At 57.6% G+C, this 47,224-nt stretch carries 43 protein-coding genes, 1 tRNA gene and 1 riboswitch (1 of these 45 running past the window's edge); of the genes, 23 read left to right on the forward strand and 21 right to left on the reverse strand.

Annotation, left to right across the window (positions count from 1 at the left end; all coding sequences use genetic code 11):
• From hspQ to ACYQ54_RS27095, 3 genes are all read right to left on the reverse strand, one after another.
• On the reverse strand, positions 1-229 hold the 5' portion of the coding sequence (hspQ, locus tag ACYQ54_RS27085; RefSeq protein ID WP_094070739.1) for a heat shock protein HspQ. It extends 95 nt beyond the left edge of the window; only the first 229 of its 324 coding nucleotides appear in the window; its start codon is at positions 227-229; its stop codon lies beyond the left edge, outside the window.
• A 102-nt stretch (positions 230-331) separates the two neighbouring features.
• Positions 332-1,372, reverse strand: a complete 1,041-nt coding sequence (locus ACYQ54_RS27090; protein WP_460088006.1) for an HpcH/HpaI aldolase/citrate lyase family protein — start codon at positions 1,370-1,372, stop codon at positions 332-334.
• Positions 1,373-1,452: 80 nt separating this feature from the next.
• Positions 1,453-2,418, reverse strand: a complete 966-nt coding sequence (locus ACYQ54_RS27095) for a lysophospholipid acyltransferase family protein (protein ID WP_460088008.1) — start codon at positions 2,416-2,418, stop codon at positions 1,453-1,455.
• A 225-nt stretch (positions 2,419-2,643) separates the two neighbouring features.
• On the opposite strand from ACYQ54_RS27095, the gene ACYQ54_RS27100 reads away from it, so the two are divergent.
• Positions 2,644-3,600, forward strand: a complete 957-nt coding sequence (locus tag ACYQ54_RS27100; RefSeq protein WP_460088010.1) for an AEC family transporter — start codon at positions 2,644-2,646, stop codon at positions 3,598-3,600.
• Between the two features lie 46 nt (positions 3,601-3,646).
• Complete coding sequence (locus ACYQ54_RS27105; RefSeq protein ID WP_460088012.1) at positions 3,647-4,069, forward strand: DUF1801 domain-containing protein; 423 nt, start codon at positions 3,647-3,649, stop codon at positions 4,067-4,069.
• 19 nt (positions 4,070-4,088) lie between these two features.
• Here the strand turns inward: ACYQ54_RS27105 and ACYQ54_RS27110 are convergent, their stop codons facing one another.
• Complete coding sequence (locus tag ACYQ54_RS27110; RefSeq protein WP_460088013.1) at positions 4,089-5,291, reverse strand: UbiH/UbiF family hydroxylase; 1,203 nt, start codon at positions 5,289-5,291, stop codon at positions 4,089-4,091.
• Between the two features lie 179 nt (positions 5,292-5,470).
• Here ACYQ54_RS27110 and ACYQ54_RS27115 point away from each other — a divergent pair, with 179 nt between their 5' ends.
• The 13 genes from ACYQ54_RS27115 (at position 5,471) to ACYQ54_RS27175 (ending at position 20,558) form a co-directional block, all read left to right on the forward strand.
• Entirely contained in the window at positions 5,471-6,406 is a 936-nt protein-coding gene (locus ACYQ54_RS27115; protein ID WP_460088014.1) for a DUF2182 domain-containing protein, read from the forward strand.
• Positions 6,407-6,586: 180 nt separating this feature from the next.
• A complete protein-coding gene (locus ACYQ54_RS27120; protein WP_460088016.1) occupies positions 6,587-7,303 on the forward strand; it encodes a CDP-alcohol phosphatidyltransferase family protein in 717 nt (238 codons plus the stop codon).
• Positions 7,304-7,530: 227 nt separating this feature from the next.
• The gene (locus tag ACYQ54_RS27125; protein ID WP_460088017.1) at positions 7,531-8,508 is read left to right on the forward strand and encodes a quinone oxidoreductase family protein; all 978 of its coding nucleotides are present in this window, start codon (positions 7,531-7,533) and stop codon (positions 8,506-8,508) included.
• Positions 8,509-8,521: 13 nt separating this feature from the next.
• Positions 8,522-9,472 (forward strand): LysR family transcriptional regulator, encoded by a 951-nt coding sequence (locus ACYQ54_RS27130; RefSeq protein WP_460088018.1) that lies wholly within the window; start codon positions 8,522-8,524, stop codon positions 9,470-9,472.
• 293 nt (positions 9,473-9,765) lie between these two features.
• Positions 9,766-11,250, forward strand: coding sequence for a xanthine dehydrogenase small subunit (gene xdhA / locus ACYQ54_RS27135; RefSeq protein WP_460088021.1), 1,485 nt, complete (start codon positions 9,766-9,768; stop codon positions 11,248-11,250).
• On the forward strand, positions 11,234-13,570 hold the full coding sequence (gene xdhB / locus ACYQ54_RS27140; RefSeq protein WP_460088022.1) for a xanthine dehydrogenase molybdopterin binding subunit: 2,337 nt from the start codon (positions 11,234-11,236) through the stop codon (positions 13,568-13,570). Before xdhA ends, xdhB begins: the two co-directional genes overlap by 17 nt.
• Entirely contained in the window at positions 13,570-14,073 is a 504-nt protein-coding gene (locus ACYQ54_RS27145) for an XdhC family protein (RefSeq protein WP_460088023.1), read from the forward strand. The genes xdhB and ACYQ54_RS27145 overlap by 1 nt, the downstream gene beginning before the upstream one ends.
• Positions 14,045-14,584, forward strand: coding sequence for a xanthine dehydrogenase accessory protein XdhC (gene xdhC / locus ACYQ54_RS27150; RefSeq protein WP_460088072.1), 540 nt, complete (start codon positions 14,045-14,047; stop codon positions 14,582-14,584). The genes ACYQ54_RS27145 and xdhC overlap by 29 nt, the downstream gene beginning before the upstream one ends.
• A gap of 93 nt (positions 14,585-14,677) precedes the next feature.
• Positions 14,678-16,192 carry an ABC transporter ATP-binding protein gene (locus ACYQ54_RS27155; RefSeq protein WP_460088074.1) on the forward strand — a complete coding sequence of 505 codons (1,515 nt, stop codon included), beginning with the start codon at positions 14,678-14,680 and terminating at the stop codon, positions 16,190-16,192.
• On the forward strand, positions 16,192-17,280 hold the full coding sequence (locus ACYQ54_RS27160) for an ABC transporter permease (RefSeq protein ID WP_460088026.1): 1,089 nt from the start codon (positions 16,192-16,194) through the stop codon (positions 17,278-17,280). The genes ACYQ54_RS27155 and ACYQ54_RS27160 overlap by 1 nt, the downstream gene beginning before the upstream one ends.
• Positions 17,273-18,187 carry an ABC transporter permease gene (locus ACYQ54_RS27165; RefSeq protein ID WP_460088027.1) on the forward strand — a complete coding sequence of 305 codons (915 nt, stop codon included), beginning with the start codon at positions 17,273-17,275 and terminating at the stop codon, positions 18,185-18,187. The genes ACYQ54_RS27160 and ACYQ54_RS27165 overlap by 8 nt, the downstream gene beginning before the upstream one ends.
• 98 nt (positions 18,188-18,285) lie before the next feature.
• Positions 18,286-19,350 carry a BMP family ABC transporter substrate-binding protein gene (locus ACYQ54_RS27170; protein ID WP_460088028.1) on the forward strand — a complete coding sequence of 355 codons (1,065 nt, stop codon included), beginning with the start codon at positions 18,286-18,288 and terminating at the stop codon, positions 19,348-19,350.
• A 266-nt stretch (positions 19,351-19,616) separates the two neighbouring features.
• The gene (locus tag ACYQ54_RS27175) at positions 19,617-20,558 is read left to right on the forward strand and encodes a patatin-like phospholipase family protein (protein WP_460088029.1); all 942 of its coding nucleotides are present in this window, start codon (positions 19,617-19,619) and stop codon (positions 20,556-20,558) included.
• Positions 20,559-20,580: 22 nt separating this feature from the next.
• On the opposite strand, the gene ACYQ54_RS27180 is transcribed toward ACYQ54_RS27175, so the two are convergent.
• A complete protein-coding gene (locus tag ACYQ54_RS27180; protein WP_460088031.1) occupies positions 20,581-22,230 on the reverse strand; it encodes an alpha/beta hydrolase in 1,650 nt (549 codons plus the stop codon).
• Between the two features lie 472 nt (positions 22,231-22,702).
• Here ACYQ54_RS27180 and ACYQ54_RS27185 point away from each other — a divergent pair, with 472 nt between their 5' ends.
• Positions 22,703-24,661 (forward strand): putative bifunctional diguanylate cyclase/phosphodiesterase, encoded by a 1,959-nt coding sequence (locus tag ACYQ54_RS27185; RefSeq protein ID WP_460088033.1) that lies wholly within the window; start codon positions 22,703-22,705, stop codon positions 24,659-24,661.
• A 42-nt stretch (positions 24,662-24,703) separates the two neighbouring features.
• On the opposite strand, the gene ACYQ54_RS27190 is transcribed toward ACYQ54_RS27185, so the two are convergent.
• From ACYQ54_RS27190 to ACYQ54_RS27265, 16 genes are all read right to left on the reverse strand, one after another.
• Positions 24,704-24,940 (reverse strand): hypothetical protein, encoded by a 237-nt coding sequence (locus tag ACYQ54_RS27190; RefSeq protein WP_460088034.1) that lies wholly within the window; start codon positions 24,938-24,940, stop codon positions 24,704-24,706.
• On the reverse strand, positions 24,937-25,422 hold the full coding sequence (locus ACYQ54_RS27195; protein WP_460088035.1) for a hypothetical protein: 486 nt from the start codon (positions 25,420-25,422) through the stop codon (positions 24,937-24,939). The genes ACYQ54_RS27190 and ACYQ54_RS27195 overlap by 4 nt, the downstream gene beginning before the upstream one ends.
• Before the next feature lie 4 nt (positions 25,423-25,426).
• Positions 25,427-26,665, reverse strand: a complete 1,239-nt coding sequence (locus ACYQ54_RS27200; RefSeq protein WP_460088037.1) for an agmatinase family protein — start codon at positions 26,663-26,665, stop codon at positions 25,427-25,429.
• Between the two features lie 10 nt (positions 26,666-26,675).
• The gene (locus ACYQ54_RS27205; RefSeq protein WP_460088038.1) at positions 26,676-27,503 is read right to left on the reverse strand and encodes an ATP-binding cassette domain-containing protein; all 828 of its coding nucleotides are present in this window, start codon (positions 27,501-27,503) and stop codon (positions 26,676-26,678) included.
• The gene (locus ACYQ54_RS27210; protein WP_460088039.1) at positions 27,500-28,321 is read right to left on the reverse strand and encodes an ABC transporter permease; all 822 of its coding nucleotides are present in this window, start codon (positions 28,319-28,321) and stop codon (positions 27,500-27,502) included. The genes ACYQ54_RS27205 and ACYQ54_RS27210 overlap by 4 nt, the downstream gene beginning before the upstream one ends.
• A 74-nt stretch (positions 28,322-28,395) precedes the next feature.
• Positions 28,396-29,466: a putative urea ABC transporter substrate-binding protein gene (locus ACYQ54_RS27215; RefSeq protein WP_460088041.1), complete on the reverse strand. Its 1,071-nt coding sequence runs from the start codon at positions 29,464-29,466 to the stop codon at positions 28,396-28,398.
• Between the two features lie 107 nt (positions 29,467-29,573).
• Positions 29,574-29,689: riboswitch (guanidine-I (ykkC/yxkD leader) on the reverse strand.
• A 205-nt stretch (positions 29,690-29,894) separates the two neighbouring features.
• Positions 29,895-30,080, reverse strand: a complete 186-nt coding sequence (locus ACYQ54_RS27220; protein ID WP_460088042.1) for a hypothetical protein — start codon at positions 30,078-30,080, stop codon at positions 29,895-29,897.
• Positions 30,081-30,140: 60 nt separating this feature from the next.
• A complete protein-coding gene (locus tag ACYQ54_RS27225) occupies positions 30,141-30,746 on the reverse strand; it encodes a CoxG family protein (protein WP_460088043.1) in 606 nt (201 codons plus the stop codon).
• Between the two features lie 21 nt (positions 30,747-30,767).
• Positions 30,768-31,640: an XdhC family protein gene (locus tag ACYQ54_RS27230; protein ID WP_460088044.1), complete on the reverse strand. Its 873-nt coding sequence runs from the start codon at positions 31,638-31,640 to the stop codon at positions 30,768-30,770.
• Between the two features lie 18 nt (positions 31,641-31,658).
• Complete coding sequence (locus ACYQ54_RS27235; RefSeq protein ID WP_460088045.1) at positions 31,659-32,858, reverse strand: vWA domain-containing protein; 1,200 nt, start codon at positions 32,856-32,858, stop codon at positions 31,659-31,661.
• 3 nt (positions 32,859-32,861) lie between these two features.
• Entirely contained in the window at positions 32,862-33,743 is an 882-nt protein-coding gene (locus ACYQ54_RS27240) for an AAA family ATPase (RefSeq protein ID WP_460088046.1), read from the reverse strand.
• A 208-nt stretch (positions 33,744-33,951) separates the two neighbouring features.
• The gene (locus ACYQ54_RS27245) at positions 33,952-36,372 is read right to left on the reverse strand and encodes an aerobic carbon-monoxide dehydrogenase large subunit (RefSeq protein ID WP_460088048.1); all 2,421 of its coding nucleotides are present in this window, start codon (positions 36,370-36,372) and stop codon (positions 33,952-33,954) included.
• Positions 36,369-36,878 (reverse strand): (2Fe-2S)-binding protein, encoded by a 510-nt coding sequence (locus tag ACYQ54_RS27250; RefSeq protein WP_460088049.1) that lies wholly within the window; start codon positions 36,876-36,878, stop codon positions 36,369-36,371. The genes ACYQ54_RS27245 and ACYQ54_RS27250 overlap by 4 nt, the downstream gene beginning before the upstream one ends.
• 21 nt (positions 36,879-36,899) lie before the next feature.
• Positions 36,900-37,766: an FAD binding domain-containing protein gene (locus ACYQ54_RS27255; RefSeq protein WP_460088050.1), complete on the reverse strand. Its 867-nt coding sequence runs from the start codon at positions 37,764-37,766 to the stop codon at positions 36,900-36,902.
• A 422-nt stretch (positions 37,767-38,188) separates the two neighbouring features.
• A complete protein-coding gene (locus ACYQ54_RS27260; protein ID WP_460088052.1) occupies positions 38,189-39,427 on the reverse strand; it encodes an MHYT domain-containing protein in 1,239 nt (412 codons plus the stop codon).
• 155 nt (positions 39,428-39,582) lie between these two features.
• A tRNA-Ser gene (locus ACYQ54_RS27265) sits at positions 39,583-39,672 on the reverse strand.
• A gap of 757 nt (positions 39,673-40,429) precedes the next feature.
• Between ACYQ54_RS27265 and ACYQ54_RS27270 the strand changes: the two genes are divergently transcribed.
• The 7 genes from ACYQ54_RS27270 (at position 40,430) to ACYQ54_RS27300 (ending at position 46,986) form a co-directional block, all read left to right on the forward strand.
• Entirely contained in the window at positions 40,430-41,575 is a 1,146-nt protein-coding gene (locus tag ACYQ54_RS27270; protein WP_460088054.1) for a septal ring lytic transglycosylase RlpA family protein, read from the forward strand.
• A 201-nt stretch (positions 41,576-41,776) separates the two neighbouring features.
• Positions 41,777-42,856 carry a D-alanyl-D-alanine carboxypeptidase family protein gene (locus ACYQ54_RS27275; protein ID WP_460088056.1) on the forward strand — a complete coding sequence of 360 codons (1,080 nt, stop codon included), beginning with the start codon at positions 41,777-41,779 and terminating at the stop codon, positions 42,854-42,856.
• A gap of 75 nt (positions 42,857-42,931) precedes the next feature.
• The gene (tmk, locus tag ACYQ54_RS27280; RefSeq protein ID WP_460088057.1) at positions 42,932-43,618 is read left to right on the forward strand and encodes a dTMP kinase; all 687 of its coding nucleotides are present in this window, start codon (positions 42,932-42,934) and stop codon (positions 43,616-43,618) included.
• On the forward strand, positions 43,618-44,679 hold the full coding sequence (locus tag ACYQ54_RS27285) for a DNA polymerase III subunit delta' (RefSeq protein WP_460088059.1): 1,062 nt from the start codon (positions 43,618-43,620) through the stop codon (positions 44,677-44,679). The genes tmk and ACYQ54_RS27285 overlap by 1 nt, the downstream gene beginning before the upstream one ends.
• A gap of 150 nt (positions 44,680-44,829) precedes the next feature.
• Positions 44,830-45,636 carry a TatD family hydrolase gene (locus ACYQ54_RS27290; protein WP_460088061.1) on the forward strand — a complete coding sequence of 269 codons (807 nt, stop codon included), beginning with the start codon at positions 44,830-44,832 and terminating at the stop codon, positions 45,634-45,636.
• Positions 45,633-46,475, forward strand: coding sequence for an MBL fold metallo-hydrolase (locus tag ACYQ54_RS27295; protein ID WP_460088064.1), 843 nt, complete (start codon positions 45,633-45,635; stop codon positions 46,473-46,475). The genes ACYQ54_RS27290 and ACYQ54_RS27295 overlap by 4 nt, the downstream gene beginning before the upstream one ends.
• Positions 46,465-46,986, forward strand: a complete 522-nt coding sequence (locus ACYQ54_RS27300) for a regulatory protein RecX (RefSeq protein WP_460088066.1) — start codon at positions 46,465-46,467, stop codon at positions 46,984-46,986. The genes ACYQ54_RS27295 and ACYQ54_RS27300 overlap by 11 nt, the downstream gene beginning before the upstream one ends.
• The last annotated feature ends 238 nt before the right edge of the window (positions 46,987-47,224 follow it).

Consider the following 47,224-nt stretch of genomic DNA (forward strand, 5'->3'; position numbering starts at 1 on the left):
TGTCCGGTTCCAGGTTCTGTTCGCTGACATAGGCCACATACTCGGTCTCCTCGTTCTCTGCGAGAAGATGATAGAACGGTTGGTCGCGCAGAGGACGTACGTCTTCCGGAATCGCGTTCCACCATTCTTCCGTATTGCTGAAGGTCGGATCGACATCGAAAATAACACCGCGGAAGGGGTAAATCCGGTGCCGGACGACCTGGCCAATTCTGAATTTTGCCGTTCGCATGGTTACTCGTCCGCATACTGCATGCACTGCCGGGATACCGTGTCGGCAGCCGGCGTGCAAGCATTGTAACATTAAACCTTAGACGACGAGCCTTGCGAAAGTCTAAAGGCCATAGACCTCCGCGAGTTCCGCGTCCTTCGATGCAACCAGTTTTGCGAGATCGACAATGACCTTTGCCTGTTTCCAGGTGGCGTCATCCTGCATCTTGCCGTCGATCATCACCGCACCGGTGCCGTCGGGCATTGCCTCCAGAATTTTGCGGGCAAAGTCGACTTCACCCGGATCGGGGGAAAAGACCTTTTTAGCGATCTGGATCTGCGTTGGATGCAGTGACCATGCGCCAAGGCATCCCATCAGGAACGCATTGCGGAACTGGCTTTCGCAGGCTGCGGCATCGGAAAAATCACCGAAGGGTCCGTAAAAGGGCTTCAGACCGTACGACAGGCAGGCATCGACCATCTTGCCGACCGTGTAATGCCACAGATCCTGCTGGGAGGCCGTGCGGCCACCTGCACCGTCCGCATCGGACAGGACAGCGTAATCGGGATGGCCGCCACCAACCCGGGTGGTTTTCATTCCCCGGGAGGCCGCCAGATCCGCCGGGCCCAGGCTCATGCCATGCATGCGCGGGCTGGCCGCCGCGATCTCCTCGACATTCTTCACCCCTTCAGCGGTTTCCAGAATTGCGTGGATCATGATCGGTTTGGAAAGGCCGGCCTTGGCTTCAAGCTGCGCCAGCAGTTGATCAAGATAATGAATGTCCCAGGCGCCCTCCACTTTGGGAAGCATCACAACGTCGAGCTTTTCACCGACGGCAGGCACGATTTCGAGCATGTCGTCCAGAAACCAGGGGCTGTTGAGGCAATTGACCCGCGTCCACAGACCAGTGGTGCCGAAGTCGTTTTCCTGAGCCATCTGGATGAAGCCCCTGCGAGCGTCTGTCTTGGCGTCTGCAGGGATGGCATCTTCGAGGTTGCCAAGCACGACATCGACGTTCTGGATCAGGTCCGGCACCTTGGACCGCATCTTTTCGATATGCGGCGGGACGAAATGGATCATGCGCTCCAGCGAAACGGGAAGGTCGCGATAAGGGGCCGGTGCGCCGATGGCGAGCGGCTTGTAGAATGCGCTTGGGGTTTTCATGAAACAGCTGTCCTCCACCAGATTGAGGAATAGCTATAACGTCAATGCTGCGCTGCAACCATACCCCGAAAGGAGAAAACCTAATCGTCTTCCCCACGGGCTGCGGCAGCACGCCGGGCCTGTTTGAGGGCAGAGGTTTTGCCAGGAGGCGCCCACTTCTTGTGGATCCACATCCATTGTTCTGGATGTTCGCGGATCCAGCTTTCAAAAATTGCGTGGATGCGCGCCGTCGCCACCTCGATATCCGCTTGCCGGTCTTCCGTAACGGGAATCTCGACGGCCTGGGCTTCGATGCGGAAATGAACACCCTTCTTGCGCACCACCCGACCGAGAACAATCGGGACATTGCACGACCGGGCAAGCGAGGCCGGTACCGGTGTGGCATAGGCCATCTGATCGAAGAAGGGCACCTGCACGCCGCGCGTTTCCCTCAAATCGCCCATCATCGCAACAATGCCGCCACCTTTCAGCGTTGCCAGTATCTTGCGCGCGGTCTGATGGCTTTTCGACAACAGTCCCCCTTTGTAAAGATCCTTCCTGAGGGCGCGCAGTGCCTTGTCGGCCTCCGGATTGCGCAGGGCCTGGTACACCCCGGTAATCTCGATACCGCGACTGACGGCGGGTTGGACACACAGTTCCCAGTTCGCGCTGTGAAACGACACGAAAAGGCAAGCGCGCTCGCCGTTCAGAACCTGTTTGGTAACTTCATCCGCAACAGCTTCGAACCGGTAGTCCTGTTTTAGAAGACGGTCGATATGGAAGGTCTCTGCTGCCACCCGGCCAAGATTCTCCCACATCCCGCGTACAATCTTTTCGCGCTGTGCGCGCCGCATGCCGGGAAACGCCTTTTTCAGATGACGAAGGGCGCGCTTGTGCCTTGGATTGAACGGCGCCAGCCAGCGCCAGAAGGCCCCCATCACGAAGGAAGCAATGTCCACGGGGATCAGGCGGAAAAGCCAGATTGCCACCGTCAGTGCAACGCCTTCCACCCGGTTTTGCACAGCTGTGAGCTTCGGATGTTTACGCTGCTTTTTCTTGCGGGACATTACGACCGAACGCTCTCATGTTGTCCGCCCGTCTTCAAAAGAGGGCTCTCCCGACCTTGTCTGGCTGATTGGGGCCTTGCGATGCGCCCTCAGACCTGATTGGAATGCGGGTCACCGAGGTGACCTCCAAGTCACGCGTCCATATCCAAGCCAGGCGCAAGATGCAAGCGCCTTCAGACCCATGCAACCGCCACTCAGCGCGTCGTCTTCTTCTTTGGTATTTGAATGCAGAACGTCATTTCACTGGCTCTTCCGTTTTTCGGGCTGATCCTTCTTGGGTTCGGGGCCGGCAAGATCAAGAACCTGCCTGAAGCGGGTCTGAGCTGGATGAACTTCTTCGTGATCTACCTGGCACTTCCGGCGCTTTTCTTCCGCCTGCTTTCGGAAACGCCGATCGAAGAGCTGGCAAATGCGTCCTATATCACCGCCACGACGTTCACGACCTACATCGTGTTTGCAATCTCGTTCTGCATAGGAGTGGTGGCAACACGGGGCAACATCGGCGAATCCACAATCCTGGGCATCGCCGGAGCCTATTCCAATATCGGTTACATGGGCCCCGGTCTGACGCTGGCTGTTCTCGGTGAACAGGCGACCGTACCAACAGCGCTTATTCTGGCCTTCGACAATGCTCTCATGTTCATACTTGCGCCCCTGATGATGGCTCTGGCAGGCACCGACGACGATTCGATTGCCGGTACCTTGAAGAAGATCGTGGTGAGGATCTTCACCCATCCCTTCATTCTGGCAACGATTGCGGGTGTCATAGCCGCCGCGTTCCAGATCAAGCCACCACAGGCGGTGGACACGCTGCTGCGCTATCTCAGCAATGCGGCAGCTCCCTGCGCGCTGTTTGCCATGGGCGTCAGCATCGCTCTTCGCCCAATCGGCCGGATCCCGCTGGAATTGCCGCTGGTACTTGGTGTGAAGCTGCTCCTGCACCCGATCCTAATTTTTCTTCTGCTGACCTGGCTCGGAGGCTTTGATCCAAACTGGGTCGCGACGGCCGTTCTGATGTCCTGCCTTCCACCTGCGACAAACGTCTTTGTCATCGCGCAGCAGTATGGGACTTATGTGCAGCGGGCGTCGAGTTTCGTTCTGATCGGTACAGCGCTTTCGATCATCACCGTTACCGGTTTCATCTGGGCGCTGACGAGTGGTTTCCTGCCAACTGGTGGCTAGGAAACAACATTCAGGACAGGTCAGATCAGGCACAAGGAAACCAGCTGTGAAAGACAATCCGGAGGTCCTTGCGATATTCGACGCCTATCCGGCGGTGATACGTGATTGTCTTTTGGCGATCAGGGCGCTCATTGTCGACACGGCGATGGTCAGGGACGACATCGGCACGCTGGAAGAGACCCTGAAATGGGGACAGGCCAGCTATCTGACGAAGCGACCGAAAACCGGGACGACGATCAGGATTGACCGGGACAAATCCGGAGCAGGGGATGTGGCCCTGTTTGTCAATTGCCAGTCGTCACTGATCTCCGACTGGCGAGCGATGTTCCCGGATCTTGTATTTGGTGGAGATCGAAGTGTTCACTTCTCGGTAGACACACCACTGCCTGAGGCTGCGATCCGGCAGATGATCACTATGGCCTTGACATATCACAGCGCCAAACGCGCTGCCGCGAAACCCCGCTCTTGAAGATGCCCTTTCGACGATTCTAGCGATGCAGCTGAAAGGCGCTTCCCGGCGCAAGACCTTCCCGCATGAGAATACGCCGCAACGGACCGACCTTCCCAGCCAGATACATGCCCGCGCTTCGCGCTGCCTGAACCGGCAGGAAGCTGGTCAATAGAGAGCGGTTCAAAACGTCTACTGCGTTCGTGCGCGAACGGATATCGCTGAAACGCTTCTTTTCGTAGGCGCTCAGAACGGCTTTGCCGCCGATGTCAGCGTGCGATCGCTTTGCAGACGCCACAACAGTGATCAGATCACGGATATCTCTCAAGGACAGGTTCAAGCCTTGTGCACCGATTGGCGGGAACACATGGGCCGTTTCGCCGACAAGCGCGAGACGCGGCCCGACAAGTGAGGTGGCAGTCAATCCAGAAAGTGGAAAGCTCTGTGGTCTCGACGCAAGCTTGAAGTTTCCCAGGATGGAATGCGAGCGCCGTTCAAGGTCTGCTTCCAGGTCCTCGTCGGTCATCGCCAAAAGGTTTGCCGCACCTTCCGCGGTTTCAACGCAAACCAGAGAGGACTGTCTGCCTGGCAGCGGCACCAGGGTGAACGGGCCGGTCGCGGTATGGAATTCGGTCGAAATCTGCTGGTGCGGAAGCCGGTGTTCCAGATTCAGCACGACAGCCACCTGTGGGTAGGACCAGCTCCTGACGTCGATCCCTGCCGCTTCACGCAAGGTAGAACGTCGGCCATCCGCTGCCACGGCAAGTCTTGCAGTGATCGTCTTGCCACCACTTGTAACGAGAGTCGCCCACTCGTCTCCAAATTCCGCAGTCTCGACAGTGGCCGATATTTGTTTCAGACCGGATTGGGCCAGACAACACTTTTCAAGAGAAACATTAAGTTTTTCGTTCAAGATATTGAAACCAAACTCTTCCAAGCCGAGTTCTGCGCAATCAAACACGACTTCCGGTGCCCGGAAGAGCCGTCCGGTGTTGTCGATCATTCGCATCTTTTTCAAGGACGCGGCGCTGCCTTCGATTGCAGACCAGACACCGATCTCGCGCAGAAGATCAATGGACCGCTGCCACAAGGCAGTGGTCCGTCCGTCCTGATGGTCCGCTGCCGGAGCGATCAGGACGCAGGATAATCCCTGTTGAGCCAGAGCAAGTGCGGCAATACGACCGGAAGGTCCTCCGCCGACGATTGCGATGTCAAACTGTTCTGGCGTCTTCGCGCGGGCCATGGGAAAATTCCATCTTGTTTGTGCTTGGTGTTTAAATTGCTGTTTGTTGAGCCAAAATCAACGGGACGAATACACGCAGGGCATTCCAGGCCAGCCATGAGTAATATCAAATACCTGTGCAGGAAAAGTCTCTAAGACAACTCAGGGATCGCAGACAGACAATTCGCTTCAAGGCCATCATGACAGGTTTGACCCGCACACGATCGAATGTACCCGGATCTGGCAACCAGGAACAAAACCTGCGCGGCTGGCCATTTGTTCTGCTCCTGATCTTCCTGCTGACCGCGTCCGGTTGGGCTTATCTGATTGCCGTGGTCGCCGACATGGTTCCGGTCATGGACATGAGTGAAGCCGGTCCCGGCATGGTGATACTCAACAGTTTCAACCAGTTCAGGGGTTTGCCGGCAGAAGCAAGGGCTGCGCTTGCGGTTCTCTGCCTGCCGACCAGCGCCACTTTCGGCATGCCGAGTGCAGAAATGGCGGCAACCGATCTTCTGAAGATCTTTCTGATGTGGGCAATGATGGCGCTTGCAATGATGCTGCCGACGGCCGTGCCGATGCTGCGCGCATATCACGCAGAAGTTTCAGCCTGTCCCGGCAGGGTACCAAATCCAGCACTAAACGTGATCATGGCAATGCTGGGCTACCTGGCTGTGTGGCTCGGCTATGCAGCAGTGGCGACCGCAGCTCAATTGGCCTTGTCCAAAGCTGGCGCCATGACCGACATGATGGCGCCGGCGAGCATGGCCCTGACAACGTCTGTCCTCTTCGCCGCCGGGCTTTATCAGTTCACGCCTTCCAAAAACGCCTGCCTCAGGCGTTGCTGGTATCCCCGATGGGTATTTGCCACTGGTGATGCCTCTTCTGGTGCGCTGTCCGGCTTGCGCGAAGGACTGGTTCAAGGCTGGGTCTGCCTCGGCTGCTGCTGGGCCGTCATGACAGTCATGTTCGCTGTCGGATTGATGAACATCGTCTGGATTGCATTGCTCGGGGCATTGATGGCAGTGGAAAAAACTTTCCCGAGCCGGTTCCTGCCACCTGCCATTGGTGGTGTTCTGCTGGTCTGGGCGGGCGTCCTTGTTTCGCTCATCCTTTTGGGAAATGGAGCAGCCTAAATTCATCTCCAAGGTCTCGGGGACTGTTTTTTAGGTTCACACTGTCATACGATTGCAATAAAGGACCGTATCAGCGTCTGTGTGATCCATAGAGCCCGTGGGCTCGTCGTGAGCCGCACACATTTCAGAGCGCTTACGCTAAAGCTTATCGCGTTCAGATCATAGAAGTGAGGAAACCCCGTGGCGGATATTACACCAGGCAAAGAGAGGACCGAGCCTGCTCTGTTCCTGATCCATATCCTGACGGCTTCCGGCGCTCCCATCGCACTGATCGCCCTGCTGGCAGGGGCACGCGAGAATTGGGCAGAAATGTTCGCCTGGCTGGGGCTGGCCTTTTTCATCGACGGTATCGATGGTCCTCTGGCGCGCCGGTACAAGATTGCCGAACGTCTGCCACGGTGGTCCGGTGCGTCCCTCGACTTCGTGATCGACTATGCCACCTACGTCTTTCTTCCGGCCTTTGCACTTTCCTGGAGTCTGATGCTGTCCAGCCCGTGGAATTGGATCTGCGGCGGGCTCGTGGTCTTTACCGGCGCTCTCTATTTTGCCGACAACGGCATGAAGACGCCAGACGGGTCTTTCAAAGGGTTTCCTGCCGGTTGGAACATGGTCGTGTTCGGCCTGATGGTTCTGTCACCCTCGCAAAGCTTCACAATCATTTTTGTTCTTTTGTGCTGCGCATTGACCTTCGCACCCGTCCGTTTTGTCCATCCTGTCCGCGTACGCCGCTGGAGAATGATCACCTTGCCGGTGACACTGGTCTGGATGGGGCTGGCCGCTTACGCCATTTTGGACGGTATGGCACTCAACGGGCCGGTGGCGTGGTTGTTCACGGCAGCAAGTTTCTATCTGCTTCTGGTGTCCGCTGTTCAGCAACTGCTTGACAGAGTCGACTGACCGATTCCCCTTTTTTAGATGGTTGCTCGCGCGGGACCATGGTGACCGCGTGCGCTAGCGGTGCCGAAACCATTCATGACAGCCGGCATTTCGCGCTTCGATAACAGGAAGCCAATTCTGTTTCGGAATGACCTTTTCCGATGGCGTTGAAATCATTTATGGTCTTGCCAACATCAATTGCCGCAAGACCATAAACGGTCTCGGCCCATCACCCCGGGGATTAAGTCATGGTTCAAGCAATCTGCGTACACGAAACTGGCGGACCGGATGTCATGCGCTGGGAGCAGATCGACGTGGGCGAGCCAGGCCCAGGCGAAGCGCGCATCCGACACACCGCAGTAGGCCTCAATTACATCGATACCTACTTCCGCTCAGGGCTCTATCCGGCGCCGAACGGCGTCCCATTCAGCCCCGGGAATGAGGGCGCCGGCGTTGTCCTGACGGTGGGCGAGGGGGTGACGCACCTCGAGCCGGGCGACAGGGTCGCCTATGTCGGTCCGCTTGGCGCCTATGCGCAAGAGCGGAACGTCCCCGCTGACAGACTTGTCATTCTGCCGGATGGAATCGACGACAAGACCGCCGCCGGCATGATGCTGAAAGGCATGACTGCCCAGTATCTTTTGCGCCAGACTTATTCCGTTGGCCCGGACACGACGCTGTTGTTCCATGCCGCTGCCGGAGGTGTCGGACTGATTGCCGGCCAGTGGGCATCACATCTCGGTGCCACCGTCATCGGCACAGCCGGGTCAGAAGCCAAGGTCGAACTTGCAAAGGCTCACGGCTACCAGCACGTGATCAACTATCGCACCGAGAACTTCGTCGAGAGGGTCAAGGACATTACCGGTGGCAAAGGCTGCGACGTCGTTTATGACAGCGTCGGCAAGGACACCTATCCCGGATCGCTCGATTGCCTGAAGCCGCGTGGCCTGTGGGTCACCTTCGGTCAATCTTCCGGGCCAATCACTGACTTCAATCTGGCCCTTCTCGCCCAGAAAGGCTCCCTGTTCGCAACCCGGCCCTCTCTCTTCAGTTACATTGCAACCCGTGAAGCACTGGAGGCAACGGCGGGCGAACTGTTCGATGTTGTCCAGAAGGGCATCGTCAAGATCGGCGTCAATCAGGAATACCGTCTCGCCGATGCCGTCCAGGCGCATGAGGATCTCGAAGGCCGAAAGACAACCGGCACCACCGTGCTGATCCCGTAAGGCCGGGGTCCACATGCGGTCCGGTCGCGCCCAGGATCTGTCTCGAAATCTGTACAGCCCGGCGATGCGCTATTTTCTGGCCGTCGCCGAGGCTGGATCGATCCGCGCCGCATCCCGGGAGCTCAATGTGGCGTCCTCCGCAATCAACCGGCAGGTTCTCTGGCTGGAAGAAGCGCTGGGGCTTCAGTTGTTCGACCGTGTCGGCCGGCGTCTGCGTCTGTCCCAGGCCGGCGAACTGCTGCTGGCGCATATCCGGCGCACCTATTCAGACTTCGAGGGCACGGTTGCCGAACTCGACGCGCTCAAGGGGCTGCGCCGTGGCACGGTCTCCATAGCAAGCGTCGAAAGCGTTGCCGAAAAACTCCTGCCTGCTGTCATCAGCACGTTCCGCAAGAGTTATCCGGGTATTCATGTGAATGTCTCGATTTCATCCTCCAGGGAAGCGGCGCGCAAGGTCGAGGCTGCGGAGGCCGATGTGGGCTTCACGTTCGATCCGCCGGAAACTTCGGCGCTCACAATCGCCTTTCATCATGACCTCGTCATTGGGGCTCTCATGCGTCCGGATCATCCCTTGGCGGGTGCAAAGTCGCTCGGTTTGCAGGACTGCCTGAAATATCCGGTGGCACTTCCCGCCGAAGGCCTGTCGCTGCGCACGCGTCTCGATATCGTCCGCAGCCGGATACCTGGGGCTTCTCGTACGTATGTGGAAGCCAATTCTCTCAGGCTGATGCGGGCCCTTGCCCGAGAGGAACAGGTGATAGGCTTTCAGACAATGATCGGCTGCGAGGACGATCTGGCCAACGGCGTCCTGATCTTCAAACCTTTGTCCGATACGCCGCTTCAGGCCGACAGGCTCTGTGTGGTAACCTCTTCTCTGCGTGCTCTGGCTTTGGCGCCGGGCATGTTTTTCGACCACGCCGTGTTCGCTTTGAGGGACCAACTGGCAACCATTGATGCCAAATAGGCATCATTACGGTCTCAAATGAGCGCTTTGGTTCCGTGTTTTTTTAAGGCACATTTTTTGTGACAGTTTTGCGGCAATGCGCCGCGCGAGGGAGAAAACTGATGGGGCGTTTGACAACGCACGTTCTGAACTCAGCCCTGGGACGGCCGGACGACGGTCTGATGATTGACCCTTGGAGCCAGGACGATGCGCCCGGCCCATCCTCCTCACACCAATCCGGTCACCAAAGCTACATTGATGGTCTGGTTTCGTCGCTCACGGCTTGCCATCCAAACCGAGGGGGAAACTGAACAATGCGTGACACGATCCGTTTCCTCAAAGGGGGAGAAATTGTCGAGCTTGCGAATGTCGGCCCCACAGAAACCGTTCTTGATTATCTTCGCCTTCGCCGCCGGGAAACCGGTACCAAGGAGGGTTGCGGCGAGGGAGATTGCGGGGCTTGCACCGTGGCGCTTGGCCGCCTGATCGACGGCAAGCTTGTCTATCAACCTGTCAACAGCTGCATCCAGCTACTCGGTATGATCGACGGCGCTGAACTTGTGACGGTCGAAGACCTGTCCGACGATACCAGGCTGCATCCCGTACAAGCCGCCATGGTCGATATGCACGGCTCGCAATGCGGTTTCTGCACACCCGGCTTCATCATGACGCTGTTCACGCTCTACCACGACGCAGGGGCGGAAAAATCACGCAGGACCGTGACCGAATGGCTGGCTGGAAATCTCTGCCGCTGCACCGGCTACCGGCCGATTATCGACGCCGCGCTGGAGGCTTGTTTCGACGCTGCCGACGATGCCTTTTCCTGGCGGGCGCATGAAACGCGGGAACAATTGCGCCAGTTGTCCGACAGTAGCGATGTATTCATCGGAGACAGCGATTGCTTTTTCTCTTCACCAGCAACGCTTGACGGTTTGGCGGCGCTTTTCGGCCAGCACCCGGACGCAACCCTTGTCGCCGGAGCGACAGATGTCGGTCTGTGGATCACCAAACATCTGCGCGAGCTGCCCAGGATGATCTGGCTCGGCCGCATAGAAGGTCTCGACCGTGTGGAAGACAGTCCGTCCGGAATCCTGATCGGAGCAACCGCGACCTACGCCGCGACCGAAGAAGCCATGGCGGGCCTTTCGGCGAACCTGGGTGAACTCTGGCGCCGCATCGGCTCAAAACAGGTCCGCGCCTCGGGAACGGTTGGCGGCAACATTGCAAACGGCTCACCGATTGGAGACACACCGCCTGCCCTGATCGCACTGGGAACAACACTGGAACTTCATTCGGCGGAAGGCTCCAGAGCCCTGCCGCTTGAGGACTTTTTCATAGACTATGGCAAGCAGGACCGGCGCCCGGGAGAATTTGTCACCGGTCTCTTTGTGCCGCGACTTTCAGCCAACCAGGCTTTCCGTTGCTACAAGATCACCAAACGCTTCGATCAGGATATTTCGTCTGTCATGGGAGCGTTTCGCCTGACGTTGGATGGGGAAGGCGTGATTACAGATGCCCGGATTGCCTTCGGTGGCATGGCAGGTACGCCGAAACGGGCAAGCGGAGCGGAAGCTGCCTTGAAAGGGGCATCCCTGGATGATCCCTCCACCTGGGGTGCCGCCATGCAGGCGCTTTTGTCAGACTACACGCCCCTGACGGATATGCGAGCAAGTGCGGAATACCGGATGGAAACCGCAAGGGCCTTACTTGCCAAGGCCTTGATGGAAGTCAGCGGAACCGCACCTGAAGAAGTTCGTGTACTTGCAAAGCGGGAGGCAGGGCATGACCGCGCAGCTTGATCCCAACGACCTGGCCACCCCGTTGAAACACGTCCGCAAGGCCTTGCCACACGACAGTGCGACAAAGCACGTTTCCGGCACGGCAACCTATATTGACGACATGGTTGAACCCGTCGGAACGCTTCATGTGGTACCCGGTTGGTCCCGTCAGGCTGTCAGAGGCCGAATCCTGGCAATGGACCTTGAAGAAGTAAAAGCGTCTCCAGGCGTGGTTGCGGTTTTCACTGCCAAGGATATCCCGGGACGGAACGATTGTTCTTCCGCCTTTGGCGACGACCCGGTTTTCGCCGAAGATGAAATCCTGTTTTACGGTCAGGTTGTCTTTGCCGTCGCGGCCGAAACTCGGGATCAGGCTCGAAAAGCAACACTGAAAGCAAAGATAGACGTCGCACCGATCACTCCCATCCTTACGGCTGAAGATGCTGTCGATGCGGACACAACAGTTCTGCCGGACTATCAGTTCCGGCGCGGTTCACCTGAAACCGGCATGAATGCCGCAGAGGAAATCCTTTCCGGCAGCATGAAGATCGGCGGGCAGGAGCACTTCTATCTGGAAGGCCAGGTTGCTATGGCCCAGCCACAGGAAGACGGAGGCATGCTCGTCTATTCCTCGACCCAGCACCCGACCGAAATCCAGCATACCGTTGCCAAGGTACTCGGTGTACCCGATGCCGCCGTCACCGCTGAAGTGCGGCGAATGGGTGGCGGGTTCGGCGGCAAGGAATCGCAAGCGAACCAATGGGCCGCCCTTGCGTCTATCGCGGCCAGCCACACGGGCAGGACATGCAAGGTTCGTCTCGACCGCGACGACGACATGATCATGACCGGAAAACGTCACGACTTTAAGGTCAATTGGCAGGTGGGGCATGATAGCGAAGGTCGAATTCGCGCTGTCGACATGGAGTTTCTGGCTCGCTGCGGCTATTCGGTCGACCTGTCGCTCGGCGTCAATGACCGCACTCTGTTTCATGCCGATTCCAGTTACTTCTACCCGGACGCCCTGATCCGTTCGCGGCGTTTGCGCACGGATACCTGTTCCAATACCGCGTTCCGTGGATTTGGCGGCCCGCAGGGCATGCTTGCGGCCGAGCGTATGATCGATGCAATTGCGATCAGTCTCGACAAAGATCCACTCGAAATCCGGAAGCTGAACTTCTACGACGGTGAGCGAAACATGACACCGTTCGGCATGCCGGTGGAAGAATATCAGGTCATGCACGACCTGATCGCCCAGCTGGAGGAAAGTTCCGACTACTGGGCTCGGCGTGATGATGTCCGTTTCTTTAATGAAAACAATGCAGTTCTGAAAAAGGGGCTGGCTCTGACGCCGGTCAAGTTCGGGATTTCCTTCACCCTGAAACATCTCAATCAGGCTGGAGCGCTCGTTCATCTTTATACCGACGGGTCGGTTCATCTGAACCATGGCGGCACCGAAATGGGGCAGGGGCTCTATCAGAAGGTCGCGCAGGTTGTTGCGGAAGAATTCGGTGTCAGCTTGAACAAGGTGCGTATCACCGCCACCAACACCTCAAAAGTTCCGAACACGGGTCCGACGGCAGCTTCCTCCGGCACCGATCTCAACGCCATGGCCGCCAAGCTCGCAGCGAAGGAAATCAAGAACCGCCTCATCACCTTCCTGTGCGAACAGCATCAGTGTGGACCGGAAGCAATCTTCTTCGGCGACAACAAAGTGGTTGTGGGGGATCAGAGCTTCGCTCTGGCGGAAGTTGCCAAACAGGCACATATGGCGCGCATCCAGCTGTCTCACGCAGGCTATTACGCAACGCCGGGAATCACATGGGAAAGGGACAGCGCCACCGGCCGTCCCTTCTATTATTTCGCGTTTGGTGGCGCCTGCGCAGAAGTGACCATCGACACCATGACCGGCGAGATGACTGTAGACCGCGTGGATATTCTGCACGATGTCGGCCATTCGCTGAACCCTGCTATCGATCTGGGCCAGATCGAGGGGGGCTTCGTTCAGGGCATGGGATGGCTCACCACGGAAGAATTGGTCTGGGACGAGAAGGGGCGCCTGCGCACCCATGCGCCGTCGACCTACAAGATCCCGACCGCGTCGGATATTCCCGAGGAATTCAACGTTCATCTCTATCAGGGAAGCGGCAATCCGCAGGCTACCGTTTACAGGTCCAAGGCCGTCGGCGAACCGCCGGTGATGTTGGCCAACGCGGTGTTTTGCGCCATCAATGACGCGGTCGCGAGCCTCAACCCGGGAATCGTGCCAAACCTTGATGCTCCTGCAACGCCGGAAGCGATCATGAAGGCCGTGCAGGATATGCGCCGGAGGAAGATTTCCTGATGACGGTGTGGAAGCACATTGCCGATTGTCTGAAGCGTAACGGCACGTGTGCACTCGTAACCGTTGCCAAGGCCGACGGTTCAACACCACGGGAAGACGGCGCACGAATGGTGGTGATGGGAGATGGCAGCTTCTACGGCACCATTGGCGGCGGAACACTCGAATTCGAAGCCATTCGCCGCGCGGCAACGGCAGTTCGTGACGGCGCACCTGCCTTTTTGCTCCAGAATGTCTCTCTCGGTCCGGACCTTGGCCAGTGTTGCGGCGGCCGTGCGCAAATAGCCATAGAGGTTCTGACGGCATCATCGCAGGGAATAGCTCAGGAGCTTTCGCGTCTGGAAGCAGAGGGAACGCCATTTTCAACCGAAGCACATGTTGCGAACGGTGAGGTAAGTACGCGCCATCTGCGTTCGGACGATACCGGACAGAGATTTACTCTTCAGTCTGATAAAAAGAACAGGCAATCAGCTTCTGATCGAGCAATTCGGAAGCCTTCGGCGTGAACTTTACCTTTTTGGTGCCGGTCACGTCGGCAAGGCGGTCGTCCTTGCTCTTGCGCCCTTGCCCTTCAACGTGACCTGGATTGACAGCAGACCGGATCAGTTTCCCGCGGCGGTGCCTGGAAATGTCAGGAAAGTGGCCATATCAGATCCGGCGTCATGCCTCGACCTTGCTCCGGATGGCGCCTTCGTTCTGGCGATAACCCATTCTCACGCTCTGGACGAAGACATCATGGCACGTGCCTTGCTTCAACAGCGCTTTGCCTACTGCGGTGTGATTGGTTCCAAGACCAAACGCGCCCGCTTCCTCAAACGCCTGAAGGCCCGGGGGCTGAATGATACCTTGACGACCAACATGATCTGTCCCGTCGGGGTGACGGCAGTCAAATCAAAACAACCAGCTTCGATCGCAGCGGGAATAGCTGTCGACCTTCTTGTTCGCGATGAAGCCGGAAATCATCAACAGGCCGCTTCGGGCAGGGGGCTTGCACAAAAACTAACACTTGGTCGATAAGGCGGCATTCGCTTGGGGGACGGCGTGGCAGAAACAGAAACAACGACAGCGGACGTCGGCACAGGGCGGCAGAGCAGATCCGGAAAGGATACTTTGCTGGATGCCCGAGGCCTGACCAAACGCTTCGGCGACATATTGGCGAACGACAGGGTCGATCTTGTCATCAACAAGGGCGAGATACACGCATTATTGGGTGAAAACGGCGCGGGCAAATCGACCCTGGTCAAGATGTTCTATGGTTCACTGGAGCCCGATGGCGGAGACATCCTCTGGCAGGGACAGCGGGTCGACATAGGCAACCCGGCCGCGGCCCGCGAACTCGGCATCGGCATGGTGTTTCAGCATTTTTCGCTGTTCGAAGCCTTGACCGTGGTCGAGAACATCGCATTGGCATTGCCTAATCCGGGACGGATGTCTGAATTGTCCAACCGGATCCAATCAGTGTCACGCGACTATGGCTTGCCGCTCAATCCGGACGACATCGTCGCCGATTTGCCGGTCGGCATCCGCCAGCGTATCGAAATTGTCCGGTGCCTGCTTCAGGAACCGCAGTTGATCATCATGGACGAGCCGACCTCGGTGCTTACACCCCAGGAGGCGGATCTTCTGTTCCTGACATTGGAGCGTCTGGCAAAGGAGGGTTGCGCCGTCCTTTACATCAGCCACCGGCTCGAAGAGGTCAAACGCATATGCCATCACGCGACGATCCTGCGGCACGGCCAGGTCGTGCGCGAGTGTGATCCGACGAAGGAAACACCGGCATCACTGGCCAGCATGATGGTGGGCGCAGATGTGGCGTCCGTCAGCGCGAGTTCCCAAAAACCCCAGATCGGCGAAACCCGTCTTGCCTTGAAGAACCTTTCCGCCACGGCCGCAACACCATTTGCAACGGCTCTCAACAAGATTTCGCTGGATCTGCGGGCCGGCGAGGTTGTCGCGATCGCAGGTGTTGCCGGCAATGGTCAGGGCGAACTGTTTGACGCGATCTCCGGTGAAATGCCCGTTGCGACAAATATGGTCGTTCTTGACGGCAAGCCATGCGGCAACAGGAACATAACCTGGCGCCGTCGTCAAAAAGCTGCGTTCGTTCCTGAAGAACGGCTTGGTCATGGCGCTGTGCCGGGCATGAAACTGTCCCAGAACATCGTGTTGACGCGTCACAGCACGGGCGACAAGCTGGTCAGCGGCACTTTCGTTTCCAGCGTCAACGCGGGCAAAATGGAACAGCGCATCAAGAAGACCTTCGACGTGCGCATGTCTCATGACGATCCGGAAGCGCGGTCCCTGTCCGGTGGAAACCTTCAGAAATTCGTCGTTGGCCGTGAGCTTGACCGCAAACCCGGTGTGCTGATCGTCAATCAGCCGACCTGGGGCGTCGATGCAGGCGCTGCCGCCCTTATCCGGCAGGCCCTCATCGACCTTGCCCGCTCGGGATCGGCAGTTCTGGTGATCAGTCAGGACCTGGATGAAATCTTTGAAATCGCCGACCGGATTGCCGTGATTTCCAGAGGCTATCTGTCCGCGGCTGAACCAACGGAAGACATGAACCGTGAACGGGTCGGTCTGCTCATGGCAGGCGGCGCGGAAGCGCAAGGGGAGGTTGCCTGATGCGCGTCGAACTCGTTAAACGAAAAGAACATAGTCGCAAAATGGCCCTGCTGTCGCCGTTGATTGCAGTTGGCCTGACGGCAATCGCCGCCGGACTCATTTTCTCAATATCCGGTCATAACCCATTGTCTGGGCTATATAAGTTCTTTATCGAACCCTTGACACAGGAATGGTCGTTCAATGCGACGATCGCCAAGGCAACACCGCTTATCCTGATCGCCTGCGGCTTGTCGGTCTGTTACCTGTCCAACAACTGGAACATCGGTGCCGAAGGCCAGTTCGTCGTGGGAGCGCTGTTCGGATCCGCGCTGCCAATACTAATGCCGGATTTCGCAAATGCGGCCACACTGCCGCTGATGATGGTATTTGGCGCAATCGGTGGCGCTCTTTGGGCGTTGATCCCTGCAGTGTTGAAAACCCGGTTCAATACCAACGAGATCCTGACCAGCCTGATGCTGGTTTATGTCGCCGGCCTACTTCTGGATTATCTCGTTCGCGGCCCCTGGCGTGACCCGGGCGGCTATAATTTTCCTGAATCGGCACTTTTTTCTGATGCGGCCACCCTGACGACCGTCCCTGGAACCTCGCTCAGTTATGCGGCACCGATCACCTTGATCGTCGCGATCATACTTGCCGTGGTTCTGGGAAAAACCATCAAGGGCTTCGAGATCAGGGTGATGGGGGAAAGCCCGCGAGCAGGCAGTTTTGCAGGATTTTCCTCCAAAAAGCTGACACTGTTCTCCTTCGCGATAGCAGGAGGCCTGGCAGGGCTTGCCGGAACGATGGAAGTGTCCGGAGCTCTCAATCAGCTCCTTCCGACCATTTCACCCGGTTACGGCTTTACAGCAATCATCGTTGCCTTTCTGGGACGGTTGAACCCGTTCGGTATTATCGTCGCCGGGTTCGTGCTGGCCTTGTCCTATATCGGCGGCGAAGCCGTGCAATCGGCCATGGGCGTCTCCAACAAGATCGCCAGCGTTATTCAAGGCCTGTTGCTGTTCTTCGTACTCGCCTGTGACACGCTCATCCTCTATCGCATCCGATTTGTCGGCCGACGCGGTTCGGCAGGGGAGGTCTCCCATGTTTGAAGCCGTTCTTCTGACAGTCATCACTGCAGCGACGCCTTTGCTGATTGCCGCTATCGGCGAACTGGTCGTCGAGCGTTCAGGCGTCCTGAACCTTGGCGTCGAAGGTATGATGATCATGGGAGCCGTCGTCGGTTTCGCGGTTGCCAATCAGACAGGGTCCGGCACGCTCGGTGTCCTTGCAGCGATTGCCGCCGGCATGGCCATGTCCGCGCTGTTCGGTTTTCTCGTCCTCATACTTGTGACCAACCAGGTGGCCACAGGCCTCGCCCTGACCATCCTCGGAATCGGGTTTTCTGGCCTGATCGGTGAAGCCTTCATCGGCATTCCGGGCTTGAAGCTGCCGGATCTCTTCATTCCGGTGCTTTCGGAAATTCCGTTCTTCGGGCCGGTCCTGTTCCAGCAGGATGCGCTGGTTTACGTGAGCTTCGCGCTGGTGATCGCAGTCGCCTATTTCCTGTTTCGGACCCGGCTGGGTCTGGTGCTTCGTTCGGTTGGCGACAATCACGGTTCGGCGCACGCGCTCGGCTATTCAGTCATCCGGATAAGGTTCGCTGCCGTCCTTTTCGGAGGGGCCTGCGCAGGCCTTGCCGGGGCCTACATGTCGCTTGCCTACACGCCGCAATGGGTTGAAAACATGACAGCAGGCCGCGGCTGGATCGCGCTGGCACTGGTGGTATTCTCATCCTGGCTGCCGCTGCGCGTCGTGATCGGAGCCTATTTGTTCGGCGCGGTCAGCGTGTTGAACCTTCACGCCCAGGCAGTCGAGCTGGACATTCCATCCCAGCTTCTGTCCAGCCTGCCGTATCTTGCGACTATTTTGGTGCTTGTGCTCATCTCTGCAAACCGCAGACTGACGCTCGTCAACACACCAGCCTGCCTCGGCAAACCATTCGTTCCAGACCGGTAAGCCTCCCGGCCACCGGTCGGCCCGGCCCCGGTGCGATCGGGGGGCTAGGCCATAAACAAGATCGCAACAGAGAGATCGAACAGAGGGGAAAGAACCAGATGAAATCTCTTTTGAAAGCAACCGTTGCCGCCGTTGCCTTTGCCGCAGCCGGCTCTGCGGCAAACGCCGCGGACGTCAAGGCCTGCTACATCTATGTCGGACCGGTAGGCGACTTCGGCTGGTCCTATCAGCATGACCAGGGCCGCCTTGAAGCAGAAAAGCATTTTGGCGACAAGCTGGAGACCGCCTATCTTGAGAGCGTTCCGGAAGGTCCGGACGCAGAACGTGCAATTGAGCGTTTCGCCCGTGAAGGCTGCAACATCATCTTCACCACGTCCTTCGGCTACATGAACCCGACCATCAAGGTCGCCAAGAAGTTTCCGGACGTGAAATTCGAACACGCCACCGGTTACAAGACCGCCGACAACGTCGCGACTTACAACTCCAAATTCCACGAAGGCCGTTACATTATCGGCCAGATCGCAGCAAAACAGTCCAAGACTGGTGTCGCCGGCTACATCGCCTCATTCCCCATCCCGGAAGTTGTTTCCGGAATCAATGCGTTCTTGCTCGGTGCTCAATCCGTCAATCCGGACTTCAAGCTGAAGGTCGTCTGGGTCAACTCCTGGTTCGATCCGGGCAAGGAAGCTGACGCTGCCAAGGCTCTGATCGACCAGGGTGCAGACGTAATCTCGCAGCACACCGATTCCACCGCACCTCTTCAGGTGGCGCAGGAACGCGGCGCGCACGGCTTCGGCCAGGCATCCGACATGATCCAGTTCGCACCGGAAGCACAGTACACCGCAATCGTAGACGATTGGGGTCCGTACTACATTGAGCGCATCCAGGAAGTCATGGACGGCACCTGGGAATCCAAGAGCACCTGGGCAGGCCTTTCCGAAGGTCACGTCGTAATGGCTCCTTATACCAACCTGCCGGATGACGTTGTTGCCATGGCCAAGGAAACTGAGGCCAAGATCGCCGGCGGCTGGGAACCGTTTACCGGTCCGATCACCAAGCAGGACGGAACCGTCGCAGCAGAAGAAGGCGTCACCCTCGACGATGGCGCGATCCTGGGCATGAACTGGTACGTTCAGGGCATCGACGACAAGCTGCCGCAATAACGGCAATAATCACGACACAAAAGCGGCCCGGACCTCGCGGTTCCGGGCCGTTTTCATGTCTGATGCAATCCGTTCTGGCTACATCAGGTGCTTTCGACCAAACCAAAACAATGACTGGCAAACGTTGCTAGCGATTGATTGCATGTTCGCCATGTGGGGCAAGGGCAGTTGAACCCGACCTCCGACAGCTCTAAAAAACAAGGAAATTGATTTCTCTTTCCAGCCAGAAGACCGCCCAACATGTTCAAAACACAGACGTTTGCCATATGATCCGCCGTCGAGAACTGCTGTTGGCAGCCGCCGCTTCCGGATCTGGCAGCATGGCGGTCCTGGGTGTGTCAGACCATAGCGCAAAGGCTGAAACGGTGTCTCAACACCCAAAACCGGTCGAAGGGTTCAGGCTCGCCCTGGGCGGTGGCGCCGCAAAGGCGTTCGCGCACATTCCGATCCTTGAGGCGATGGACGATCTGGGCGTCAAACCCCTTGAAGCAGCCGGAACCTCCATGGGGGCAATCCTCGGAGGCCTTTATGCAAGCGGGATGGGTGGTCGCGAAATCCGACAGTACGCTGTGGATCTCTTCACCCAAAAGACGCAGTTGTTCCAGAAACTGTTTTTGAAAGATGGCCGCACTTGGTCGTCACTGTTCAACGTGGTTCGCCCTGCAATCATCGACCCCGTCGTTCTATTCGAAACAGTCTTCCCGTCAGATCTGGCGGCACGATTTTCGGATCTGCAGATTCCGATGAAAATCGTTGCTACGGATTTCTATACCCAATCGCAGGTCATCCTGGAGGAGGGACCGTTGCTGCCGGCAATCGCCGCTTCATCCGCTCTTCCCATGTTGCTGACACCGGTGACGATCGACGGACGTGTGTTGATTGACGGCGGCTTCGTCAACCCGACACCTTTTGACGTCTTCACAAGCGACGGCGTGCCAACTGTCGCGATCGACGTTACGGGAAGCGAATTTGCAGAACGAAAGAACGGCCTTCCAAGCGGACTGGAAACCTGGATAGGGTCCTTTTCGATTACTCTTCACTCACTTGTTGCCGCCAAGCTGGCCTGTTCACAACCCGAGCTCTTGATCGAACCACCTATTGGAAGGTTCAAGACCATGGAATTTTTCAAGGTCGAAGACATCATCAAGGCTGCAGAACCTGCAGGTGAGATCTTCAAACGCGGCCTTGCCAATCTACTGGACCGTTGATGGTCAACTTTTATCCCAGGCGCTAAAAGGCCGGGTCACGTCGTTCGAAAATCTTCTTCAGCGCGTCAGCTCTTTCCGCAGACCATCCTTCCGGATCCACGACAGCTGCCCAGCCGTCGATATAGTCAGGCGCAATGTAGTAATGACCGTATCTGGGCACTTCCAATGCAAACAGCGAATCCAGCGCGATCTGAAGCATCGTCACCACAGGAAACCAGGACAGTTTTTCAGACACGTCCGGCGCGCGAGGTGTAGCCATCCAGTCCGGTGGCCTGATGGCCGTGTCGAATGTGAAATTGACAATCGGATCACTGCCATAATTGAGGAAAACTGCGCGAATTGGCCCCCAAGGAGCGTAATTTCCCTCAAGTCCGCCATATTGGTCTATCACCCGGACAAGTGAGCCATTGCCGTAGTTCGGCCGCCATGCCGGACTGTCGGCTTTTCGCCGGTCACGAACCTCCGACCAGTAGCGTGAGAAAAAGGGAGACCCAGCCCAGAAGGCACCCTGAATCGGGTCTCCCAGCATGTCGAACAAGGGTAATGTTGCCTGCGAGTTGAACGCGCCCTGACTGAGGCCGTGCACATAAAGATCCGGACGGCTGTCCTTCGGCAATTGTGTCCAGTGCGCATAGACAGCGTTGAACAGCGCCCGTGCCTGATCAACCCCGTAGTCCGGATGTGCTGCCAAAGCCAGAAAACTGGTCAGATGGGAATACTGAACGGCAACGGTTGCCACATCGCCGCCAAGCATGAAATCAATCGTATCGTGAGCTCCAGGATCCATCCAGCCTGTGCCGGGAGGCACGACAACCACCAGCACGGAACGCTCAAAACCGCCGACGCGGATAAGCTCCTTTAGCGCAAGTTGCGCGCGTTCCTCCGCAGTATCACCGGACCTTCGCCCTACGTAGACACGGATCGGGTCCATGGTGTTACCCGGCGAGAATTCGGAAATCTCGGCCGCTGTTGGCGAAGTCGCGACATAGTGCCGGCCCCAGCGACCCATTTCCTCCCAACGAACCAACGACTGTGTACTGCCTGTCTTTTCCGGCGCTTCCGGTTTCTCTATGTCCGGCTCAAGCAGGATGTCGGCAGCCAGAAAGGAGGCATCGGCCGCACGGAAGACGTTGCGGACCAGGGCGCCATCGACAAGAGCCCAAAGTAACCAACCCACGAGACCTATCGACAGGACGACCCCAACGCGTCTGGGCAGAACTTTCTCGAGGATGCCGGAAAGCAAACTCCGGACAGCTCCGACTACTCGAAAAATCAGCCAGAGTCCGAGCGCGATCAAAACGCCAACAGTTACAATGAACAGTGGCGCCGCTGTTTCCAGAGGCGCCAGTCCGACGGCTGACCTTGTCGCATTCTGCCAGCTGGCGGCCTTTGCAAGACTGTAGACAATGATGACGAGACAGATGCTGGCGGAAACCAGCAGCCAGATCATCCATAGCCGTCCTTTTGGTTCCGGCAGCTCCAGATAGCGCCAGACAGCTCTCACCAAAAGGGTCGCCTCATATCCAAGGGACGCGGCGACCGCGGCAAGTGCGGCTTGCACGAAGGGGTCTCGCGGCATCATCGACGGCGTCAGTGCGGCTCCAAAAAAGCTGGCGGCAACGATGAGGCCGACCGGGGAGAACCCATTTTGGAATGTCTTCAAGATCGGCATTCACACCTGCTCCCAAACGCGATTTTATGGCCTTGCCACAAGGATTTCGCGTTGGAAACGACACGTCAAGACAACCTTGGGTAAACAACAGCGCCCCTGAAACACTCTTGCGCCAATCCCCGTTATCCACTGCCAACCAAGTATAATTTACGTTGCGTCCGTTGGTATTTAGACGGTCTTAACTGTTGTCGGGTCTAAATTCCCCTGTCGCGGATCGATGGGCAGAAAGATCTTTTCGCGCGCTTGGAATACAACCATTTTTACTCGCAAGTTTCGTGAAAGTTTGCCGGGTTAACTAAACGGGGGTGTTCCACAGCCGGACCAGCGCATCAGGTTCAACACCTGTCGCTGAGGGCGGTAACGGCAAGCCGGGGGGCACCGGTTCGTCTGTGACAGAGACATTGGGCCGGAAAGGACTATCGATAGGCTTCATTCGGGAGCTGTGTAATCTGTCATCAGGGCGGTTGAGCCAATGATTTTTGATAGACTATTGCGAATAGGATTTCCGGCGCTTTGCGCCAGCCTTACGCTGTTGCTGGGTGCAAACGCCTACTCACTCTACCGTGCGCAGGTCGACTATCAGCACAAGGGCCAGCTCGAACGCTCGGTTCTCAAAGATACGCTGCGTTTCAATACAACGACACTTGAGAAGCTGATAGCCCGGTACAGTGCCTTGACCAGCCCGGAGGATGCGGCTGCCGCCCGAAAAACCTACGCAGCCCTTCTGGACTCTTTCGATTCCTGGCCCAGCGATGCCTATAGCGAAATCGTCGGACCTTCAGAGTACATCCAGGACAAATTGGTCAACATCGTGCGCACCAGCTCCCGTGTTGCTCCATTCCTGAACACGCTCGACGATCAGACCTCAGTCAGCAATGCGCTGATCATTTTACAGGGTATCGGCAGTTCTCTTCAGCAAATCAACCAAATGGTGACTCAGGAAGCTGCCAAGCAGATGACTGCCGCGCGGGAGACCTTTCATTTTCATCAGGTATTCCAGGACGTGCTACTGGTCGCCTTCCTGCTGGCAAGTCTCGGCTGGACCTGGTACTTCCGCAAGCACAGTCAGGTTCTGCAACGACAAACAGATGCAAGCCGAGAGCATGCCGAACGACTGGAATACCGACTGAACCATGACGGCGTGACCGGTCTGCTCAACTGCCATGTCTTTGCAGAAACCGTGCGTGCCACGCACAAAATACTTTCCGACAAGCAGACCTTGAGCATTCTCAACATCGATCTGGAGTCCAGACTGCCAGCGATGAACAAGTTCAATCTGGCAACGGAAGAAGCCATCCTGGCCTCGACGGCCGACCTGTTGCGACACACGGTGGACCGGCTGGAAGGGGTGACGTGCCTTGCGCGCTCCGCTGGCAAGGGTTTTCTGCTGATGACCGTCAGCGACGAAGAACTTGGGCTGACAGCTTCGGTGATCGCCGAACGGATACATGACATCTTTCTTCGTCCTATTCCGACACCAATCGGTTCCTTTCTGATTTCACCCGCTATCGGCTACGCCGATTCTTCCACAGTCGAGCGGGATGCCGCCGATATCATCCGCAATGCCGAATTGGCACTTGGCGATGCAGTCAACAACAGCCGTCGCCGCGTCGTGACCTACGAACCGGCCATGCGCGCGGAAATGGAACGACGGACCATCGTTGAAAACGCTTTGGCCCGCGCGATCGAGGCAAACGAGTGCCTGCCTCACTTCCAGCCTCAGTTCAACCTGATGACCGGACGCATCTTCGGCGTGGAGGCTCTGGCCCGCTGGTATCACTCCGAACTGGGCTGGATCTCACCGTCGGAGTTCATTCCGATCGCGGAACGTAATGGCGATATCGTGTCGCTTGGCTGGAAGATCCTGGAGACTTCCTGCTCGGAAGTTCAATTGCTCCCGGCCGACCTGAGCCTGTCGGTCAATCTGTCCGTCGCACAGATCCTGAGTGACGATGTCGTCGCGATGCTGGACGAATGCCTTGGCCGTACAGGCCTCCCGGCTTCCAGGCTGAAGCTTGAAGTTACCGAAACCACTTTGATGAGTGATTTGCGCCGCATTCAGACCACGCTTGCGGAATTGCGGTCCCTTGGGATCGGCATATCGCTGGACGACTTTGGCGTCGGATATTCGGCGCTCTCTTATCTGACGGACTTCGATTGGGACGAAATCAAGATCGACGGTTCCTTTGCCACCAAGGCAGTCAAGGACAAGAAACTGCGCGATGTTCTCAAGATGGTTCTCGGCATCGCCGAGACCATGGGGTCGCAGGTTCTGATCGAGGGAATTGAAACCGTCGAACAGCGAGACGTGCTGGTCGACATTGGCTGTACTATCGGCCAGGGCTACCTGTTCGGTGGTCCGATGGCGATTGACGACATCACCACCCTGTTTTTCTCCGACCGCTCCAGAAGCACTCTGGTGGGGATCTGAAGCGTTGAAGCCTTCAGATCCCCGCAGAAGACAGGCCGGATCTCAAGGCGCAGGTTGTTTGGTGGCAAGCTGCTTCCTGTTTTTTCTCGCTTGTCTGACCAAAGAAACGGCGAGTACAAGACCACCGATTGCGGCAGCGACCAGAACCTGATGAAACGGTGAGCTAAGCAGGTGGTTTCCGGCGCTGTCCCAGCCGGTGAGATGATCGTGCGCACCTGGATGAGCAACTGCAGGTGTGGTGGCCAAGGCAAAAACTGTCGTCGTTACAAACTGTTTCATTGTGCGATATCTCCTTGGGTGAGGCGAGTGGTAAGTATGTCGACAAGGTCGATGTCCGCCCGTTGCGTCAACGAGACGAAGGTGAAGGTCATGGTCTCCCTGGCGTTGACCATCGAACCGGGAAAACTCATGTAAACAAGCTCTCGGGATGCGAAGGCTGGTGAGGCCGTGCCGACCTGCCAGTTGCTGACGATCTTTGCATCCACAAGGTGCTGCACTAGGCCATCAGCCCCGGGACGATGAAACGGAACTCCGGCAAGACGCAGGTAGCTGGTCTTGTCTTCCGCCGCCCGAAATCCATCAATGAAGCTGACTGCCAGCGCCTGCAGTTCCTCGGCCCGATCCGTCTGTGACGCGCCATGCACGTGGGAATGCAGGTGATCGGGGCCGCTGTGATTGTGGCCATGAAGGTCGTCGTGGTCATGTCCATGGGAATGTTGGTCGTGATGGAAGCCATGATGAAGGTGGTGATGGTGAGCCATGGCCTTACTCCACATCCGGACCGGCCGGGATCATTACCGGCTTGTCGATGATGGATTTATGAGAGCCCATCTTGCCGTGGGAGACCAACGTGCCGAGCACATCCACGATCACACGCGTTGCAAGGAGAGCAGTGATATCGGAACAATCGTAAGGCGGTGACACCTCGACGACTTCCAGGCCGCAGATGCCTTCCTTGGCGACCAGTGACACCAGTTCGAGTGCTTCTCTCGGTAGAAAACCGCCCGGTTCCGGCCAACCGGTTCCCGGTACAAAGCCGCAATCGACGCTGTCGATATCAAACGAGATGTAGACAGCGTCGGCATCCTTCCACGCAAGTTCAAGGGCGCGGGCGGCCGTTTCCGCCAGTCCCAGCTCCTCGACATCTCTCATTGTGAAGATGTTGGTGTTGCGCTCCCGGGCCACTTCCACACCTTCTCGCGGAACCTGCCAGCCCCCGATGCCGATCTGAACCAGATTGACGGCCGGGACGTTGACAAGATCCGTCGCGTGGAACCACGGCGTCGTGTGCATCCGTTCATCCAGGTCCTTTTCCTGAATGTCGATATGCCGGTCGAAATGCACGATGCCGATCCGCTTGGAGGTGCATTGAGCAATCCCGCGTACGCAGGGAAAACCGATCGAGTGGTCGCCGCCGATCATGATCGGCAAGGCCCCGGACGATGCGACGTGGGAAACCGCCCGCGTGATCTGGTCGAAGGTCTTCTCGATATTCGCCGGGATGGTGAAGATGTCGCCGACGTCACAAAGCGTCATCTGCTCTCGAAGATCCACACCCATCTCGTAATTGTAAGGCGTATAGAGGGCGGAAATCTTGCGAACGCCCTGCGGCCCGAACCGTGTGCCAGGTCTGTAGGTGGTGCCGCCATCAAAAGGAATACCGATGACGGCCGCATCATAGGCACCGACCTTGGTTACATCCTCGATGTAGGGCGCCTTCAGGAACGTGTTGATACCCGCGTAATGGGGCAGCTCGCCGCGGGCGAAGGTCGGAATGGATTTGTCGGTGAGGCTGTCTGAACCAGTGAGCCCCATCCGTAAGGCCCAGGCTTTTTCCTTTTCCCAGGCGGCCGAGGGCAGGGCGCTTTCCTTTTCGGCGGCCTTCCAGCCACGCAATTGCAGTTTGTCGAAATCAGGATGGTGCTGTCTGCGATTTGGTTCTCGATGCACTTGTCCTGCAACAACATGGCGTGTCTCTGGACCAGAGGCTCGATGGAAACACATGGTATTGTCCTCATTCCTTGGTGTTTTTGGAAAAGGGTGATGGTTTGCTCGCATGGGGCACGCCAATGGCCCCTGCAATTGCTTCAGGCGACCGCACAGGCAGTCCCGTGGGTGTTTTGAGCGGCAAGTCGTAGGTAATGGTCGCACCGTAAGCCTGGGGTGCCTGGGGATCGTGTCGGATCTTGTCGAAGACCAGCAGGCGGGTGCCGAGTTTGAAGGCTTCATGGATATCGTGGGTTACCATGAACACCGTCATGGACAGCTCTTTCCAGAGCCCCAGAAGCAACTCATGCATGTCGACACGAATGCCGGGATCAAGTGCGCCAAACGGTTCGTCGAGCAGCAGGATGCCTGGTTTTTTGACCAGAGCCTGAGCTATCGCAAGGCGTTGCTGCATGCCGCCGGAAAGTTGCGCCGGATATTTGTCTGCCGCCGGCCGCAACCCGATCCTGTCGAGCAGCTCATCGATATTCTGAAAGGCCGCCTTGCGGGCGGAGCCAAAGAGCCTGCCAGACCAGCGTGAAGCTTCAAACTCCTGAGCCAGGATCAGGTTTTCTGCGACGGTCAGATGAGAGAAGACCGAGTACTTTTGGAAGACGATGCCGCGATCCGGTGTCGGTTCCAACGGCAAGGGTTCACCGTCCAGCAGGATCTGCCCCCGGCTCGGATGTTCCTGGGAAAGCAGCATGCGCAGGAATGTTGATTTGCCGCAGCCGGATGCGCCGACGATCGTACAAAAAGAGCCGGTGTGAACGTCAAGGTCGACCCGTTCCAAGACGGGCATGCCGTCGTAAAACTTCGCCAGCCCCCGGACAGAGAGCTTGGGCAAGGTGCTCATAGTGCGTCACCTCCCAGATGATGCCAGCGGAAGGCGCGTCTCGAGAGCAAAAGCAAGGCTCTGTCGAGCAGGAACGCCAGCAGCGTTATCCAGACGACGTAGGGCAGGATCACATCCATCGCGAGATAGCGGCGCACCAGGAATATCCGGTAACCCAGCCCGGACGTGGACGCGATGGCCTCGGCGGAGATCAGGAAGATCCAGGCAGGAACGAGACTGAGCCGCAAGCTGGTAATCAGATGCGGCAGCACCTGTGGAAGAACAAGCCTTGTGACCATCTGCCAGACACTGGCGCCCAGCGTTTCGGCCTTGATGATCATCTCGCGCGGAATGTCCAGCACGGCCTGGGCTGTGGAGCGGATCATCACGGGTGCGGTGCCGATCACGATCAGTGCGATCTTGGCAAGTTCTCCGAGACCGAAGGTGATGAACAGGATCGGCAGAATGGTAATCGGTGGGATCAGCGAGAATGTTGCCAGATAAGGAGCAAGCGCACTGCGCACATGCGGAATAAAACCGATGGCAATTCCGAACGAGATGGCCAGCAGCGTGGAAACCGCCATTCCGGTTCCAAGCCTCCAGAGACTGTCGAATGTGTCCAGCCAGAGCAACAGATCGCCAGACCGCCGGTCAGGCACTGTTGCCATGCGCAGGAACGCTTCGCCCATGCTTGTCAAAGACGGCAACAGCTTGTCAGCAGGGTTATCTAGCCGCCGGTAATGACTGGCAACGGCATAGGCAATCAGCGTCAAGGCGAAGGGGATGAGCCCAAGCGCCAGGGCAGTAACCCGGGTCGGTTTCCGGTTGATAATGCGCATGAAACGGTCCGATCGGTCTCCGGCAACTGTTCCGGCGATGAACTCGCCGGAACACCCCGGTCATGAACTGAAGGTCAGAGGGAGCCGTCTGCTGCCATGGCCATGTAGCTCGGATCGAATTTCAGTTTCACGTTGCCGGTGTCGCCATAGATCGACCCGTCCGGGAAAGAGACGCCGACAAATTCCGGGCTTGGTGCGCCTTCGCCCAGGATGCCCTTGTCGAAGAGAAATTCGGCAACGAATTTCATCGTCTTCGGCAGTTCGGCGGATTTTGTGAACTCCACTGCCGCTGCCGGCGTGTAGAACATCTTGGTGGTAGCAAGCTGAGCGTCGTAGCCGGCAAGATCGGTCCCGGATGCTTCCGCCATGGCAGTCCTCGCCGCGACACCTTCATCGCTATCGGACGACATGATGGCCATCAGCTCATACCATGCGCCGACCAGGGCCTTGCCGAAGGCAGGGTTGTCCGCAAGCGTTTCGGTATTGACCATCATGATGTCGATGATTTCACCAGGAATTCCGGAGCTGTCGAACACCTTTGTGGCATTTGCCTCCGCTTCGATTTCAGACAGGAGAGGGTTCCAGGTCACCACCGCGGTAACATCCGGTGTCTGGTAGGCTGCGATCATGTCCGCATCGGATGTATTGACGACAGTCAGGTCCTGCTCGCTGAGGTCAACCGTATCGAGGGCCCGGGCAAGCAGGTAGTGCGAGACCGAAAGCTCCACCAAATTCACATTCTGGCCCTTGATATCGGCTAGCGCACTCTTGTCCTTCAGGATGATGCCGTCGTTGCCGTTGGAATAATCGCCCACGATAAGCGCAGTCGTGTCGACACCACCACCAGCCGGAATTGAAAGCGCATCCATGTTGGTCATGGAGCAGCCGTCATATTCGCCCGCGGTGTATTGGTTGATCGATTCGACGTAGTCGTTGATCTGAACGATCTCGACGGAAATGTCGTATTTGTCGGCCCATTTCTTCATGAGACCGCTGTCCTGCAGATAGCCCCAGGGCATCCAGCCGACATAGATGGACCAGCAGACCTTGAAATCCGCCTTTTCTTCAGCTTTGGCCGAAGTGAGGGAAAGAGGCAGCGTCAGCGCTGCGGCGAGGAGGGAAGCTTTGGCAATCGATTTCAACATCTGTGCGCGTCTCCTGTCTTGGGCCCGGTCATGAGAACCAGGCTTACGTCATGAGGTTTTTGCGCACGGCCGGGAGCAGGTTCGCGCGCGCGAAACCTCGTGCAGTTGTCTCCCGGGTTTTTGTCCCGCCGTGTCACCGGTCTATGTCGGCATGAGCCACTCAACCGGCTTGCACCTCTCGGTCCTGCGTCGACTTGCGACCGGATCCCTAGGCGCGCTGCACGTCACTATCTAAGCAAGGGGAATGCCAGAAAGCTGAGGACGAGAATTCGTCCATTGTTTCAATATTTTAAGAAATAGAATCTGGATTGAGCTCGTCGAAACCGATCAACAATAAATGATGTTCTGACCAGAATATGGGCAACATGGTGAAGATTGAACCATGCCCAGACCTTAAGCAGGCTTTGCAGGTCTATCGAAAAACAGTCTCAACCGGCGAAAGAACAGATCTGAACCAACGGCAGGAAATGCTGTTCGGTGATGCTCAGACAACAGGCGTGCGCTACCAGCAAAAACCCGGTCAAGGCCGAACCGGTAACGAGTGCCAGAACAAGCGATGGATCGCGCATCATTTCGCGAATGCCACTCATGGATCGAACTTCGGTATGTGCCATAACATTTCCTCCGGTTTGAATAGCTGCAAGAGCCAAGCGAGCCGCTCTTGCAGTCGGGATTTATTCCGCAGGTTCGTCGATCTTACCCTCGTCTCCAGCAACGTCCTGCCTTTTCTTGCCGGCGAAAAGGCCTTTGATCCATCCCTTCTTCTCTTCGCCGCCGGAAGGAGAAGCGTCTTCTGGCCCGGTAGGGGCTTCCACCTGGTCCGGTGTTGCGGGTGTTCCCGGGGCAACCTGTTCGCCAAAGGCGGTAAAAAACTCACCGGCAAGACGTTTGGCGGTTGAGTCGATCAACCTGGCACCGAGCTGCGCCAGCTTGCCACCAACCTTTGCATCAACGTCGTAGTGAAGGATCGTCGCGTCAGGACCGTCTTCTTCCAGACGAACCTTGGCAGCTCCTCTGGCAAAGCCGGCAACCCCGCCGGAACCTTCGCCTTCAATGGTGTAGCCATTCGGCGGGTCGAGATCGTTGAGCGTCACCTTGCCGCCGAACGTTGCCTTGACCGGTCCCACCTTCAGGCGAACCTTGGCCTCCAGGTTGGTGTCCGAATGCTTGATCAGCTCCTCGCATCCTGGAATCGAGGCTTTCAGAACGTCCGGATCATTCAACGCCTCCCAAACCTTTTGCTTGGGGGCTTCGATCCGTTGGCTGTCGTTCATCTGCATGTGATTGTTTCCCCGATGGGTTCAAACGTGTTGAATGTTTGTCTGGCGATGCCCGCTGCGGCGGATCATCAAAAGTTCAGCCAGAATGGAGAGTGCAATTTCTTCCGGTGCGATGGCGCCCAGGTCGAGTCCGGCCGGTCCCTTGATCCGGTCGAGGGTCTGATCCGGCACACCTTCCTCACGCAGCTTCGCCTTGAGGGCAACAATCTTGCGGCGACTGCCGACAAAGCCGATATGGCGTGCATCTGTGAGAAGCGCTGCTTTAAGTGCAGCCAGATCTCCGCGTCCCTGGGTCGAGATGACGGAATAGATCTGCCCGTTGCGGCGAATTCCGGTTTCGAACCCGTCAATTCTTCGTCCAGCGCCTGAAAAGGCGGACAAGTCCTCAGCCGGGGCGCAAAAGGTCAGATCGAACCCTATGGAGGGCGCCTGATTTGCAAGTGCCAGGGCAACCGGGCTTGCACCGTAAATCACCAGTGTCGGGCGGGGCAAAACAGGCTCAATGAAGATATCCATCGTGCCCTGGCTTGGGCACATGTTCTTTGCAAATTGAATGCCCTCGCGCTCGTCACCTGCCTCCACGCCGATTTCCGCCAGAAGGTCTGCAGGCTGAAGCGAGATAAGCCGGGTTTCTCCGTCCTCAAAGGCCGCCCTAGCCGCCTTGATCACAGCCGATCTCGCACAACCGCCACCGATCCAGCCAGCGACAATGACGCCGTTCCTGTCGATTACCGCTTTAGCACCGGCCTTTGCAGCGGTCACGGAAATGGTGCGCACAACTGTTGCCAGAACAAAGGGTTCATTGTCGTCCTGCATCCGATTCATGAGGCGGGGCAGGTCTTGCATGACATCTGGTGCGGCACCTTTGCCGGACACGGGAACGGAATGCTTCATTTGAACATCTCCCATGGTTCAAAGCTTTGCCAGATAAGGTTCCAGGGCTGCGAGGCTGGCCAGGTTGTGGGCTGGCGCAAAGAAATCGACATGGGGCAGGGCGGCAGCCATGCCTCCGGCTGTCGGTTCATAACCCTGCCAACCGAGCAACGGATTGAGCCAGACAACGCGCCGGCACCGACGCCGCAACCGCGCCATTTCCTCACCAAGCACCTCCGGAGCGCCAGTGTCATAGCCATCTGACAGGATCAGGACACAGGTGCGCGAATGCACGACCTGGGCAGCGTGCCAGCGGTTGAAGTCCGACAGAGCCTCGCCAATTTTTGTTCCGCCACCGATCCCCTGTGCCATCAACCCCATACGGTCGAGAGCACGGCTCGCATCCCGCTCCGAAAGTGCCGAAGAGACATGCACCAGCCGTGTGTGAAACAGAAAGGCTTCCGCCTCCCGGAAATTATCCAGCAAGCCGTGCACGAAACGCGTGAAAACGCCGGTGTAATTGTTCATCGACCCGGATGCGTCGAGCAGGATCACCAATCGCAACTGTTTCTCACGCGGGCCTTTGTGAATGAGGTCGATCGGCGTGCCACCCTTGGCAATGGAATGCCGGATGGTTCGGCGCAGATCCAGTTTCCGGCCCTTTCGTTTCTGACGATCTCTACGGGTCAGCCTGACGCGCATTCGCCGTGCCAGTTTCGCGGCGAGCTCATGGGCTTCCGCCAGTGCATCAGGATCACTGAGATTGCGAAAGTCGATGTCAGATAGGTTCTCTGCCACGCTCGCACCTTCCCGGCGACCTGACGGGCTTTCATCGGAGTTATCTTCTTCTTCTCCGGGCTGGCGCTCAACATCACCGGCAATCGTGTCCTGCCTGGTTCCACGGGCATCCGCCAGCTCACGTATCGTCTTGCCACCCTTGCGTCTGCTGCTGCCCGTCACCTTCACACCTGACTTGACACCCTTGCCGGTCCAATAGGCGTCGAAGACCTCGTCAAAGCCTTTCCAATCCGACAGGCGTCCGCAGAAGAGGCTTCGAAATGCGGCTTTCAGGCTCACCGGGTGGTTCATCTGGGGAGAGCTCAACACCTTCGCTGCGTCCTCTGTTTCCGCCAGACCGACTTTGAACCCTTTGTCTCGCAGGGTTTGCACGAAGCCGGCAAGCTGATCCCTCACAGCCTGTCCGGCATGCTCCCGGGTCTGAAGAGGTGGCAGCGTCATCGTTCAGGCCACCTTCCCAAGCAACCTGTCCGTCACTTCACGGGTCACGCGTGCGCTGTCTTCACGGGTTTTGAGTACGCAGGAAAGCGTGTCGAAAACGAGCTCCCTGTTGTCGTGCAGGTTCCTGGCACCGAGACCAAGGAGCGCCGCCGCCCAATCGATGGTTTCGGCAACACCTGGCACTTTCACAAGGTCTTCCTTGCGCAACTTGCTCATCAGGTCGGCAAGCTGACTGGCAAGAGCTGCATCCAGATCCGGCACACGGGCGAGCAGGATACGTGCCTCGCGGTCGGGCGAGGGGTAGTCGACGAAATGATAGAGACAGCGCCGGCGCAATGCATCCGACAGTTCTCGCGTACCGTTGGATGTGAGTACCACACGCGGAACAGACGTTGCCCGAACCGTTCCAAGTTCCGGGATCGACACCTGATAGTCGGACAGGATTTCCAGGAGAAAGGCTTCAAACTCTTCGTCCGCGCGATCAATTTCATCGATCAGGAGAACCGGGGGCTCATCACGCCGGATAGCGGCCAGAAGAGGGCGCTCCAGCAAGTATTTTTCGGAAAAAACCGCTTCCTCGACCGCTTCGGCGCTGTCACCGGTTCCTTCGCGCGCCTTGATGGCAAGAAGCTGCCGTTGGTAGTTCCATTCGTAGATCGCGTCCGACCGGTCGAGCCCTTCGTAACATTGCAAGCGGATGAGATCCGTTTTCTCAAGGCGCGCCAGAGCCTTGGCAACTTCTGTCTTGCCGACGCCGGCTTCCCCTTCAAGCAAAAGCGGACGCCCCAGCATCGCAGTCAGCAGAAGTGCCGTCGCCAGACCATCATCGGCGATATAACCGGCTTCTGCCAGTTGAAACGCTATCTGAGACTTGCTTTGGGTCATTCAGTCCTGTCTCTGTGGCGAGGTGGAAAATCCCCTGTCACTGCCGGGCTTGCACCGGCACCCCATTCCGTCCCACAGCCTGAAACGCATTTCAGGCCTGATCGGGCAACGGCATGGATCCCACGATCAAGCCATGGGATGAGGGTTCAAGAAATGCGGCGGAGTTCCAGCCTAAGTCGCACCGGAACTCCGCGGCGATCACAAGGTCTTACCCATGCGCCCCCAGATCCTTGGCAGCTTGCCAGACCCGCCACGCATCATGAGGCATCTGGATATGGGTCGACCCGAGGAACTTGAAAGCGTCGTTGACCGCATTGGAGAATGCCGGAACACCGCCTACGTTGGGGCTTTCGCCAACCCCTTTTGCACCGATTGGGTGGTGTGGGCTTGGGGTCACGGTGAAGTCCGTTTCCCAATGTGGCGTTTCAACTGCCGTCGGCAGGAAGAAATCCATGAAGGACGCGCCCATGACGTTGCCCATCTCGTCGTAACGGATTTCCTGTCCCATCGCGATGGCAAAGGCCTCGGTCAAGCCGCCATGGACCTGCCCCTCGATGATCATCGGGTTGATACGCGTGCCGCAATCATCGAGTGCATAGAAGCGCCGTGTCTTGGCAACGCCGGTATCCACATCGATGTCCATCACGCACAGGTATGCACCGAACGGATAGGTCATGTTGGGCGGGTCGTAGTAACTGACAGCCTCAAGACCCGGCTCCATGCCCGGCGGCGGGGCGTGATAGGCAGCCCAGGCAATCTCCTTCATGGATTTACGTGCCTGCGGATTGCCTTTGACCTGGAAGCCGTCAACGTCCCAGTCCAGATCGTATTCCGAAACCTCCAGCATGTGCGCCGCGATCATCTGCGCCTTGTTGCGAATCTTGCGCGCAGCAAGAGCGATCGCTGCACCGGCCACCGGCGTGGAACGTGATCCATAGGTCCCGAGCCCGTATGGCGCGGTGTCCGTGTTGCCTTCCTCCACCATGATGTCGGCGGCGGGAATGCCGATTTCCGTGGCGATGATCTGAGCCCAGGTGGTCTCGTGTCCCTGACCCTGCGACTTGGTGCCCATCCGGGAAATGACCGATCCGGTTGGGTGGACGCGGATTTCGGCGCTGTCAAACATCGCGACGCCCAGGATATCGCAGTTCTTGGACGGACCGGCACCGACGATCTCGGTGAAGAAAGAAACGCCGATCCCCATGATTTCGCGGGTTTCCCCCCGTTTGAAGGCTTCCTGCTTGGCCTTTTGTTGGGCACGCAGGTCGCGGTAGCCGATAGCGTCCATCGCCTTCTGCATGGCGGTGTGGTAGTCGCCGCTGTCGTATTCCCAGCCAAGGGCTGAATGATACGGGAACTGTTCCGGCTTGACGAAGTTCTTCATGCGAAGATCCGCAGGATCCATGCCGAGCTTCTGCGCCAGAACGTCCATGGCGCGCTCGATGCAATAGGCAGCTTCCGTAACGCGGAACGAGCATCGATACGCCACTCCGCCGGGGGCCTTGTTTGTATAGACACCATCAACCTCAAGATGCGCCGTTGGAAAGTCGTAGGACCCGGTCACGATATTGAAGAAACCGGCAGGCCATTTGGACGGATCCGCGCAGGCATCAAAGCCGCCGTGATCCGCCAGCACATGTACCTTGAGACCGGTAACAGTGCCGTCGCTTTTCGCAGCGATTTCCGCCGTCATGTGATAGTCGCGGGCAAATGAGGTCGCGGAGAGGTTCTCCATCCGGTCTTCGACCCATTTCACCGGAACACCGGTCACGATGGAAGCCACGATGGCGCAGATATAACCGGGATAGGCTCCGACCTTGTTGCCGAAGCCGCCGCCGATATCCGGCGCGATGACGTGGATCTTCTGCTCCGGAATGGTCGACAGCAGAGAGGCGACCGTGCGGATGACGTGAGGTGCCTGAAATGTGCCCCAGACCGTCAGCTCGCCCTTGATCTTGTCCATGGACGCAACGCACTGGCACGTCTCAAGCGGAGAGGGGTGAGTGCGGTGGTAGGAGATCAGCTCCTTGATGGTGACATCGGCTTCCGCAAAGGCCTTGTCGGTCGCCTCGCGTTCACCAACCTCCCAGGTGAAGATATGATTGTGATGCTTGCGCGGTCCATGCGCGCCCTCTGTTTTGCCTTCAAGGTCCGGACGCAACACAGGTGCATCCGGATCCATTGACTTGAAGGGATCGGTCAGGACGGGAAGTTCTTCGTAGTCCACTTCCACAAGCTGGATGGCATCGTCGGCGATGTAGCGGTTTTCGGCCACTACAAAGGCAACTTCCTGATTCTGATACAGAACCTTGCCGTCGGCCAGTACCATCTGCACGTCACCGGCAAGGGTCGGCATCCACGCCAGATTGACGCCCTTCAGGTCTTCCGCTGTCAGAACAGCAATCACGCCGGGCAGCTTCAAGGCTTCTGAAGAATCGATTTTCGTGATCTTCGCATGAGCATATGGGGAGCGGACAAAATCGCCGAACACCATACCGGGCAACTTCAGATCATCGACATACTGGCCCTTGCCCTGTGTGAAGCGAATGTCTTCCACACGCTTGCGCTTGCAGCCCATGCCTTCCAGGGCGGCCTCGCGCTGTTCCCGTGTCGGGGTCATGTCGTTCATTCTGCAGCCTCCTGGAATTCAGTGCCGTTCAGCTTGGCCGCGGCATACTGGATGGCCTTGACGATGTTCTGATAACCGGTGCAACGGCAGAGGTTTCCGGAGATGCCCATGCGGATTTCATCTTCCGTCGGGTTCGGGTTTTCCTTCAACAGTGTGTGCGCCCGAAGGATCATGCCCGGCGTGCAAAAGCCGCATTGCAGCCCGTGCATCTGCCGGAACCCTTCCTGCAGCGCCGACAGCGTTCCGTCCGCATTGGCCATGCCTTCGATTGTCGTGAGTTCGGCCCCGTTCGCCTGGACGGCAAACATGGTGCAGGACTTCACGGACATGCCGTTCAGTTCCACTGTGCAGGCTCCACAATGGGAGGTTTCGCAACCGATATGGGGTCCGGTAAGGCTCAATTCTTCGCGAATGAAATGGATCAACAAGGTGCGCGGCTCAACAAAGCGCTGCACCTTCTTGCCGTTGACGGTCATCGTGACCGGTATTTGCTCGATATCGCTCATATGTATCTCCCTCGAACCCATTCAGCGTCTGGCACGTGTTGCGGCTCTGGCCAATGCGCGCTGCAGCATCACACCAGCCATTTTGGTGCGGTATTCCGCAGGCCCCCGACCATCGGACGCCGGTTCGGTGATGGCTTCCGCCGCCGAAACCGCACGGGCAACCGTCGGCGCATCAAGAGCGGAGCCGGTCAGGATCTTTCCGGCTTCCTGCGCAAAAAGCGGCGTATCGGCGACATTGGTGAGCGCGATGGAGCACGAGGAGACCGTATTGCCTTCAAGGGTCAGAACCACGGCCGCGGCGGCTGTGGCATAGTCTCCAACCTTGCGTTTCAGCTTTTCATAGGCATAGCCATGCCCTGCGGGCGGCACCGGAATCCTGATTGCCGTCAGGATTTCTTCCGGCGCAAGCGCGGTGAAATAGGCCGCCTCGTAAAAATCACGCGCGGCAACCTCCCTGTCGCCGTCCGGCCCGGTCAGAATGTAAGTCGCATCCAGGCATTGCATCAGCGCCGGCATGTCGTTGCCCGGATCACCGTTTGCGACATTGCCGCCAATTGTGCCGAGGTATCTGATCTGCGGGTCGGCGATAAGAAGGGACGTTTCCCGAATGATCGGCAGTTTCGATGCCAGCAGATCCGATCCGATCAGTTCGTGCTGCGTGGTCATTGCGCGAATGGTGATCGTTCCGCCGTCGTCTGAAATGCCCTTGAGATCTGCGATGCCGCCAAGGTCCACCAGATGCTCGGGCGCAGCCATGCGAAGCTTCATCATCGGGATCAGGCTGTGCCCGCCCGATAACGGACGCGCTTCATCGCCGTGACTGACCAGGATTGCAACAGCTTCCGCCACGGACGATGGCCGGTGATAGGTGAATGCACCAGGTATCACGTCTTTCTCCTCCCTCTGCCGGCCTCCTCAAGGCCGAATGCCGATCCTCTCGAACAGCGAATTGATTCCACCGTCGACCGGCCACGTTTTCTCCGGGTGCAACAAGCAACCGGACGGTTCACGTTTGAAAAGGGTGCGGAACTGTGCGGCGCACACTCAAGAACGGGTGCACAAACGGCCTGCAAGACCACACGGAAGACGTGTCATCTTGCACGAACTGCGGCAGTAAAGCTGACACAATCCACGACCAGGAAACGGAAATTCGAAAAAAGACGCTTTTGTTACAGATACTTGAAATTCGGATCCTGATTACGGGCCTCACCAGCATAAGTGGTGTCGCATTCGTTCAGGATTGCACGAACGGCGTGTTTTCCAGAAGGAGACGCACTGCAACACGCCGGATGCAGAGCAAAGGAACACACTTATTGCGCTGCAGCAGGGTGTTTCTGTCCGGCAAGCCCGTGCGAATGGTTTTGGCCAAGAACCTTCAGACGCGCTTTCACCCGTCCCCAACGTGACCGGCTGACCGGAACGCTCTGGGCCGCGTGACCTGCGAGAATGAGCACTCCGCCGTCACCGGATCGCTTGTAACTGACGACATGGCTGAGGTTGACGATGTGACTGCGATGAACCCTGTTGAAGGTTCTCGGATCAAGCTGCTGTTCCGCCTCGCTGATGGAGAGCGGACAAAAGAACTCCCGAGTGCCGTCGTAGAGCCGCGTATAATGGGCATCCGCGTGAATGGCATATATGTCCAGAACGCTGATCTTGCCTTTCTGGCCGTCCCGCTCGATGGGCAGCGCCCCTTTGCCCAGAGGCTGGCCAGGCCGAACCGCTTTCGCAGCTGCCTGCAAACCGGATGCGGATTTGCCCGTTGGCAGAGCCCCTTGAGGGACAGCCAGGTCCGGTGTCTTCGGGGTGTTTTCGCGCGAAGGACCCGCGGGATCGGCCTGCTCATCCTGTGCGGGAACAAGAGCCAAAAGAAACAGGCCCGAAACCAGAAACGCGACACAGGAAACGAGAATGGCCAGCATTCCCGGACTCAGCGCCGGAGCAAGAACACCGGTGGCAGGCTGAAGCGTTTCATAGGTCAACCCGGCCATGGCGGTGTAATGCATTGCCGAAATTGCTAGCGCCAGAACCGCCGCCGAAAAGACGAGAGGCGGGCGGCGCCCGAGGCCGAACAACAGCCACATGGCAAAGCCAGCAGCGTTGAAGGCAATCAGGAAGCTTGCAAACACATAGGCCGGGTCATGCGCCATGCGCAGCGATCCATGCAGAGCATACATGCCCAGATAATGCATGGTGCAGATCCCGCTTCCCATGACAAAGGCGGATAGCCCCAGACGTATCGGCGTCAGGCGCGCATTGCTGGCGGCGAAAACCGCAATGCCGACGACGAGCACACAGACGAGAAACGACAACAACGTCGGCAGCACAAGAAAATCAACAGCCACCGGCAATCGCGCTGCGAGCATTCCAACAAAATGCATGGACCATACGGCAAGCGCCAATGTCAGTGCGGCTCCAGCAAGCAGGAACCGCCGGCGCGGATCCACCGCACTTCGAACCTGCACGGCAAGGTTCAAGCCCACAAAGCTGCCCTGAAAGGCCATCACCAAGGACAACGCAACAAGCCAGGGCTCGTGCATCACTGACATACCGGCTATCTCCTCCCAGCAGCCGCCGCCGCAATGAGCGACGGGTTCCTCCGGATGAGATGATAGGGGAAAGAGAAATCTGCATCAAATTGCGTGTGGAACCGACACCGCAAGAGATAGCGGTCGGAGGAATTCGAAAGATTCAAGAGGATGAATGGCGGTGAGGGTGGGATTCGAACCCACGGTACGCTCTCACGCACGGCGGTTTTCAAGACCGCTGCCTTAAACCACTCGGCCACCTCACCATGCCGGCGCCCTGGAGGCCCGACTGTGCAAACCGTTTCCTTTGTCTCAATCGGAAAGTCAAGCCGGAATCACGGGGAGGAGGTTCCAGCAGAAGAAATCGTGTGGATGTAGGGGGATGCGATCAGCCTTGGGATGTTCCTGCGTCGGTTGCTAACAGGGGCAGGACGGGCAGTGCGAAGCGCAGGAACATCGCCAAAGGGCAGGGGCCGCCGGTCCGGTGTCGTGGGCAGGGTTTTGAACCGGCGGCCGAAGCTGGAGGTGGGGTCCAGCATTGCTGTGACAGGGCGGTCATCAGCAATGAGTTCACCCTAGGCGGATTTGACAGGGCAGAATGTGACCTACGTCACAACTCACCCGAATGACGATTTCTTTCCACCTGTGTTTTTCGCGCAACAGCTTGCGACAGGCAAATTGACGCAGTTTTTAGTCATATATTTCAGCGCGTTACATCGTCAGCATGGTCACGCGGAGGCCAATTGCCGTTCGAAAGTGGTGGAGAGTGGAAATTGGGCAACGTCACGGCCTCGACGGGCAGTTTACTTTGAAGTAATAAAACTACGCTTTAACAAGGGCATATGCGGGATGTGCAGCGGGGGCTAGCGCGTCTTGCGGGGACTGATCAAATGATCGGAACAATGCCTTGAAAACCGGTGCGGACCGAACCACGCGCCGGAATGATCGCGTGAGCTGCGGGGCCGCCAGCGCGTAAGTGAGTAGGACGGCAGTATGCAAGGGACAGGCGGGAAATCTTGCCAGGTGAAAAACCAGGTGGCAGGAACGTCTTCAGGGGAACCGGCTGTGACGCTCGAGGTGAACTCGCGTCCTGCACGAAAGCTCAGCGCCCAGTTGCGCACGGGGTTGATCGTGGCCGCAGCTGTTTCAGCCGTTGCGGCTTGCAGTTCCACTCCACAACAGAAATCAAAGTTCAGCCCGGAAAAATATGGTGTCAAAGGCAGCCCGCGCATGGTCGCGGAAGGCCAGCCTGTCCCGAAGGGTGGCGGACGCTATATCGTCGGCAAGAAATACAAGATTGCCGGCAAGTGGTATTATCCCAAGGAAGATCCGGACTACAAGAAGACCGGCCTTGCTTCCTGGTATGGCCCGACTTTCCACGGCCGCAAGACAGCTAATGGCGAAGTTTTCGACCGTAACTCCCTTACAGCTGCGCATACGACGATGCCGCTGCCATCCTACGCCCGCGTGACAAACGTGGAAAACGGTCGCTCGATGATCGTGCGTGTCAACGACCGCGGACCGTTCCACGGCAACCGGGTTATCGACCTGTCGGAACGCGCTGCGACCATGCTTGGCACCAAATCTGCCGGTATCGGCAAGGTAAAGGTCGAGTATGTCGGCCGTGCACCGCTGCACGGACAAGACGAAGGCTTCCTTTTGGCCTCTTACCGTGGGCCGGGTGCGGTAGAACCCGGTGCGACAATGCCGGGCACAATGCTGGCACAGGCCGAACCGCAGCAGGTCGTACCTCAACAGATCACACCTCAGGTCACCTTTGGCGCAGTTCCCGCACCAAGCGCACGTCCGTATCTGACAACAGCGTCATCCACGACCGCGTTCCGGGCGCAGCAAACGACGCTAAAGGTTGCTTTCGATCCGGCACTGGCATTCGAAGCCGGCAAGCCGACCATCGAAGTTGCCTCAAACAATCGTTTCGAACCAGTTGAATCGGCCTATTCGCCGACGGGTCTCGCCCCAGCGGAAGGCACACTCGGCGTATTGCGCGTCCCGGCACCGGGAACATCTGCCGGTCTTGTTTCGGGCAGCGCAATTTCGTCATTTGCTGCGAACCGCAGAATTTCCGGTGCGCATTCGCTTCTTGCAAATGCCTCGGCCACGGGCCTTTCAATGCGTGAGCTGGCGATCAAACTGGAAAACGGCGGCTAAGCGGCGAGGAAGCCGGATGTTGCCCGGCATCGTTCCACAGCCGCGCCTGTTTCTATGAATAGGGCAAGCGGTTTTATGGCGTCCGCGTATTCTTTATCCGGAGTGACAAGGTTCTGCCGACGCTTGTTGAGGCGAGGGGCACTTTCAACCCTTTTTGTCGTTGCGGGTAGCGCAATCCCCGGCCAAGCCGCCGAAACCATCGTGACCAAGGCTCCGATGGCGTTTCTTTACGAGCCCGGTTCGGGCACGATCCTTTTCGCAAAGGAACCGGACCGAGCTTTTGCCCCGGGCTCTCTCGTCAAGGTAATGACGGCCGCCACGGTGTTCAAAGCCCTTGAGGACGGCGCTCTCAAGATCGATCAGACCTGCAAGGTGAGTGAACATGCCTGGCGGACGGGCGGTGCTCCGTCGGGACGCGGCGCAACAATGTTCGCCGCCATCAAGTCCGACATATCGGTCGAGGATCTGCTCAAGGGATTGCTGGTTCACAATGGCAACGATTCTGCCATCGTATTGGCTGAATGTCTGGACGGATCGGAAGAAGCCTTTGCGGTGCGCATGACCGAGCTGGCGCAATCCATCGGCATGAAAAACAGCCGCTTTGGCAACCCCACCGGTTATGCCGAAGTGCCAAGCCATACCACGGTCCGTGATCAGGCAAGACTTGCGGAATATATTCTGGAGAGCTTCCCGGATCGTTATCCGATGTTCTCGATCCCCGAATTCACCTGGAACAAGATTTTTCAGCGCAACAAGAACCCGCTGCTTGGAGAAATCAGGAATCTTGACGGGCTTGGCGGCGGCCAGGACGCCGAATCCGGCTATTCCGGCCTGGGGTCCGTGGACCGGAACGGCCGAAGGGTCATTGCGGCAGTAGCCGGTCTGTCTTCTGACAAACACCGGCTACAAACGCTCAAGGAAGTCATCGAAGGCGCCTGGGAGTACTTCTCCGTTCAGACCCTGTTTTCTGCAGGCGATGTCGTGACCGATGGACGCGTTTTCGGCGGAGTTTCAAGCAGTGTGCCTCTGATCTCCGAGAAAAGCGTCGACGTGTTGCTTCCCCGCGGCGGCACTCTGGACTACCGGATTCGCGTTATCTACAACGGCCCGCTTCCCGCGCCGGTTCAGGCTGGTGAGAAGGTCGGCGAAATCCGTGTGATCGGCAAGGACGGGATTGTCTACCGCTCTCCTCTTGTGACCGGCGGCGCTGTTGCGGAAGGCACCTTGATCGGCCGCGCACTCGACGGCCTGCAGGAATTGCTGTTCGGTTGGATCGGCTAAACGGTCCACAACGATTGCAATTACTGTTAAAGCCGGTGACAAAGACCAACAAGAATTAAGCGGAGCCGGGAACGGGTGCCAGGACATTTCATTACCTTTGAAGGCGGCGAGGGTGCCGGAAAATCGACGCAGATCGCCCGCCTGAAAACCTACCTGGAAGACCTTGGACTGTCTGTCGTGGTGACGCGGGAACCCGGTGGCTCGCCGGGCGCTGAAAAGATCCGTGCCATGCTGCTGTCTGGCGGAGCGAAGGATCTGGGCCCGCGTGGCGAAGCCATGCTGTTTGCAGCAGCCCGTGCGGATCATGTCGACACCACCATCAAGCCGGCGCTTGAGCGGGGCGACTGGGTGCTTTGTGACCGCTATGCCGATTCGACCTGGGTCTATCAGGGCGAAGCAGGTGTTGACCGCGACTATCTCAAGCTTCTGGAAACAGCTGCGGTTGCCGGTGTTTATCCTGACCTTACAATCCTGATCGACGTGCCGGTGGAAATCGGTCTCGGCCGGGTGGAGGAACGCTCCCGGTCCGATGACAGCGGCGGACCTGACCGGTTCGAAGGGGAGGAACTCAAGGTTCATCAGCGCAGGCGCGACCTGTTTCTCGAACTCGCAGAGACGGAAGCCTACCGGTTTGCCGTCATAGACGGATCAAAAGACCCTGCCGAGGTTGAAGAAGCCATTCGAAATGCCGTGCGAGAAACTTTTGCAGGCGACCTGAGCCTGGACGTCTCGGCGGCAGACATTCCAGAAGAGGCTCATTGATGGCCCGAGCCAATGAACCGATCGACATTCCCGAAGTAGATGCTCTTCCGGGATATCCATTGCCGCATGAACGTGATCGTCTGATCGGACACGCCAAGACGGAACAAGCCCTTCTGACGGCCTACAGGTCCGAGCGGCTTCATCACGCGTGGATCCTGGGTGGTCCGAAGGGTATCGGCAAGGCAACACTTGCTTTTCGTTTCGCTCGGTTCGTGATTGCAAATCCTGACAGGTTCGGGCCGCAAGTTGCTGCCGCGCGCGACCTTGCCGTTTTGCCGGACCATCCGGTTGCCCGCCAGCTCAAGGCAGGTGGACATCCCAACGTTCTTCATCTGCGGCGCCCCTGGGACGAAAAGTCGAAACGATTCAAGGCCGACCTGCCGGTGGATGAGGTTCGCAGAACCGTTTCCTTCTTCGGCACAACCGCATCGGCGAAAGCCTGGCGGATCTGTATTGTCGATGCCGCGGACGATATGAACATCAGCTCCGCCAATGCTCTTTTGAAGATTCTGGAAGAACCACCGCAACGGTGCCTGTTTCTGGTGTTGAGCCACGCCCCGGGGCGTCTTTTGCCCACAATCCGCTCCAGATGCCGTCGCCTTGACCTCGATCCCTTGAGTGAACAGGAAATCGGGCAAGGGCTGCAGGATCTGACCGGCAATTCGGTTGCCACGGCGGACGATCTTCGTGAACTGGCGCAGACCGCCGATGGCAGCCTGCGCTCCGCCATTACGCTGCTCTCCGGCGATGGACTTGCTATCGCCAAGGGGTTTCGCCAGCTAGCCGACCGGCCGCACCAACTTGACCTGGCCGCGGTCCACTCATTGGCGGACCTGGTCGCCGCACGCGGTCAATCAGACAATTGGGAGAGCTTCCAGCACATCGTGCAAATCTGGTTGCATGACCGCATGCGCCGGGACCTAACAAAAGGCGTGCGCAACGCGCATGAGATCGTCGAACTGTGGGAAAAGATGAACAAGGCGGTCCGTGATACCGACGCGCTTAATCTCGACAAGAAACAGGTCGTGCTGGATTTCTTCTTCGCTTTGCGCGCCGCCTGACGCGATGCACGAAACGGCACTGCTCTGCCGACACGTGCCGGAAATCGTCTGAAGCCATCGTTCGTGACTTGGGCAAGATCCGATTCTTTTGTTAAAAGGCGGCTGCAACACCTATATGCGCCTTATCGATCAAACACATTCGGGTCCCCCATGCTTGTCGACAGCCACTGCCATCTCGATTTCCCTGATTTTAACGGCGAACGCGCCGACCTGATTGCGCGGGCCAAGGAAGCCGGTGTGGAACTGATGGTCACCATCTGCACCCATATTCGCAAATTCGACCAGGTTCTTGCGATCGCGGAAGAGTATCCGGAAGTCTATTGTTCCGTCGGGACCCATCCACATAACGCCGGCACGGAACGCGGCATTCCGGCAGAGGAAATCGTGCGGTTGGCGAACCACCCCAAGGTGGTGGCCATTGGCGAAGCCGGTCTTGATTACTTCTATGACAAGGCACCGCGGGACGCACAGGCAGAAGGCCTGCGCATCCACATCGACGCAGCCAGGCGCACCGGTTTGCCTCTGGTCATTCATTCACGTGACGCAGACGACGACATGGCCGCCATCTTGCGCGAAGAAATGGGGAAGGGGGCCTTCCCCGCCCTATTGCATTGCTTTTCGTCCGGCCGCGACCTGGCTCTGACCGGTATAGAACTCGGCCTGTATGTTTCATTCTCCGGTATTTTGACCTTCAAACGCTCCGAAGAGATCCGCGAAATCGCTCGTGAATTGCCGGCAAACCGTTTACTGGTCGAAACCGATGCACCTTATCTTGCGCCGCAACCAAAACGCGGCAAGCGCAACGAACCGGCCTACACCGCCATGACTGCAGCGGTTCTGGCAGAAACGCGCGGCGTGTCCGAAGAAGAGATCGCGCGCCAGACGACTGACAATTTCTTCCGCCTTTTCAACAAGGTGCCCAGCTCCAACCACCAGACCAAAGCAATTACTTCATGACCTTGACGCTGACCATTTTAGGATGCGGCTCGTCCGGAGGCGTCCCACGCGTCGGCAATGATTGGGGCGATTGTGATCCCCATGAACCGAAAAACCGCCGCAGCCGCTGTGCGCTTCTTGTGGAAAAGCGTGTGAACAACAAGTGCACAACCGTGTTGATAGACAGTGGACCAGACATCCGGGCACAATTGTTGGCTGCCGATGTCAAACACCTGGATGCAGTGCTTTACACCCATTCCCATGCCGATCATCTGCACGGTGTAGACGATCTGCGGGCGTTCTGGGTCCAATCCGGTCAACGAGTGCCGGTCTACATGGACAAAGCAACCACCGACAGAGCCCTCACTGCATTCAGCTATTGTTTCGAAACACCGGCAGGGTCCAATTATCCGCCCATTCTTGACCGCCGAGACTTGCAGCCGATGCAGCCGGTGACCATCGACGGAAGCGGTGGCTCAATTACCTTCGAGCCATTTGAAGTGGTTCATGGGGAAATCAATGCGCTCGGATTTCGCATTGGCGACGCAGCCTATATCCCCGATGTCTCCGACATTCCGGAAATCAGCCTCAATAGACTGAAAAATCTGGATATTTTGATTCTGGATTGCTTACGTCGGAGACCACACCCAAGCCATTTCTGTCTGGCGGATGCTCTTTCCTGGACCAGCAGAATCGCGCCCAGGCGTGCCGTTTTTACCAATCTTCACAACGACCTGGACTACAAAACCCTGTCAGCGGAACTTCCTGAAACCATAGAACCTGCCTATGACGGAATGCTTCTGACATCGGAAAACGCCGAAACCGGCAGAGAAAGCGTTCTTTCGTCCGATGGCTGGTAAGCCACGTTACAAGCCTCCGACCGAAGACCGGCTGATCAAATCTGCGCTTCACTACCTGGAACGCTATGCAACGTCCGCCGCCAATCTTCGCAAGGTTCTTGAACGCAAGGTATTGAAAGCCTGCCTGAGCCTTGAACTCGATCCGGCTGAATATTCGGAGCTTATCGACCGCGTCGTTGAGAAATGCGTCCAGACCGGTCTGGTCAACGACAAAACCTATGCGGAAACCAAGACAGCCGGCTTGCGGCGCCGAGGTGGCTCAACCCGAAAGATTGAAGCGCAACTCACAGCCAAGGGTGTCGACAGAGCCACAATCCAGACGGTGCTGGAACAAGACGAGCGCACCGACGAGGAAGCCGCACGCATATTCGCCAGACGCAGACGGCTCGGGCCATACAGGACCACACCAACTCGAGAAGACAGGCGTGACAAAGATCTGGCTGCCATGTGCCGTGCCGGCTTTACCTACGACGTTGCTCGTAAGGTGATCGATACGGACGCTGAAAACTGAAGCCATCAATCCCATGGAAGAGCTCAACAAGGAGTGCTCGCCAGAACGGACCTGAGACATGAACAGAAACGCGCGGTCAAACGTAATGCCTAAGGCCTTGGCAAATCACGCCAAACACCACTCACAATAAATGTTCCATAATATTTATTATGCGATTTAGATGTATAGCAGCCATTTAGTAATGCGACACTTGGGCCAGTTAGAGATGCGACACTTCCCGTCCGTCTGACGCTGGTCA

The sequence above is a fragment of the Roseibium sp. LAB1 genome (assembly GCF_054658235.1).

What these genes read in the sequence shown, in the direction of transcription:
- ACYQ54_RS27090 (WP_460088006.1), bottom strand. Translation starts at nt 1,372, where the DNA reads ATGAAAACCCCAAGCGCATTCTACAAGCCGCTCGCCATCGGCGCACCG.
- ACYQ54_RS27095 (WP_460088008.1), bottom strand. Translation starts at nt 2,418, where the DNA reads ATGTCCCGCAAGAAAAAGCAGCGTAAACATCCGAAGCTCACAGCTGTG.
- ACYQ54_RS27100 (WP_460088010.1), top strand. Translation starts at nt 2,644, where the DNA reads ATGCAGAACGTCATTTCACTGGCTCTTCCGTTTTTCGGGCTGATCCTT.
- ACYQ54_RS27110 (WP_460088013.1), bottom strand. Translation starts at nt 5,291, where the DNA reads ATGGCCCGCGCGAAGACGCCAGAACAGTTTGACATCGCAATCGTCGGC.
- ACYQ54_RS27115 (WP_460088014.1), top strand. Translation starts at nt 5,471, where the DNA reads ATGACAGGTTTGACCCGCACACGATCGAATGTACCCGGATCTGGCAAC.
- ACYQ54_RS27125 (WP_460088017.1), top strand. Translation starts at nt 7,531, where the DNA reads ATGGTTCAAGCAATCTGCGTACACGAAACTGGCGGACCGGATGTCATG.
- ACYQ54_RS27130 (WP_460088018.1), top strand. Translation starts at nt 8,522, where the DNA reads ATGCGGTCCGGTCGCGCCCAGGATCTGTCTCGAAATCTGTACAGCCCG.
- xdhA (WP_460088021.1), top strand. Translation starts at nt 9,766, where the DNA reads ATGCGTGACACGATCCGTTTCCTCAAAGGGGGAGAAATTGTCGAGCTT.
- xdhB (WP_460088022.1), top strand. Translation starts at nt 11,234, where the DNA reads ATGACCGCGCAGCTTGATCCCAACGACCTGGCCACCCCGTTGAAACAC.
- ACYQ54_RS27145 (WP_460088023.1), top strand. Translation starts at nt 13,570, where the DNA reads ATGACGGTGTGGAAGCACATTGCCGATTGTCTGAAGCGTAACGGCACG.
- ACYQ54_RS27160 (WP_460088026.1), top strand. Translation starts at nt 16,192, where the DNA reads ATGCGCGTCGAACTCGTTAAACGAAAAGAACATAGTCGCAAAATGGCC.
- ACYQ54_RS27165 (WP_460088027.1), top strand. Translation starts at nt 17,273, where the DNA reads ATGTTTGAAGCCGTTCTTCTGACAGTCATCACTGCAGCGACGCCTTTG.
- ACYQ54_RS27170 (WP_460088028.1), top strand. Translation starts at nt 18,286, where the DNA reads ATGAAATCTCTTTTGAAAGCAACCGTTGCCGCCGTTGCCTTTGCCGCA.
- ACYQ54_RS27175 (WP_460088029.1), top strand. Translation starts at nt 19,617, where the DNA reads ATGATCCGCCGTCGAGAACTGCTGTTGGCAGCCGCCGCTTCCGGATCT.
- ACYQ54_RS27180 (WP_460088031.1), bottom strand. Translation starts at nt 22,230, where the DNA reads ATGCCGATCTTGAAGACATTCCAAAATGGGTTCTCCCCGGTCGGCCTC.
- ACYQ54_RS27185 (WP_460088033.1), top strand. Translation starts at nt 22,703, where the DNA reads ATGATTTTTGATAGACTATTGCGAATAGGATTTCCGGCGCTTTGCGCC.
- ACYQ54_RS27190 (WP_460088034.1), bottom strand. Translation starts at nt 24,940, where the DNA reads ATGAAACAGTTTGTAACGACGACAGTTTTTGCCTTGGCCACCACACCT.
- ACYQ54_RS27195 (WP_460088035.1), bottom strand. Translation starts at nt 25,422, where the DNA reads ATGGCTCACCATCACCACCTTCATCATGGCTTCCATCACGACCAACAT.
- ACYQ54_RS27200 (WP_460088037.1), bottom strand. Translation starts at nt 26,665, where the DNA reads ATGTGTTTCCATCGAGCCTCTGGTCCAGAGACACGCCATGTTGTTGCA.
- ACYQ54_RS27205 (WP_460088038.1), bottom strand. Translation starts at nt 27,503, where the DNA reads ATGAGCACCTTGCCCAAGCTCTCTGTCCGGGGGCTGGCGAAGTTTTAC.
- ACYQ54_RS27210 (WP_460088039.1), bottom strand. Translation starts at nt 28,321, where the DNA reads ATGCGCATTATCAACCGGAAACCGACCCGGGTTACTGCCCTGGCGCTT.
- ACYQ54_RS27215 (WP_460088041.1), bottom strand. Translation starts at nt 29,466, where the DNA reads ATGTTGAAATCGATTGCCAAAGCTTCCCTCCTCGCCGCAGCGCTGACG.
- ACYQ54_RS27220 (WP_460088042.1), bottom strand. Translation starts at nt 30,080, where the DNA reads ATGGCACATACCGAAGTTCGATCCATGAGTGGCATTCGCGAAATGATG.
- ACYQ54_RS27225 (WP_460088043.1), bottom strand. Translation starts at nt 30,746, where the DNA reads ATGCAGATGAACGACAGCCAACGGATCGAAGCCCCCAAGCAAAAGGTT.
- ACYQ54_RS27230 (WP_460088044.1), bottom strand. Translation starts at nt 31,640, where the DNA reads ATGAAGCATTCCGTTCCCGTGTCCGGCAAAGGTGCCGCACCAGATGTC.
- ACYQ54_RS27235 (WP_460088045.1), bottom strand. Translation starts at nt 32,858, where the DNA reads ATGACGCTGCCACCTCTTCAGACCCGGGAGCATGCCGGACAGGCTGTG.
- ACYQ54_RS27240 (WP_460088046.1), bottom strand. Translation starts at nt 33,743, where the DNA reads ATGACCCAAAGCAAGTCTCAGATAGCGTTTCAACTGGCAGAAGCCGGT.
- ACYQ54_RS27245 (WP_460088048.1), bottom strand. Translation starts at nt 36,372, where the DNA reads ATGAACGACATGACCCCGACACGGGAACAGCGCGAGGCCGCCCTGGAA.
- ACYQ54_RS27250 (WP_460088049.1), bottom strand. Translation starts at nt 36,878, where the DNA reads ATGAGCGATATCGAGCAAATACCGGTCACGATGACCGTCAACGGCAAG.
- ACYQ54_RS27260 (WP_460088052.1), bottom strand. Translation starts at nt 39,427, where the DNA reads ATGTCAGTGATGCACGAGCCCTGGCTTGTTGCGTTGTCCTTGGTGATG.
- ACYQ54_RS27285 (WP_460088059.1), top strand. Translation starts at nt 43,618, where the DNA reads ATGGCCCGAGCCAATGAACCGATCGACATTCCCGAAGTAGATGCTCTT.
- ACYQ54_RS27290 (WP_460088061.1), top strand. Translation starts at nt 44,830, where the DNA reads ATGCTTGTCGACAGCCACTGCCATCTCGATTTCCCTGATTTTAACGGC.
- ACYQ54_RS27295 (WP_460088064.1), top strand. Translation starts at nt 45,633, where the DNA reads ATGACCTTGACGCTGACCATTTTAGGATGCGGCTCGTCCGGAGGCGTC.
- ACYQ54_RS27300 (WP_460088066.1), top strand. Translation starts at nt 46,465, where the DNA reads ATGGCTGGTAAGCCACGTTACAAGCCTCCGACCGAAGACCGGCTGATC.